Here is a 57,671-nt window from a genome sequence, read left to right on the forward strand (position 1 = left end):
TCCTCGCCGGTGGCCTGCGCGTAGCGGCGGGCGATCCCCTTGGCGGAGGCGTAGACCTCCAGGCAGCCGCGTGATCCGCACCGGCAAGGCTCTCCCCCGGGGAAGATGGGGGCGTGCCCGACTTCACCGGCGCAAAATGTCGCTCCGCTCCACAGCTGGTTCCCGAGCATGAGGGCCACGGAGATGCCCGTGCCGATGGGCATCATGAGGAAGGAGGATGCCCCGCGACCCGCGCCGAGGAGTCCCTCGGCCAGGCCGGCGGCGCGTCCGTCATGCATGAGTGCGGCGGGCACACCCGTTGCTTCCTCGACCGCGCGGGCCAGCTGGACGCCACGCAGCTCGAGGTTCGCCGCGTAGACGACCGTTCCCTTCTCCTCATCGACGAGGCCGGGGCAGATCAGTCCGACACCCACCAGTCCCGGATGGGCATGAGCCAACCGGGAGCCGATGCCGCCCACCTGCTCGGCCACGGCCTCGCACCTTGTGGGTTCACTCCCCTGCGTGAGGATTGCGCCGGACTCGTCGACGATCATCCACTTGATGGACGTGCCGCCGATGTCGATGCCCGCGAAGACGGGGCCGGCGGCGTCCTTGACGGTACTCACGGGACGACCACCTGCGCGTGCAGATCGGGCTCGTCCATATCGGGATCGAAGGGGTACATCGGGCGTTCGATCTTGTGGTGACCGAGGCGGATGAGGTCCTGATCGACGCCGCCGGGGGTCAGGGCCATGAGCCAGCCCTTCTGCGTGTCGTACAGGTCAGGCTCGAGGTAGCCGATCTTGACGACGACCACGTCGGCGGCGGTGATGTCGACGCCGAGCAGCTCGAACTGGCTGAACATCGTGTACTGGTTGCGGTTGGTGGTCACGATGAAGCGCAGGCCGCCGGTGCGCAGCAGCGCAGTGTGCCCGCCCATCGGGTCGTCGGCCAGGGCCTCGACGGTCGCGGTCACGGCGAGCGGGCCGGGCTCGCGGGTGTCGATGTGTCCGCCCACCTCGAGGTCGACCTCTGCCCCGACGCCGGCCTGCCAGGCGACGTCCGCCGCAGCGGGGTCGATGATGGATGCGTACACGACGTCGAGGGTCGCCTCCTGGACAGGCTTCCACGCCAGCAGGGCCGCGAGCGCGACCGTGACGTCGTCTGCGCCGCCGGCGCCCGGGTTGTCGCCGGAGTCGGAGATGAAGAAGGGCTTGGGGCCTTCCTCGGCGGCCGCCAGGCACTCCTCCATGGAGGCGACGGGGGCGACGAACTCAAAGCGGTCGTGGGCGGCCCAGAAGGCGCGGCCGATGTGCTCGGCCTGCTCCTTGACCAGTTCTGCGTCGTCGCCCGTGACGACGACGGCGCCCTTGCAGCGGGGCTGGTCGGCCCACGCGAAGCCGATCCAGATGGCAGCGTCCAAGATGCCGTCCATTTCTTCGACGGGGTCGATCATCTTGTAGAGGGACTTGGCGGGTTCGATGCGGGTCGAGGTCTTTTCGCCGGGCAGCAGGACGGGGACGTGGACGAGGGCCTTGACGGGCTTGGGCGCTCCGTTGAGCAGGCGCATGCCCAGGTTGTAGGCGGCGCGGCGGCGCGATTCGAGGGCGTCCTCGTGGGGTGCCAGGCGGTAGCAGGTCAGGATGTCGCAGCCATCGAAGAGGTCCTGGGAGACGTTGCCGTGCAGGTCCATGGAGGCGCTGACCATGGGCTCGGGGCCGATGACCGCGCGGATGGCGTTGATGAGGTCGCCTTCGGCGTCGTCCATGCCCTCCACGCTCATCGCGCCGTGGATGTCGAAGAAGAGGCCATCGAGGGGGCCGGCGGCCGCGAGGCCCTCGAGGATCTCGGCCTTCCACGCGTCGTAGGCGCCGCGCTCGACGACGCCGCCGGGCAGGGCGCGCGAGTGCAGGACGGGGATCCACTCGATCTGGGTGGCCCAGTCCTCGTCGCGCCAATAGAAGCGATCCATGAGTTCCTCGCCGCGCGTGACGATAAAGTCGTCGGCGGTCGAGACGTAGGGCGTGAACGTCGAGGATTCGATGTGAATTCCGGCGACCGCGATGCGGGGCTTCGTCATGAGCGATTCTCCTTTGAGATCTTTTGGGGGGTGAGGGTCGACAGGCCCCAGAGCGCGGCGTCACGCCCGGAGCGGGATGATTCGATGACAAGTGCCTCCATGATGGAGGGCAGGCAGGACTGGTGGAGGGCAGCGCGCACGCCGGCGGTGAAGGCGTCGACGGCGGACAGGGCCCCGCCGAGGATGACTCCCTGGGGGGCCAGGAAGGACACGAGGTGTGCGAGGCTGTGGCCGAGCAGGGTGCCCGCCTGGCGGATGGCGGTGGCCACTTCGGGGATGCCGTCGCGCGCGGCGGCCAGGAGCTGGGCATTGTTCTCGTAGACGAGGCCGGCCTGGGCCAGGTCGACGCGGATCGAGTCCGCTGAGGCGATTGTCTCCAGGCACCCGACGTTGCCGCATTTGCAGGGTCTACCGGCGGCTTCGTCGACGGGGATATGTGAGATGTCCCCGGCCAGGCCGCCTCGTCCGACGAGGGGAACCCCGTCGACGAGGTAGGCGCCGCCGATCGCCGACCCAGCCTTGACGTATATAAGGGTGTCGATGTCGGCCACCCCCTCGAGCCGGCGCCGGTACACCGACTCGCCGATGGCTCCGGCGCGCGCGTCGTTTTCGATGATCGCGGGCAGACCGCAGTGCTTGGCCACGGCCTCGGCGACGTTAATGCCATCCCATCCGGGCATGCGGGCGGGGCGGATGACGCGGCTACGCTCGGCGTCGACGGGTCCGGGCACGGCCATGGCGAGGCCACCAACGCGCACGTTGGCTGCGCCCTCCTGGCGGGAGATTTCCTCCATGACGGTCGCGAGGACGGCCTCGGGGCCGCTGGCGATGTCGACGAGAAGGCTGGTGGCCTTGCCGATACCCAGGGTCGGGTCGGTCAGGGCGACGAGGCCGTGGTGGGCTCCCAGCTCAACAAGAGCAAGCGCACCGATGCCTTCCGAGGTCACAAGGCGGCGCGCGCGGCGCCCACCGGTGGACACCGATTCGTCTGCCTCCGCGATGACCCCGGCCTCGACGAGACGTGAGACGGAGGCAGACACGGTCGAAGCTGCCAGGCCAGTGTGTTTGACAATGGCGGGCCGAGTGTCCGCCTGACCGGAGCCAATCAGCGTCAACACGGTCTCATCGACATCCATGGTCGCCATGACACCTCCCAGTTAGATTCTTAGTAACCGCTGTGTTACCTGTGCTCAGCGTTGAGGACAGAAACAATTATGCCTCAATAACGAAAGTTTCGTACTTCTTTTTTCGAAAGTCGCCGTTATTTTTTCGTAACATTCAATATTTTTCTCATTATGGCGACACAGTGTGCGAAACTGTCATATGATGGACACCATCTGGTGGGACCACACTCCCTCAGAGTCCCTGATCAACGTTGATTTGGAGTAGTCATGAAGCTCAGCACGAAGCGGTGGATCACCGCGGGCGCGACTCTCGCCATGGTTGCGACCATGGGCCTGTCCGCCTGTAGCACCAACCGCGGCACCCTCACCTCAGAGACTGGAAAGAACGAGGTCACCATGGCCTCGCGCACTCCGAACTGGATCTTCCCGATCTCAGCCAAGGGCTACACCCAGGGCGAGAACGGCCAGTTCATCCAGGCGATGTACCGCCCTCTCTTCGCCTACAAGTCCACCTCCGAAACCCCCTACAAGATCAACCTGGACAAGTCTCTGGGCACTGTTCCCGAGGTCTCCGAGGACGGTAAGACCTACACCATCAAGCTGCGCGATGACGCCAAGTGGTCCGACGGCACCCCCGTCTCCACGCGCGACATCGAGTTCTGGTGGAACCTGGTGACCAACAACAAGGACGAGTGGGCCTCCTACAAGGAGGGCTTCTTCCCCGATGGCGCCACGCTCGACATCAAGGACGAGCACACCTTCTCCATTACGACCGAAGACTCCTTCGCCCCCGCCTGGTTCATTGACAACCAGATCAACAAGGTCGCCCTGCTCCCCCAGCACGCCTGGGACAAGTCGAGCGCGGACGAGGCCGTCTCCGACATGGACCGCACCCCCGAGGGCGCCCAGGCTGTCTTCGCCTACCTGCAGGGCGAGGCCAAGAAGCTGTCGTCCTACGCCGACAACCCGCTGTGGCAGACCGTCAACGGCCCCTGGAAGCTCAAGGAATTCACCCCCGAACAGGGCCTGACTCTCGTCCCCAACGAGAACTACTGGGGCAAGGACAAGCCCCAGATCGACGCTCTGATCTACAAGTCCTTCACCGGTGACGACGCCGAGTTCAACTCCGTGCGCTCGGGCTCCATCGACTTCGGCTACATCCCTGCCGCGCAGTACAACCAGCGCTCCACCGTCGAAGGCAAGGGCTACAACGTCTTCCTGTGGCCCGGCAACTCCATCACCTACCTGGCGCTGAACTTCGCCCCCCAGGCTCCCGCCTCGAAGTACATCAACCAGAAGTACATCCGCCAGGCGATGCAGCAGCTCATCGACCAGCCGACCCTGTCTCAGAAGATCTGGTCCGGCACCGCCTCCCCGACGTGTGGCCCCGTGCCCATGGCAGCGGATAAGGTCGGCACCACCGAGGGTTGCGTCTACTCCTTCAACCCCGATGCTGCCAAGAAGCTCCTGGAGGACCACGGCTGGAAGGTCGTGCCCGACGGTGAGAGCACCTGCGAGAACCCCGGCACCGGCGAGGGCCAGTGCGGCGAGGGCATCGAGGCCGGCGACAAGCTGAGCTTCAAGCTCGTCTCCCAGTCTGGCTTCGTCTCCACGCACCAGATGTTCGAGGAGATCATCTCCCAGTTCGGCAAGCTTGGCATCAAGATCGATATGAGCGAGGTTCCGGACTCGGTGGGTGCCTCGCAGGCATGCAGTGACGAGTCCCCCTGCACCTGGGACCTGTCCTTCTTCGGCTCCCAGACCTCGTGGGGCTTCCCGATCTACGCCTCCGGCGAGCGTCTCTTCGCCACTGACGCCCCCGTCAACCTCGGCCAGTACTCCAACCCCGAGGCCGACAAGCTGATCGTCGAGTCGACCCGCTCCTCCGAGCCTGACGCTCTCCAGGCCTACAACGACTTCCTCGCGGAGGACCTCCCCGTTCTGTGGATGCCCAACCCGTACTACCAGATCACCGCTGTGAAGAATACGCTCAACCTGGGCGAGCTCGACGCAACGGGCGACACCTGGCCCGAGGATTGGTCGTGGAAGACCGACGAGGCTAAGTAAGCGCTCATCCCACCGCCTCACGGGGCAGGCGCCCGCACCCGCTCTCGCGCGCGGGCGCCTGCCCCCTTACTGTGGAGTTCGCAATGTTGCAATTCATCCTCAAACGCCTCGGCCAGGCAGTCGTCGTCGTCTTCCTGGTCACCATCATCACCTTCGTCCTTCTCCAGTCCCAGCCGGGCGGTGCCGCCCGTGCGGCCCTGGGCAAGGACGCGACGAAAGAACAGCTCGCGGCCTTCGACCACGAAAACGGATACGACCGACCGATCCCCGAGCAGTACGTCACCTACCTCAACAAGATCGCGCATGGCGACTTCGGCTACTCCTACCAGCACAACCAGTCCGTCAACGAGCTGCTGGCCGCCCGCCTCCCGCGCACCATCTTCCTCTCCCTGCTGTCCACCATCCTCGCCCTAATCATCGCTATTCCCCTGGGTGTGTGGCAGGCGGTGAAGAGAAACAAACCACCGGACTACATCGTGACGATCGCGTGTCTGCTGGCCTACTCGACGCCAATCTTCTTCGCGGGCCTGATCCTCATCGTCCTCTTCTCTCAGGTGTGGCCGATCCTTCCCAATGACGCTCCGCAGGGCCAGAACCTGTCCGTTATGTGGGAGCAGTGGGATCACCTGGTTTTGCCCGTCTGCGCGCTCTCGGTCGGCACGATCGCCGCCTACGCCCGCTACGTACGCTCCTCCATGGTGGACAACCTCAACGAGCAGTACGTGCGCACCGCGCGCGCCAAGGGCCTATCGGAGTTCCGCGTGGTCTTCGTGCACACCCTGCGCAACGCCATGTTCCCCGTCATCACCATGATCGGCCTGTACATTCCCGCGATGTTCTGTGGCGCCCTCGTTATCGAGACGCTGTTTAACTTCAACGGCATGGGCTACCTCTACTACCAGGCGACCGGCCGACGCGACTACCCGATCCTCCTGGGCGTGGCCCTGATCGTCTCCTTCGCAACGGTCATCGGCGCACTCCTGGCGGACTTCCTCTACGCCCTGGCTGATCCCCGCATCCGACTGGCAGGACGATCGAAATGACCACAGCAACCGCAACCCCCGCCGCGCCGGCGAAGGCGCGCACAGCCCGCAAGTCGACGAAGCTCCAGGGCCTGCAGGTTTTCATGGAGAACAGGCTCGCCGTCTTCGGCGTGTTCCTGCTGCTGATCCTGCTGGCCTTCTCCTTCATCGGCCCCATGTTCTACGTGACCGATCAGGTTCACACCGACCTGTCGATCTCGGCACTGCCTCCCTCATCCGAGCATCCGCTGGGCACCGATATGGTCGGATACGACCAGCTCGGCCGCCTCATGAAGGGCGGACAGACCTCGATCATCGTCGGCCTCTTCGCCGGCATTATCGCGACCACGATCGGTACCCTGTACGGCGCGATCGCGGGCTTTATTGGAGGCTGGGTCGACGCAGTCATGATGCGTATCGTTGACGCGCTCATGTCCGTGCCCGTCCTGTTCCTCTTCATGCTCATCGCCACGATGGTCCCCCCGACGGTCCCCGTCCTGATCATCATCATGTCGGCGCTGTCCTGGCTGGGCACGTCCCGACTGATTCGAGGCGAAGCCCTGTCCCTGCGCACCCGCGAGTATGTCGTCGCGATGCGCGGTATGGGCGGGTCGATGCCCCGGGCGATCCGCACGCACATCGTGCGTAACACAATTGGTACCGTCATTGTCAACGCGACCTTCCAGGTCGCCGACGCAGTCCTCTACGTCGCCTACCTGTCCTTCCTTGGCCTGGGCGCGCAGCCTCCCGCTACCGACTGGGGAGCCATGCTCTCCAACAGCCAGTCGCACGTGTACTCGGGCAACTGGTGGCTGCTCTACCCGCCGGGCGTCCTCATCATCATCCTGGTCTTGTCGTTCAACTTTATCGGCGACGGCCTGCGTGACGCCTTCGAAGTTCGACTGCGCAAGAGGTGAGAAGAACTATGGCTAACACTCCGCTCCTGGACATCCGGGACCTCCACACCGATATTGAGATCCGCTCCGGCGTGGTCCACGCACTCTCCGGCGTCGACCTGCACGTGAACCCGGGCGAAACCCTGGGCATCGTGGGCGAGTCTGGCTCCGGCAAGACGATGACTGCGCTGTCCCTCATGGGACTGCTCCCCCAAGGGGGCCGGGTCTCCTCCGGACAGATCATTCTGGACGGTCAGGACCTGACGAAACTGCCCCTGAAGGACAAGCGCAAGCTGCGCGGCACAAAGGTCGGCATGATCTTCCAGGATCCGCTGACCTCGCTGAACCCGACCATGAAGATCGGCCTGCAGGTGTGTGAGCCGCTGCGCGTGCACGAGGGGCTCTCGAAGAAGGAGGCGCTTGAGCGCGCCGTTGAGATTCTTCGACGCGTGGGCATGCCCCGCCCCGAGGTGGTCATCAACAACTACCCGCACCAGCTCTCGGGCGGTATGCGTCAGCGCGTCATGATTGCCATGGCTCTCGTGTGCAAGCCGCGCATCCTGATCGCGGACGAGCCCACAACGGCTCTGGACGTGACGACGCAGATGCAGATCCTCGATCTCATCGACGAGCTGCGCGACGAGTACCAGATGGGCGTCATCCTCATCACCCACGACCTGGGCGTCGTCGCCGGTCACACGGATCGCGTGGCCGTCATGTACGCCGGGCGCATCGTGGAGACGGCCCCGACGAAGACTCTCTTCACGGAGCCCAGGCACCGCTACACGAGCTCGCTCATGGCTGCCCTGCCCGAGCGTGCTTTGGCAGCGGGCACCAAGCTCTTCTCGATTCCGGGTGCTCCCCCGTCGCTGACGAACCTGCCGGTGGGCTGCCGCTTCGCCAAGCGCTGCCTGTGGGCCACCCCGGAGTGCCTGGAGCGCTACCCGGACCTGACCGCGGAGGGCACGCACTCATTCTCGTGCTTCCACCCCGTCCAGGATGGCGACGAGTCCCCTGCGGATCTGCAGGCCAAGCTTGACGCGGACAAGGCCGGGGACGAGGCCGTGGCACAGACCGTCCCGACGGTGTCCTCGCATGTTCTGCTGGACGTCAAGGAGGCCTCGCGCGAGTACGAGTCGGCGGGGTCCGGCTTCTTCAAGCGCGACAAGGGCGTCGTCTCCGCCGTGGACCGTGTGTCCATCACGGTGCGCAAGGGCGAGACCTACGGCCTGGTGGGCGAGTCCGGTTGTGGCAAGTCGACGATGGGCCGCCTCATCGCGGGTCTCGAGCCGCCCTCGGGCGGTGCCATTGAGCTGGAAGGGCGCGACCTGGCCACGCTCAAGGGCCGCGACGCAGTGCGCATTCACCGCGACGTGCAGATGATGTTCCAGGACTCCTACGCGGCGATGGATCCGCGCATGCGCATCGACCAGATTCTCGCCGAGCCCATGAGCATCCAAAAGACAGGTAGTAAGCGGCAGATCGCCGAGCGCATCATGGATATCATCGAGCAGGTTGGCCTGACCGAGGAGATCCTGGATCGCTACCCGCACGAGTTCTCGGGCGGCCAGCTCCAGCGCATCGGTTTTGCTCGTTCGCTGACTCTGGCGCCGGACCTCATCGTGGCGGACGAGCCGGTCTCGGCACTGGACGTGTCCGTCCAGGCGCAGGTCCTCAACCTCATGAAGGATTTGCAGGCTGAGCTCGGGCTGTCCTACCTGTTCATCAGCCACGACCTGGCGGTGGTTCAGTACATGGCGGACCGTATCGGCGTCATGTACCTGGGTCGCATCGTCGAGGAGGGACCGGCGAAGGAGGTGGTCGAGAACCCGAAGCATCCCTACACGAAGGCGCTCATCGACTCGATCCCCGTGCCCGACCCCGAGCACTCCCACGACGAGCGGACAATCAAGCTGGAGGGCGAGCCTCCTAGCGCCGTCAACCCGCCCGAGGGGTGCCGTTTCCGTCCGCGCTGCCCCTTCGCCGGCGAGGAGTGCAAGGTCCAGCCAGTCCTGACGGATGAGCGTCATCGCGTGGCCTGCCACCACCCGCTGCTTCAGATCCGACCGAAGGAAGAGGTGGGAGCGTAAGCAGATAGTCCTTCATGCGAACTCCAAGGGACGCCCCCGGCCCGAGTCTTCGGGCCGGGGGCAACGTGTACGCGCGACAGGGCGCGCATGCGTGCGGGGCACGACCGATCGGTCGCGCCCCGCAGTGTTGCTGTGGGTCAGCGCGTCACTTGGAGACGGCCTTCTTCAGCGTGGAGCCGGCGGAGAGCTTCACGCCGTAGCCCGCGGGAATCTTGATCTCTTCGCCGGTGCGGGGGTTGCGGCCGGTGCGGGCGGCGCGCTCGACGCGCTCGACGGAGAGGAGACCGGTGACCTTGACGGCCTCGCCCTTAGCCAGGGACTCAACGAGGACGGCCTGGAAGGCGGCCAGGGCCTCGTCGGCCTTCGCCTTGGTCAGGTCGGCACGTTCGGCAATCTGAGCGACAAGCTCGGTACGGTTCACGGACATTGAGAAACCTCATTCCTGTTCGTTCTTTGGTTACCACTTTCGTGGCCACGAATGAAACAGTACGAAATCTCTGGCGATTTCGCCGAGTTTAGGGCCATATTTCGCGGATTTCACGAAAAATTCCCGATTTTCAGCCCAAATACGTCCATTTCTGTTATGTAGATCACACAAACTTTCCAGCTGTTCAGCACCCGCGCATCCTCAAACACGCCATTACCGGCATATTTTTCGGTAACGCCAGGCGTGCACGGACCCCGCGTTTGCGCCGTCGGCACAGCGATGACAAACCTGGCTCCCACCCGACGCTCATCCCGACGAGCCAGCCACGGCCTCGGGACCACACGAGTCCCTCACATGGGCATAAGCCCCGCTCCCCTACGTAATGTTTTACGATAATCATGCCTTCTCGATACCGACGCTGAAGGCATCCCTTCACACATGAATATAGGTTCAGGAGACACGCATGGCATCTCGCCTCTCGTCCGCTCCCCATCCCGTCGACCAAGTTCCCCCCATCGGAAAACTAACAGTTCTCGGCATCCAGCACGTCCTCGCGTTCTACGCGGGCGCCGTGGTCGTCCCGCTCGTCATCGCCTCCGGGCTCAGGCTCGATAACCACACGCTGGTTCACCTCATCAACGCCGACCTGCTCACCTGTGGCATCGCCACAATCATCCAGTCCGCAGGCATCGGTCGTTTCATCGGCGTGAAGCTCCCCCTCATCCAGGGCGTTACCTTCACCGCCGTCTCCCCCCTCATCGCGATCGGCGCGGCCGCCACGCCGCCCGGCGCAGACCCCACGACCGGCCTGGCCACCATGTACGGCTCCATCATCGCCGTCGGCCTCATCGTCTTCCTGGTCGCCCCCTTCTTCGCCAAGCTCCTGCGGTTCTTCCCGCCCATCGTCACGGGCACCCTACTGACCGTCATGGGGACGACCCTGCTGTCTGTCTCCGCCGGCGACATCGTCGCCTGGGCCGACAGGGCCAGCGACGACGCCGCCAAGGCAACCGCAACCTTCGAGGCCCTGGCCTTCGCCTTCGGAACAATCGCGATCATCGTGATCATCCAGCGCCTCTTCAAGGGCTTCATGGGGACCCTGTCGGTCCTGTTGGCGTTGCTCATCATGACCGCGGTCGCCTTTGCGATGGGCAAGACCGATTTCTCGGGCGTAGGAGAGGCCACCTGGTTGGGCATCACCACGCCCTTCTATTTCGGCATTCCCAAGTTCTCCCTCACCGCGATCTTCGCGATGATCATCGTGATGGCCGTGACCGCCGTGGAGACAACCGGTGACGTGTTCGCGACCGGTGAGGTCGTGGGCAAGCGCATCACGCCTCGCGACATCGCCAACGCGCTGCGCGCCGACGGCCTGTCGACCCTGCTGGGCGGCGTCCTGAACTCCTTCCCCTACACGTGTTTCGCGCAGAACGTCGGCCTGGTGCGCCTAACCCGCGTCAAGTCCCGCTGGGTCGTCACGGCCGCCGGCGTCTTCATGATCTTCCTGGGCTTGCTGCCCAAGGCGGGGGCCATCGTCGCTGCTATCCCGCAGCCGGTCATCGGCGGCGCGTCCCTGGCGATGTTCGCCAACGTGGCCGTGGTCGGCATCCAGACCCTGTCTAAGGTCGACCTGCGCGACAACCGCAACGCCGTCATCGTCTCCACGTCGATCGGCCTGGCGATGTTGGTCACCCTCAAGCCCGGCATCGTCACCGTCATGCCTTCCTGGCTGCAGATCATCTTCGGCTCGGGCGTGACGATCGGCTCGCTGACGGCCATCATCCTGAACCTCCTGTTCTTCCACATCGGCCGCCCCGAATCCCCGGATGTGGCCGTCGTGGACGGCAAGAAGATCAACCTGGACGACGTCAACGCGATGGATCGTGAGACGTTCGTGTCGACGTTCTCGCAGATGTTCACGACGCAGACCTGGCCGGCGGAGCGCGCCTGGGAGGCGCGTCCCTTCGCAACCGTGACCGAGCTGCGTTCCTCCTTCGAGGACGTGGTGCTGGCGGCGACGGCTGAGGAAGCCGAGGAACTCATCGCGTCCTACACGGACGTCGTCTCCCTGATTCTCGACGGGGAGGGCGACGATCAGTCACTGGCCGACACCTCGAACCTGTCCGTCGGCGACCTGACGGACAAGGAGGCCGAGGAGCTGCGCGCCCTGACGGCCGCCTACCGCGAGAAGTTTGGCCGTCCCCTGGTCATCTGCGTGGATAACGTGGTGGACCGCAAGCACCTACTGTCCTCGGGCTGGCGCCGCGTCGAGCACTCCCCCGCCCGCGAGGCTCGCTTCGCGCTCGGCGAGGTCATCGACATTGCCGACCTGCGCTTCGATCAGCTGGTCGCCGACGCGAACCCCATGCGCGCCGCGTGGGACGCGGGGGTTGAGCGCCTCTGAATTGCTCGCCTTGTCACCGTCATTGACGAGGCCGGGGCGCGGCGAGTTCTCATTCGAGAGCTCGCCGCGCCCCGTTGTGTTGCATGACGCGCACGCCACGAAGCAAACCGGCTCTTCGCATTGTGGGGTGTGGGGGTGGTGTTCGAAGCGTCCCGGGGATTGTGGACAGTGTCGTGGGACGATGACCGAACACAGGAGTTCGCCTTGGGCGCCTCATCAACCAAAACTCGCACGTAATTCGGGTGCCCGAACTTTCTGCAGCACCCCAAAACGTTGCAATTCCAACGATGCGATTTCAATGTTTGAAATACATGTCGGGGAATTACGTGCGACATTTCTGAGGAACCACAACATGAGGCACCACAATGACCCCACGAAGTGCCCCAAGCCCGGAAGACAACTCAAGCCCAGAAGACCCCCACAACCCCGACAGTCGCCACAAGCACGGGGGCGCTGCACCCGATAAGGGGCACTGCACCCGTTATGTGGCGGTGCACCCGTTATGTGGCGGTGCACCCGTTATGTGGCGGTGCACCCGTTACGTGGCGCTGCACCCGAACAGAAGAGGTGCATTGCCTACGGATCGGGTGCAGTGCCCCAAGAAACAAGAACAAACGCGGAACTGGCACACCGAACCACTCACCGCCACACCCCTCCATGCGCAGCTGGACCCTACAGGTGGCAGGATGGGCACGCCGCCCACGCCACCACCTACACTCCGGCCCACTCCAACACCTCCCACACCCTAAAATGCGAAGAGCCAGCAAACCGTTCGAGGCCCATACGTATAGGCGAGGACAGCAACAGGTCAGCTGGCAACAACGCGGATGATCTTCGCGCGCAGACGCCGAGGGGCCGACCCTGCGGTCAGCCCCTCGGCGTATCCCATCAACACAGTGCGAGTTCTCCCAGATGACTCCTCACAACGGTTCTCGTCGGCATCTCCCGGACCCGATTGGCCCGTGCCGTATTCCTTTGTAATGACGTCTACTCTAGGAGGCCAACCTTGTGGGATCCCCGAGGCAACCTGAGAAAACCCTGGGATTTATCCGGATCGCGCCCCCGGACTATAGTCCGGGGGCGCGAGCGTTGGACGCGGCTTATCGCCACTGCCTGGGCACTACAGGAGCTTTCCATTGGCGGAGAAGTGATACCACTTCCCTCCAATGCGCACCCAACCCGTTGCCATGGTGCCACTGCCCGGCTGCAGGTAGTACCAGGAGCTGCCATCCTTGAGCCAACCGGTGGCCATCTGACCAGTGCTGGGGGTGAAGTAGTACCAGGAGTTCCCGATCTTCGTCCACCCCGTGGCCCGCACACCGGTGGCGGTATCCAGGTAGTACGAGGACCTGCCCAAGGTCAGCCATCCGGTCTGCTGGGCCCCCGTCGAGGAGTGGTAGTACCACGATTCTCCCTCGTTGACCCACCCGGTCCGTGCGCATCCGCTGGCATCGAATCGATACACCGAGCCATCAATGCTCGTCGTGGTGCTGCGCTCGCTGGTTCCGTCCGGGTAGGCGAACTTCCAGCAGCCGCCGCTCCACGTCCACGAACCGACCGTCGGCGTGGGAGTGGGATCCGGCGTTGGTTCCGGCGTGGGTTCGGGACTCGGGCCACCCTTAACCGCTAGCGTCACCGGAGTGCGCAGATGAGTGACGTCACGCACTTCGACGCGCAGCGTCGTACTCGCGTTCGGTGGGGTCCACGTGAGAGTCGCCGATGCTGCATCGGCCCGATCAGCCGCGGTCGACATATCAGCCCAATCGAGCACGATACTCTCGACTCCATCGGCTCCCACCTGCGTCCCGCGTACCTGGTAGGTGCCCGGGACACCGCCGGTCACGGAAGCGGTGAACTGAGCAGGAGCGCCCGTCGGCGCCGTCAGCTCATACCCTGCCCCGGCCTCGGCAATGCCCGTGCCGGACAGCGACACTGCCGCTGGCGTATACGTGTGCATATGCCCTGGCTCAAGATAGATGTAGTCGGCCGCCTCCTGCGCGACCTTCCAGGCCTCAGACCCTTCGGCTGCGGCAACATAGATGTCGAGGTCGGGAGTCCCACCGCCGACTCTCATAAAACCAAGCGTGAGCTGAGTCAGAGTAGAGGGCACCACCAAGATATCCGGATTATCTTGCTTGAAACTAATGTCTCTCATCCCTTCACCGAAATATGCGCTGGCATGTTGTACGCCCTCTCCCCTTCGCGCTTCGGAGAAGTAAACGCCCTCGACGCCGCCGCGCACGACGACGCGGGGGACATAAGCATTGGCATAGCCTGTGGAGCGGATACTCCTTACCTGCCCGCCGTATTCGACCGCCTCAAGCCCTGTGTTAACCAGATTCGTCACAAATTGCAACGAGTCCGGCAGCACTAGCTCCGTCAGAGAACTGGTACCGTCAAATGCTCCGTCATCGATAGTCGTGACCCCCTCGGGCACAACCACGCGCTGCAGATGGGCGGCATTCGCAAAGGCCCTCGCCCCCACTGCCACCGTGCCTGCCCGTACCGAATAGTCGGTAACGGCGTTCGCTGGCGAGAAATACACCAGTCGCAGGCCGTCTGGCTCACGCACATAGAGGACATTGTTCTCGGCGGACAAAAGCGCGTTGTCAGCACTGACGGTCAGAGTGGACACAGCCCCATCGTTAGCGAGCATAGACGGATCGAAGGATGCCACGGATGCACCAATGTGAACGCTTGTCAGAGGCGGACAGTCCGCGAATGCTTCCTTGCCGATCGTCGTCACCGAATCAGCCACCGTCACAGAGGTGATCATCGAGCCGTCAAAAGCACGGCTCGAAATCTCGAGCGTGCCCTCGGGCACTGTATATGCCCCTCCGTACAGCTTCGCCATCGGAAACCTGATCAGGAGTGAGTGATCCTTGCTGAAGAGCACCCCGTCGATGCTCTCAAACGCCGTGTTGACCGGATCCACGTCGATGCTCGTCAGGGATGCGCTACCCGAAAATGTTCCCTCACCGATCGTCGTCACCGCACCAGGCAGAGTAATCGACGTGAGCTGAGTCCTGGCGAATGCCCTGTCCCCGATCGACGTCAGCTGCGAGGGACGCGTTCGCGTGTCCTCGAAGGTAACAGAGGACAGGCTGGTGGAGGCAAAGGCATCCGCCCGGATCTGTGTCACGCTCGCGGGGACATGGACGCTGCGAATCAGCGAGCCAGCCTTCGAGAAGGCCGAGCTCCCAATCGCGGTGACAGTATCCGGGATCACAACGTCTGATGTGGCCCCTTCATAGCTGGTGAGAACACCGTCACTGTCAATGATGAAGTCGCGTGAATGATCGGCTTTGACCTCAACCGGGATGGACACTGTCCGCGCCCGCCCGTACCGGGTCCTCACCGTCGCGCGCAGCGTGCCGGTTCCTTCCCGGCTCGACGCGGTGACGTCTGCCCGAAGAGTATCCGAGCTCGGCTGAACGGTCCCAAGCCAGGAGGGCTCCAGCGTCCACGTGACGGGCCGTCCCCGGAAGGTGGAGGCCAGGAACGCTTCGATCGGCACCGACTCGCCCGGGGCGAGAGTAATCGACGCCGCCGACAGCTCAATGCCCGTCCACGAGGAGACAGCCCGGACACTGACCTGTGCGCTCGCGGACACGCTCGGCTGGGAAGCGTCGGTCGCGGTGATGGTTGCGCTTCCCGCTCCCACGGCACGCACGTGTCCCTGGTCGTCGACGGTGGCCACGGCCTCGTTCGAGGAGGACCAGACGACGTCGGTGATGGTCGCATTCTGAGGCTCGTAGTTCGTCAGCATGACCATACTCTGTCCCACGACGAGCGAGGATGACTCCGGTATCAGGGACAGCGAGGTCATCGGGATCCCCGCAAAACTTACCTGCGCTGTCGTCCGGTTGTTGCCCGCGTCCCAGGCGTAGAAGGTCAGAGCCGTTGGGTTGGAGGCTCTGAGCGACTCGGGCAGGTCCTTCCAGGAGATCTCGTAGTGGCTGGAGTATGTGCCGTCACTCTGGGCTTCATCCGTGAGGCCCTCCGTCACCGGGGAGAAGGGTTCGCTCTCGGTGGTCGCGGAGAATCCGTATCCGCCCAGGGGTGAGGAGTCGGTGATGTCAACGATGATCGTGCGGTTGTCGCCCTCACCCGTGACCTCCAGATTGGTCACGACGGGAGCGTGGGTATCAAGCGCGAACTCGTACTCTAGTTTGTGCACGGTGGGAGAAGGTCCATCCGTAGCCGCCTCGATCGTGAGCGTGTAGTTGCCGTCGGGCAGTTCCTTCCCGTTGGCATCAAGACCGTCGAACACCGGGCTGTCGAAGCCTTCCGGGCGGAGGAGATCTTGTGTCTGCCCCTTGCCCTCGAAGGGGTACTTACGCGCACGTTCACGTATGTACGAGCGTACCGTTGCGCCTTCATGATTCTTATAGGTGTAGGTCATGGTCGGCACGTTGCGCAGAAGGATGGTGCGAGGCGCGACCTTAGTCGGAGCACCCGCCAGCGTTGAGCGCGAGACGACGTAGCGTGCACCCTTGAGGCCCTGGCGCGGCATATCGAGCGGAGCTGACGTCGACAGGTTGATCAGCGACGAACTGGCTTGATGATCCTTATCACCAGGCGAGACGAAGACGGAGGGGTCACCCCAAGAGCCGTAAAACCCCATGTAGGGAACGGTGAGGTCGGGTTGCCCGTCGATGCTCGTGAAGGTGACGGCGCCGTCGATGAAGGTGCCCTTGGACGCATGCGAGTTCGCGTACGAGGCGAACTCGGCTTGAGGGGTGACGGTGACGGTCACCGTGGCACTGGACTTGGCTGGCACGCGCAGCGTGTTCGCCGAGAAGGTCAGGGAGATGCCCTGCCCCGCCCAGTTCTTCGAGTGCTGTCTGAAGTACTTATCTTCAACGATCTCAGAAAGGGCCTGCCCGCCGAGCCGGTAGGAGTGTTCCTCGGAGGACAGGTTTGTCAACGTCACCTTGAAGGTCCATCCCTGCGTGCCGTCCCCGAGGTCGGCCTTCGGGCGCGACGGGTCGAGGGCTCCTTCCACGGTTGGATAGACGGCGGTTGTGGTCGCCGCGACGGCGTCGACGATGCCAGCGCCGACTCGGCGAGGCGAGTAGTAGGTGCCGTCGAGTTGTTCTGCGTCTGGGAGAGGATGCGCTGTTCCCATCAGAATGTTCGTGACGACCGCATCTTTGTCACTTGAGCTCATTCGCGCGAACAGCGGGTCTGATGCGATGCGCTGGCGCAGCAGGGCTGCCACGCCTGCGACGTGCGGGGTGGCTTGCGAGGTCCCGGTCATGTAGTCGTAGGATTTCCCGATTCCAGCGGACAAGATGTTGCCGCCGGGTGCGGTGATCTCGGGTTTGAGGGTCAGGTCCGGGGAGACACCCCAGGAGGAGGTGGGGTACACCACCGGCGTGGAGGTAGCCGGACGCGGGTCCGCGTGCGTCAAGGTTATCTCTATGCTCCCCGTGGCAGAGGCGTTGATCGCTTCAACGAGGGCGTCGCGGTCCTTCTTCGTGATGCTGACGGTCGTCAGGCTCACGGTGTCGTCTACCATTGCGACGCTGGGAAGCGCTCCCGGCTCGGTGTCGCCAAGGATGAGGGCCGCTGGTTTGGATCCGAGAGATTCGAGATTGCGCGCCTGATCGGTTGTCTTTATCCCGGCGCCATATTGGGAGTTCAGTCCTTGATCTTCGAGGACGATAACGTTGGAGAGGTCGCCGGGATGCGCTGCAACGAGGTGGTCAAGGTCTTCCTCGCTACCCCACCCGGCGTAGATCACGCGATAAGTGCCTTCTGGGATGGCGCGCAAGTCGGCCCTCGTACGGTCGTACTGGTCCCGGGAGGCGAGGTAGAAGATGTTTCGTTGGCCAACAGTCAGGTACGGCAGGGCCACCACGTTGTCGACGGAAGCGACAGTCAGCGACGGCTTGAAGGATCCCGGCTCGGTCACTGTTCCTGTATCCGGTTCGCTCGCGTACGGCGTGGGGAGGCCCATGTAGGATCCGTGCGCAACAGATCCTTCGTTTCCTGCACATGCGTTGATACTGATCCCTTGTTCCGCGAGAGCCTTGAGGACGTGATCGTACACGCTTCCTGCCTCACTGCTCATGCCACCTCGATTCACGAGGGACAGGTTGATGACGTCGGGCTTGAGGATCATGGCGTCATCGAGGGCAGACAGAATCGCGCTATCGACGATGTCGCCCGAGTGCAAGCCGGAGCCCACCCTTGCAACGATAATCTGCGCGTTGGGGGCCACTCCCTGCAGGTCGGGCGCATTTGCAGCAGCGATGGCAGCGACGTGACTACCGTGATAGTCGACAATGGGATCAACCATGGTGGTATTGGTCACGTAGTTGAAGGCGAACGGGAACTTCTTGTTGATGTATTCGCCGTCGCGTCCGTGACTCAGTTTCTTCTTCAGCTCATCCACGTCGCGCTCGCTCAGGCGAACGTCAACCTCATCCATCGAACCAGCGAATGCCGGGTTTGATGTGGCAACCCCACTGTCGATGATTTCGATAACTTGGCGGTCGCCCTTGTAGGCGGTTTCGTTGGCTCGGATCATCTCGAGCGAGGAGGAGTTGCGCAGGGTCGGGTCGGCGGCTCTCAGGGCTGCGGTCATCGCCTCGGCATCATCGCGTTCCTCGTTGATCGGCGCTGGGTCGTACGTCTGCTCAACGAAGGCGGTTTTAACGCCCTCGGTGTTGCGAATAGCTTGCAGGGACGAGGCCGGGGCTTGGAGCGCGAAGCCGTCGAGGGCGTGGATGTACTCGCGCTGAACGGTGACGGTCGCGTCGGGTACGGACTGGGTCACCGATGCCTCGATGCGCGCCCGCATTTCTTTGTGTTTGGTGTCCGTGCTCAGGCCGAAGACGCGCTGGTCCCAGGGGATGCCGACGTCGCCGTCCTCGAGTTGGACGATGATTGTGGTTGGGGTGTCGTCGTTGGCGTGTTCGTCAACGTCCGAGGCTGTGGTGGCGTCCTGCGGGTTGCCGGACTGTGGGTCGTCGCCGGACTGCGCGTCGTCGCGCAGGGCGAAGTTGTGGTGATGCGTTGCGTCTTCGTTGACGGTTGCTGCGTGTGTTGTTGGGATTGTGACCGGGGTAATTACGAGGGCACCTGCCGCTATCAGCGCCAGTGCCGAGACTTTTCGTCGGGACATCTGTGGCTCACTTGATCGACAATTGGGTGGATGCGAGGATCGCGCCGATGTGATTCTCACATGTCAATCATAGGACCTATGAGCTTATTCGATAAGTGATAATGCTTGACATGATGGGCTTTAAGAAGGATCTAGACACGCCTTCCGACAACGTTTAGGCACACAGATTGCCATATAGTCACGCCCGCTTCGCTTTCCAACAAACTGACACCTCCTCCAATTTACAAGGATTTTCGAGGGGCACCACGCGGGAGCGGTATCACATCGACAAACTATTGCCCGAGGCGGCGATTTCGACCAGCCATGACAGTGACGACGCTCGCGCCCCCGGACTATTGTCCGGGGGCGCGAGCCTTGCAGGCGGCCTGTGGGGTTAGCTCGCTGAGCGCTGCCACTGACCGGAATCAGAGAAGTAGTACCACGTGCCGTTGATCTGCATCCAGCCCGTCACTAGAGTGCCGCGCACCGGGTTGAAGTAGAACCAGTCGTCGCCCACCTTGGCCCAGCCGGACGCCATTGCGCCGCTGGTCGGATGCAGGTAGTACCAGCTTCCGCGATCGACCAGCCATCCGGTGGTCATCGCGCCGCTGACCGGATCCGTGTGGTACCAGGATCCACCGGCGAACACCCAGCCCGTGGCGAGCGTGCCGCGGCCGGGGGTCAGGTAGTACCACGCGGCCCCGTCGCGCACCCAGCCCGTTGCCATCGCGCCGTCGGCGGGGCGCAGGTAGTACCAGGATCCACGGTCGTAGTACCAGCCGGTCCGCATGGCGCCGGTGGTCGCGTCCAGGTAGTACCAGGTGCCTCCAACTGAGGCCCAACCGGTGGCCTGGGCGCCCGAGGGGGTGTGGTAGAACCAGGAACCAGCTTCCTTGACCCAGCCGGTACGCATGTAACCGGAGCTATCGAAGCGATAGGTGGCGCCGTCGATCGCCAGCGTGACGCCCTTCGGGTAGGAGCCATCGGCGTAGCTGTACCACCAGCCCTGCGCGTCGCTCACCCACGTGCCGGCGGGCACGGTGGGATTCGGCGCGGGTTCGGGAGCGGGCTCCGGATCGGGCATCGGCGAGCCGTCCAGGGTCACCTCGCGCTGGGCGGGGTTCAGGCCCCAGTCCCAGGCGATCAGGTGAGAGGACACGGGGGCCGCGCCCTCGTTGCCCTTCTCGGCCCAGGCACGGTTCAGGTCGGCGACGGGTACGTTGACGTGGTAGCGGTGGGAGCCGTCGGCCTGGATCTCGCCGTCGCCCTCAAGGAGCTGGCGGTAGTACCACGCGCCGTCGGCGTCAGCGCGCAGCTCGATGCCGGCCAGCGGCGAGGCGTCGGTGACGTCGAAGGAGAGCGTGCGCGCACCCTCGTCGCCGGTGACCGTCGCGTTGGAGATGACGGGTGCGCGGGTGTCGAGCGTGAACTCGTAGCGCATCTGCTGCGTGGTGGACGAGGGGCCGTCCGTGGCAGCTTCGAGTGTGAGCGTGTAACGCCCGTCGGGCAGTTCCTTGCCGCCCTCGTCCACACCGTCGAACACGGGGTCCTCGCCGGTGAACTCGCCCGGCTTGGTGTAGCCGGTTTCCAGGTCGTACAGGGACTTGCGCACCCGGGTCAGCTCGTAGGAGCGCACGCTCACCCCGGCCTCGTTCGTGTAGGTGGCGTTCATGCGGGGCACGGAGCGCAGCATGCCGGTGCGCGGGGCGATCGTGTTGGGCGCGCCCGGGGCCTGCGAGCGCGAGGCGACCAGTCGCGTCGGGTCGACGGTGACGACTGAGTTGTAGTCCTGCTTCTCGGCCAGGGGGTTGAGCCCACCCAGCGGGATCTCGGTCTCGGTGTCCATCAGCGCGGAACGGTAGACGTGCGCGGGGCGAGTCTCCTCGTCGGACCACAACTCGTCGAAGATCGCGGGCGCGCCCCAGGACCCGTAGAAGCCCAGGTAGGGAACCGTCAGGTCGGGGGCCCCATCGGCACTCGTGAAGGTGATGGCCCCGTCGATGAACGTCCCCTCGGGGGCATGAGCCGACGCGTACGAGGCGAACTCGGCTTCGGGGGTCACGGTGACGGTCACGGTGGCGCTGGAGGAGGCGGGGACCGTCACGGAGTCTGAGGAGAAGGCCAGGGTGATGCCCTGTCCCGCCCAGTTCTGCGAGTGCTCCATGAACAGGCCTTCCTCGACGACCTCGGAGAGGGCTTGGCCGCCGAGCGTGTAGGTGTGGGCCTGCGCGGACAGGTTCGTCAGCTGCACCTGGAAGGTCCATCCCGTGGTGCCGTCACCCAGGTCGGCCTTGGGGCGCGAGGGGTTGGCGCTACCAACGACGCTCGGGTAGACGGACGAGGTCGTGGCTGCCACCGCGTCGACCTCACCTGCGCCGACCTTGCGCGGGGAGTAGAAGGTGCCGTCCCCGAGCTCGATGTCGACCAGCGGGTGGGCGGTTCCCATGATGAGGTTGGTGACGACCGCGTTCTTGTCTGCGGCGCTCATGCTCGCGAAGGCCGGGTCGGAGGCGATGCGCTGGCGCACGAGGGCGGAGATGCCCGCGACCTGCGGGGAGGCCATCGAGGTGCCGGACAGGCTCGCGTACTCGCCTCCCAGGATCGCGGAGGTGATGTTGCCGCCGGGGGCTGCAACCTCGGGCTTGAGGGTCAGGTCCGGGGAGACGCCCCACGCGGAGAACTCGGAGGCGGCGGGGTTGGGCGAGGCCAGGACGATGCCCGAGTGGGTGACGGTGACGTAAATGTCGCCGCCCTTCGCGTCGCGTACCGCCTCGTCGAGCAGGTCCTTGCTCGCCTTGGTGATGGTCACCGTCGGCAGGTCGCGGGCTGCCCCCGTGATGGCCTGGTAGGGGGTGTTGGACTCCTCAGTGTCGGCGATCATCAGGGCGGCCGGCGGCGGGGTGGCCTTGAGCAGGTTCTCGGCCTTGAGCTCGTCGGTCATGGGGATGTCGCCGTGGGTGTCGATGCCGCCCTTGTCTTCCAGGACGATCGCGTCGGACAGGTCGTAGCGGTTCGTTTCCCAGTAGCGCTGGACTTCGTCGCTTCCGCCGAAGGATGCGTGGACGATCCGGTAGGTCTTTTCGGGTATGTCGCGCAGGCTGGGCACGGGTTCGCCGTTGCCGTCGATGGCGGTGGCGTAGGGGATCTTGTGGTCGCCGAGGCGCACGTAGGGCAGGGTGTCCTGGCTGTCGACCGAGGCGACGGCCAGGTTGGACTTGTAGGAGGCGGGTTCGCCGAGCGTGCCCGTGTCGGGGTCGGAGGCGAAGGGCTTGTTCTGGCCCGAGTTGTTGCCGTAGGCGTTGGAGAAGGCGTTGCCGGACGCGGCGTTGACGGTGATGCCGGCGTGTGCGAGCGCCTTGTAGACGTCGGCGAAGATCGAGCCGGCTTCGCTGCTCATGCCGGAGTCGTCGCCCAGCGAGATGTTGATGACGTCGGGCTTGATGATGAGGGCGTCGTCGAGGGCGGCCAGCAGGGCGTCGTCAGACATGGCGCCGTCGGCGTCGTGGACGACTTTGGCGACGATGAGCTGGGCGTTGGGCGCGGTTCCGCGCACCTCGCCGCCGTTGGCGGTCGCGATGGCGGCGACGTGCGTGCCGTGGGACATGTCCTTGGTGGAGGTGGGCACGACGGTGGCGTCGTTGTCGGCGTAGTCGTAGGCGAAGGGGATCTTGTCGGAGACCCACGCGCCGGCGGATCCGTGGGGCAGGCTGGGCGTCAGGGATGCGACGTCCGCCTGGTTCATGCGGATGGCGGAGGCATCGAGGGCGCCGGAGAAAGCGGGGTGGGTGATGTCCAGTCCGGAGTCGATGACTTCGATGACCTGGTGTTCACCCTTGTGGGTGGTCTGGTTGGCGCGGGTCATTTCGAGCGCGGCGGCGTTCTTGAGGACGGGGACACCGGCGGGCTCCTCCCCTTCCGCCATGGCTGCGATGGTGCGCGAGGCGAAGGCGGCTTTGACGCCGCTGGTGGCCTGGATGGCGCCGAGAGTGGAGGCGGGCGCCTGGAGCGCGAAGCCGTCCATCGCATGGCTGTACTCGCGAAGCGTCGTGACGGTGGCGCCGGGAAGAGCTTGCGCGACGGAGGCGGCAATGCGGTCGTGGGCCTCGGCGCGGTTGGTCCCGTCCTGAAGCTGGACGATGATGGTGGCCTGCTCGTCGGCCGACGAGGCCTGGGCCGGGTTCGCGGGTTGCGCGAAGGCGGTGGTACCGACGGATGCATGGCCTGCCCCGTCCGCTGCGAGCGCAGCTGGGACGGCGAGGGTTGACATGCCGAGGGCACCGGCGGTCATCAGCGCGAGTGCCGATGCGTGGCGGTAGGTCATGTGAGTCTCACTTCGTTCGTGACTGTGGGATACGAGCCAGGCGCGTGACGCGCCTGGCCAATTATCAGCAATTTCTCTCAGTTGTGCAGTATGCGTTGCGGAAAACCAGGGTTATAGAGATCAGTCCCCCGCGTGGCGGACAGGCATAACCGGCTTCAAGGTGGCGCTGTTGGCCGTACAGGTGGATGCCTGGGCCCCTTTACTGCGCAGGTTAACCCGATAGGTGGAGCGTGGGCAGGGCCGCCCACGCTCCACCTATAGGGCCCAGCTGTGCATCATCGGGCTAGTACTGCCACATCTCGGGCCCAGGTGACACAGACAGTCAGCACAGAACCACCCGCCCAGCGACAATTCGTTCGACCAACACGATTTGCCCATCCTCATAGTTGGTCCCAATCAACTAAAACACCGACTTTCCCGCACCACCACACCGAAAAGTCACCCCACCAGCAACACGTAGTGTCCTATAACCCGAAGACCACCGCGATCACCCCATCCGGTGGCCAGCGCGCAGATACGCCGAGGGGTCGACCGTGCGGTCGACCCCTCGGCGTATCCCATCAACACAGTTCACGTTCTCCCAGATGACTCCTCACAACGATTCTCGTCGGCATCTCCCGGGCCCGAGTGGCCCGTGCCGTATTCCCTTGTCATGACACCTACTGTAGGGATCGAGTCTGTGCAGAGCACCGGGGCGTCCTGTGACAACGCTGGGATCATGCGTTGGCGCGGGGCACTAGTGGATCCACTTGCCGGTGTCGGAGAAGTGGTACCAGGTCAGTCCGATCTTGACCCAGCCGGTGACCATGATGCCGTCGGCGGGGTTCAAGTAGTACCAACCGTCGTAACCGTGGTACCACCCCTTCACCATTTTTCCGGTGGTGTCGCCCAGGTAGTACCAGTGAGAGCCATCCTTGAACCAGCCCTTGACCATTGCGCCGGTGACGGGGTCCAAGTAGTACCAGTTGTCCTTGTCCTGCACCCAGCCGGTGACCTGCTCGCCCGAGGAGGAGTGGTAGTACCAGTGGTTGTAGTAGTAGGTCCAACCGGTGTGCATGTAGCCGTCACCGTTGAAGCGGTAGATCTTGCCGTCGATGACAACTGAGGTGCTGCGGGCGTAGGTGCCGTCCGCGTAGGCGTACCACCATCCGAAGATGTTGTGCCTCCACGTGCCAACGCCCGTGGCCGCGTTGACGTCGAGGGTTCCTCCCACCTCGACCGCCACGCTCACCTCGGCGCTGACCTGGGTCACGTCGCGGGCCTCAACGCGCAGGGACCTGGCAGCCCCGGTGGGCGTCCAGGAGAAGGTCAGGGACGAGGCCGCCTCACCGTCGCCGCCCATCGCCGTCCAGTCCTGCACGACGGTCTCGGCGCCGCCCGTGCCGACCTGGATGACGCGCAGCTCGCGCCCCTGAGCGATGGCGCCGCTCACGGTGGCGGTCATCTGCACAGGAGCACCCACGGCGCCGCTCCAGCGAACCCCGTCCCCGGCCTCGTCAATGCCGGTGCCGGACAGCGAGATTGACGCGGGCACGTAGGCGTGCAGGTGGGACAGGTCGATACCTTCCTTGACCAGCTCAGCCTTCGCGACCTCCCAGGCGGGCGACCCCTCGGCGGCGGCCACGTAGACCTGCGCGTCGGACTTGTATCCCTCAGAGGAGAAGGGGTCGAGCTGGAAGGTGGTGACGGTCGAGGGCAGGACGATGATCCTGGGGCCCTTGCTGCGCACGTCGACGCGCGTCATCCCCTCGCCGAAGAACGCGGTTTCGATGCGCCCGTTGGAGGGCTCCCCATCGGTGTAGTACTCGCCGTTGATGCCGCCGCGCACGATGAGGTGACGGGGCGCCAGGTTCTCGCGCGTGGGCATGAAGAGTTCTCGCGTGTTCTTACCCAGGATGACGGTGTCCAGTCCGGTGTTCTGAACGCCGCGCACGACCTCCAGGGACTCGGGAAAGTCCATGTCCACCAGGTTCGTGCAGCCGTAGAAGGCCGCGTAGTCGATGGTTGTCAGCCCTTCGGGCAGGGTGACGCGGGAGAGCGAGCTGGCCCCGTCGAATGCCAGGGAGCCGATCTCCTTCGTGCCCGCGGGGACCTCGAACTCGGCACCGGGCCTGGCCGGCGGGTAGAGGGCAAGGCGCTGCCCACCCTGGTCGTACAGGACCCCGTCGACCGCCTTGAACGAGGCATTGGCGGGGTTGACGGTGATGGTGGCCAGCGCCGTATTCCCACTCAGCGCCGCGTTTCCAATGGTGGACAGGCCCGCTCCCACGTGCACCTCGGTGAGCGAGGTGTTGTTTGAGAACGAGGAGTTTCCGATGGAGGTGACGCTATCGGGCAGGGTGAGGGAGGTCAGGGCGGCGCCCGTGAAGGCGTTTTGAGAGATCGTCGTGAGACGGCCGAGGTCGGGACGCAGGTTCAGCTCGCGCAGATTCTTCGCATAGATGAACGCGCCGTCGGGCAGGGTCTTGATGCCACCCACGTCGAGGCTGGTCAGCTTCTCCATGTTGGAGAACGCCCACGTGTCGGCGCTTTCAACACCATCGGGCAGCGTCAGGGACGTCAGCTCCGCATACGAAAAAGCCCATGCACCGATGTCACGCAGCGACGAGGGCAGCGTGAGGGTCGACAGCTTCGCGCCATAGAAGGCCTGGCGCTCGATCGTGTCGGTCCCATCCAGGACCGTGTAGGTCCCACCGGGTGCCTTGGAAGCGGGGTAGGCAACCAGGTGCGAATGATCCTTCGTGTACAGGACCCCGTCATGGCTGGAGTAGTTCGTACTGGCCGCATCCACCTCGATGGCCTCGAGCTGGTAGGAACCCAGGAACGCATCGGTCAGCTGGCCCTCGTCAATGTTGGGGCCCAGGTGGATGGTCTTCACCCTTCCCATGTTCTGGAAGGACTCGTAGATCGTGCGCACGGAGCGAGGCAGCCTCAGGTGCTCGATAGCCGTTCCACCGAACGCCTGGTCACCGATCTCGGTGAGCTGAGAGGGGTGTTGCTCGTCATCCTGGAAGGTGATCTCCTTCAGGCCGCTGCCATAGAAGGCCCTATCGTCGATCGAGCGCACGCTGGCGGGAACCCACACCGTGTCGAGCGATATGGAAGAGAAATCAGGGCCGATACCAGTTACGCCCTCGGGGATGACGACGTTCTTGTCCTTACCCTTGTAGGAGGTGAGCACGCCGTTGTCGTCCGTGATGAAGTCGCCGCGAGGATCGGGCTGGACGGTCACGGAAATCGTCGCAGTCTTCGTCTGCCCCGACGAGTTCGTCACTTTCGCGGTGAGCGTGCCGGTGCCGGGCTGCTCGTAGGCCACCAGATCGATAGCCGTCGGGCTCTTGGCCTCGTCGATCCTTCCCAGCGAGGACGGGGTGAAGCTCCACGTGATGTCGCCGTCGTGGAGGGAGGGAGCCAGGAGCGCGTTGACGGACTCGACGTGGTTGAAGATCATCGTCATCTCGGGGACGGACAGTTCGATGCCGACATCCTCGGAGACCTCCCGGACCTGGACCGCGGCCGTGGAGGTCAGCGTTGCGTCGTCCTTGTCGGTCACGGTGATCGTTGCGTCACCGACTCCCACAGTGCCGACGTGGCCCTCCTGATCCACGGTCACAACCGAGGGATTCGAGGACGTCCAGACGACGTGGTTGGGATAGGCGGGGCCGGAGTCGTAGGACGCATCAAAGGTAAAGGACTGGCCAAGGGCCACGGCCGTCGACTTCGGCCATACGTACAGCGCCGTCGTCGGCACCCCGATCGTGGGGGCGAGCGTCGTCGCGGGCTGGAGGGAGCTGGTCGCGGCCGCCGCGCCAGCCCCTGCGGCGGATGCTGGGGATACGCCGAGGGCCGTCAGCGCCAGGGCGCCGACAGCCGCCAGCGCCACCGCGCAGAACTTTCGATGGGACATCTGGACCTCACTGAGTTAACTAATGGATGAAGGAAAACGCGCGCTGCTTTGTGGCGAAATCCTCGTTTAACACTAGTATGGCTTCCCCTCAAACGGGCACGATAATGAGACATTTTCTCAGCATGTGTCAAACATGTGATGCGTTTAAATTCAGCATTTTTCACCCAGCTGATAACAATCCATCACGCCGTCACAAGCGGCTTCACAAGTGCCCTTGCGGGATCGTCGCAACACGCCAGTGCAGGCCTCACTCCAACAAGGAGGGCGGGGCCGACCATACGGTCAACCCCGCCCACGTCGCATTCGACGTTTTATTCGACCCACTGGCCGGATTCTGAGAATCGATACCACGTCACACCGGAGAGCACCCAGCCGGTAGCCATCGTGCCGGACCCGGGCGTCAGGTAGTACCAGGAGGCGCCCTGCTTACTCCACCCGGTCACCATCGCGCCACCCGTCTCACTCAGGTAGTACCAGGAGCCACCCTCCTGGAGCCAGCCCGTCACCATCGCACCCGTGCCCGGGGCAAGGTAGTACCAAGAGACGCCATCGAGGATCCAGCCGGTCGCCTGGGCCCCCGAGGGCTGGTGGAAGTACCAGGCGCCACGCTCGAAGACCCACCCGACACGCATGTACCCCTCGGCGTCGAAGCGGTAAATCTGGCCAGCGATCGTCACGGCCGCACCGGCCGGGTAGGAGCCGTCTGAATAGCGATACCACCAGCCGCGAGCGCCCCACACCCACTCCCCCATGTGGTGCGCGAGCTCGGGGCTCGTCGTCGGCTCAGGGCTCGGGGCAGGCTCGGGGCTCGGTACGGGGCTGGGCTCGTCGTCGAAGGCCGGGGCGGGCTTCGCCTCGTTCGCAGGATCGGGCTCCTCGTTGGGCACCGGAAGCGCAATGGGCGGCAGAACGTGGGTGACGACAACTGTCATCGGCACCGATCGAATCAGGCCGGTGGCGTCGCGAGCGTCGACGCGCACCAAGGCATCCTCGGGGGCCGGAGTCCACGCGTAGGACGCGGTAGCGAAGCGCCCATCCGTGCTTGCCACCATCGCGCTCCAGTCCTGCAAGACCGTCTCACCGCCATCCTCGCCGACGCGAACGACGCGCACCTCACGCCCGGAGGGCACGCCTCCACTCACGGCGATATCAACGCTCACCGACGCGCCGAGGGACGCGGTGAGCACGTACCCCTCCCCGGCCTCGGCGATGCCGGTGCCCGACAGGGACAAGGTGGGACTCTCGAGCGACACCAGGCGCGAGGCGTCGTAGCCGGCGGCCTCCATCGCGGATTGCGTGACCGTCCACGCCGAAGAGCCCTCGACGTCGGCCACGTAGATGGTCGTGTCTGCCTTGAGGGCCTCGTCCATGCTCGCGGCGAGCGTGACCTCCTCGGCGCTGGAAGGCAGAACGAGGACGCGCGGCACCTCCTGCTGGAAGGAGAATGACGTCATCCCGTCGCCGAAGAACGCGCTAGCCGGGCGATCCCCCGTGTTCTTGCCGGCGGAATGGAAGGAACCGTTGACACCGCCACGAACGATGATGTGGCGCGCGAAGCGCTGGCCGTGGGCGACCATCGACAGTTCGCGCACCTGCGTGCCCATGTCGATGGTGTCCAGGCCTGTGCCGACCAGGCCTCGGGCGACCTGCACCGAGTCCGGGATGGGCATGTCTGTCAGCTTGTCGCAGCCGCTGAACGCGTCGTCGTCGATAGTGATTAAGCCGTCGGGCAGCGTGACGCGTTCAAGCCTGGCACTGTTCTCGAAGGCACCCGCCCCGATCGTCGCCGTGCCCGGAGCCACCGTGGCCGCGCTCGCGGGGGTGGCGGGGGCGAATCGGACCAGGGCCTGGGACGAGGAGTCCGTGTGATAGAGGCCGCCGCCCTCGACGAAGAACGAGGAGTTCGCGGGGCTGACACTCAGGGTCGCCAGGGCGTCGTCGCCGCCCAGCGCGTAGTCGCCCATCGAGGACAGGGATGCCCCCACGTGGAACGAGGCCAGGGCGCCGTTCTGGGAGAAGGCCTCCACGCCCACGGTTGACACCGTGTCCGGTAAGGTGATCGAAGGGTCTGAGATTCCAACGAAAGCGCCTTCGTCCACGGTCCGCAGGGTGCCCAGGTCGGGGCGGAAGGTGACGTCGCTGAGGGCCGCGTCGTAGCGGAAGGCGTTGGAGGAGACGGCGGTGGCGCCGCCCAGGTCAACGCGGGCCAGCTTCGGCATCTGCCAGAAGGCGGAGGCCCCCATCGTCTCAAACGCGTCGGGCAGCGTCAGCGACGTGAGGGCAGCGCCCTCGAAGGCCTGCTTGCCCACGCGGCGCAGCGTGTCGGGGAAGGTCACGGAGCTGACCTGCGCACCCAGGAACGCCAGGTCGTCAACGTCTGTGGTCCCCGAGACGACCTCGTAGGAGCCGCCCGCGTTCTTCACCGCGGGGAAGGCAATCAGGTGCGAGCGGTCTTCGGAGTAGAGAACGCCATCGACACTCTCGTAGTGCGGGTTGCCCGCGTCGACACGGATGCTACCCAGCGCGGGGGTGGAAGCAAAGGCACCCACCAGCTGACCCTGCTCAACAGCAGGGCCCAGGTCGATCGAGGCCAGGTTCACCATGTCGACGAAGGCGTTGGTGTCGATCGTCGTCAGCGAGCGGGGCAGCGTCAGAGCGGACACTCTCGTGTGGGTGAAGGCGCGGCTTCCAAGCTCGACAAGCTGGGAGGGCACGTCCGCGTCATCCTGGAAGGTGACGGCCTCAAGGCCGCTGCCATAGAAGGCCTCGTTGCCGATGCGGCGGACACTCGCGGGGATGTGAACCGTCCTGACGGTGGCCTCGGAGAAGGCGCGATCCCCGATCGCGGTGACGCCCTCGGGGATGCTCACGTCCGTATCGGTCCCCCGATAGGAGATCAGTTCGCCCCTCTCGTCCATGACGAAGTCGCCCGAAGCGTCGGCCAGGACCTCAACGGGGATCGTCATCGTCTTACTCTGACCAGCCGGGGTCGTGACGCGAGCGGTGAGGGTGCCGGTTCCCGCGCTCCCGGCGGGGTGGAAGACGGCTGTCGGCGCGCCTTCGTCTGGGGCGATGGTGCCCAGCGTGGACGGGCTCAGCGTCCACTGGACGTGACCGCCGTGCAGCGAGGGGGCCAGGAGCGCGTTCAGGAAGACGGGCTCCCCGGCGATGGAGACCAGGGACGCGGCGGACAGCTCGATCCCGCGTTCCTCCGTGACAGCGCGAACGATGATGGGCACGGCCGTATTGAGGGAAGGATCTGAGCGATCACGCACGGACAGCGTCGCCTCGCCCGGGCCAACCGCGCTCACGGTCCCCTTGTCGTCCACGGTCAACACCGACGTGTCGGATGAAGCCCACGTCAGGTCGGGTAGGACGGCGGGCCCGGTGTTGTACTCAACCGTGTAAGCGACACTCTGCCCGGGCACAAGAGCCGTGCTCCCAGGCCACAGGCGCACGACGGCCGTGTCGGCGTCGCGGTTCGAGCCAGCGAGATCGCCGGACTGCGCACTTCCCTGCTGGGCGGCCATATCAGCCGCGACCGCGCGGGTACCGGGGACGCCGAGCGCGGTCACGGCGAGAGCACCGGCCAGCGCAAATGACAGCGCCACGTGTGTTCGATGGGACACCATAACTCCCTGTGTCGACAAGCATGTGAAGAACGACTGCGCGGCCATACGCACAGTTTTCCGTCAAACATGATCCCAGGAAGTATTACCGCGTACCTGCTGGAAGATTTATTCTCACCGTTGCCGAAGGGCGCTTATTGTCCGATGACGCGTACGTTCACCAGTGATAACAACGAAAATCGCGGGACTGTTGACTGCCACACTCACCCCTCATGCGGGCGCAGACACAGGCCCGCGCCTCCCGGGAAACTGACCGGGGGGCGCGGGCCGATGAGGTCAGGCGTGAGCCTGGAGCCAGGCGCTTAGCTGATCAACTGGCCATTGTCGGCGAAGTGGTACCAAGTACCCCAAATCTTCAGCCACCCCGTAGCCATCGCGCCGCTACCGGACTGCAGGTAATACCAGTGACCACCTTCCTGAAGCCAGCCCGTATGCATCGCGCCAGTGGCCGGGCTCAGGTAGTACCAAGAACCACCAATATGTGCCCAGCCAGTTGCCATCGCACCGCTGCCCGAAACCAGGTAGTACCAGGACGACCCCTGGCTCAGCCAGCCGGTCACCATCGCACCCGAGGCATTGTGGTAGTACCAGACGCCCTGGTCCTTCACCCACCCGGTGCGCATGTACCCCGACGCATCAAAACGATACGTGGAACCATCAATCACCACAGCCGCATCAGCCGGATACGAACCATCCTCGTAGCGGTACCACCAGCCACGACCATCCCACTTCCACACGCCAGCCTTCGGCGCGGGAACAGGAGCATTGACGTGAATGGTCACGGCGGCAGACACAGAAGGCTGGGTCGGGTCAGCAACCGTAATGGTCGCATCACCCGCACCAACCGCCGTCACCACGCCAGTATCCGAAACCGTCGCCACGGCCTCGTCCGACGAGGACCACACCACGGAGGTCACGGTCGCATCCGCAGGCTCGCGGGTGACGCTCAGCGTCACAGACTCCCCCGCCACCAGCGACGCCGAGGCAGGCGAGACCGACAGCGACGTCATACGCACGAGGGACGAGGGCAGCTGCGTCGTTCCCTTGTTCTTGGCCCAGTCCCACACATGCAGGGACAGCGTCGACGGGTCGTCACCCGCGCCCGTGGTCGCGGTGAGCGGCACGTCCTTGAGGTCGTAGTGGGCATGGAAGAGCCCGTCCTCACCTCGCGCAGCGGGCTCCTCCTCGTACTCGCGCTGGACATAGTCCTTGCCCGAGTCCGGGAAGAGACCGCATCCGGCGATAGGCGCGGAGTCGGTGACGTCGAAGGACAGCGAGTAGGTATTCTCGCCCGTGGGCACGATCGTCATGTTGGAGACGACCGGCGCCTGCGTGTCCAGCGTGAAGTCCCACGTCATCTGCTGCTTCGTACTGGAAGGAGCGTAGGTCTCGGCCTCGATGACCAGCGTGTAGACCCCGTCGGGTAGGGGGTTGCCCGCCTCGTCGTAGCCGTCGAACACGGGTTCGTCTCCCCAGTCTTCGACGTTGGCCCCCAACAAACCGTAGGGGATTTCGTGGTCATGCAGGGACGCGCGGCGGTGCGAGCGGGTGTAGGAGCGCACGACCTGTCCTGCGTCGTTGAGGTAGCTGTAGGTCAGGGTGTCGATGGGGCGCAGCGTGTACGTCGAAGGACCAACGTGCGAGGGGGCCAGGAACTCGTCGGACCGGGAGACGTAGAACAGGGCGGGGTCCGACTGCTGCAATTCACGGATGTCATTGTGATTGTAGAGCGGGTTGACGTCGCCCAGCGGCATGCCCGACATCAGGTTCTTGAAGGTGGATCCGTACAGGTGCACGCCGGCATCCTTACTGCCATCCCACTTGCCATCGAAGACGGGCGAAGCACCCCAGGAGCCGTAGAACCCCATGTAGGGGACCGTGAGGCCCGGCTGCCCGTCAGCGCTCGTGAAGGTCACGGCGCCGTCAACGTAGGTGCCGGAGGGCGCATTCGTGTTCGCGTACGAGGCGAAGGCGGCCTGCGGGGTCACGGTGACGGTCACGGTGGCGGCTGACTTGGCGGGGACGGTCACGGAGTCCGCCGAGAAGACCAGGTCGATCCCAGTACCCGCCCAGTCGGTGGAACTGAACGTGAAGGAGTTCCCCTCAATGGTCGGCGAGAGAGCCTGTCCGCCGAGGGTGTACGTGTGGGCGGTATCGGAGACGTTGGTCAGTTGCACCTGGAAGGTCCAGCCGTCGGTGCCGTCACCCAGGTCGGCCTTGGGGCGCGATGGAGTCGCGGCTCCCACGACGGTCGGGTACACGGACGAGGTCGTGGCCGCCACTGCGTCCACCATGCCTGCGCCGACCTTGCGCGGGGAGTAGAAGGTATGTCCCCCTCGCGTCGTGTCCACGACCGGGTGGGCGGTGCCCATCAGCAGGTTCGTGACCACAGCGTTTGTCTCCTCAGCGCTCAGGCCTGAGAACATCGGATCGGTGGCGACGCGCTGGCGCACGAGGGCGGCGATACCCGCCACCTGAGCCGAGGCCTCGGCCGTGCCAGCCCTGCGACCGTAGGAGCCCGCGGGCAGCGCGGACATGACGTCGCCGCCGGGGGCGGCGATTTCAGGCTTGAGACGCAGGTCCGGTGTCACGCCCCAGGAGGAGAAGCGAGAGGGGGAAGGATCCGCAAGGGGCTGACCGTCGCGCTTGTCGACCTCGTCGAGAGAGGCGACTGCCAGGGCGTTCGAGTCGAGCGCGGGCAAGATAATCGCGCCGTAGTCGGCGTCAGTGGCGAAGGGCTGGTCCCCCTTATTCCAGTTGCCCCACGCGGAGGACGTGTAGTCACCGGCGGGCGCATTGATAGCAATACCCTGGGCGGTCAGGGCGGCGTAGACGTCGGCATAGGTGGCCAAGGCATCGCCGTTTTGCCCGGCGTTGTCACCGACGGACACGATGAGGACGTCGGGCTTAAGGATAGCCGCGTCGTCGAGGGCGGCCAGCAAAACGGAATCGTTGATCTCCTGATCATCGTCGCCAAGAACCTTCGCCATCACGAGCTGCGCATCGGGCGCGGCACCCCGGAACTCCGAGCCGTTGGCGGCCGCGAGCGCCGCCACGTGGGTGCCGTGCGTGTATCGAGCATCGCTGGTTTGGTCGGGGAACTGACCGGGATCTGGGTAGCTCACGTCCGCGTCACCGTCGGCGTAGTCGTAGGCGAAGGGGATCTTCGCGCTCACCCAGCCGCCGCCCCGCCCGTCACCGAGTCCGGCCGTCAGGGAGGCCACGTCCGATTGAGCCAGGCGCGCGCCCTCCACGGGACCCGCGAAGGCGGCGTGGCTCGTGTCGAAGCCGGTGTCGATGACCTCGATGACCTGCCCCGAACCCTTGTGGGTGGCTTGGGCGGCCGCCGTCATGTCCATCGCAGCCGAGTGCGCGGGGTCGTGGTCCTTGTCATTGTTGCCGCTGTTGCTGGACCCGTACTCGTCGTAGACCGTGGCGCTGTAGCGATCCTTGAAAGCGGCCTTCACGCCGGGCGTTGCCTTGATCGCCTTGAGGGAGGACATGGGCGCTCTGATCGCGAAGCCGCGCAGGACGTGCGTGTACTCGCGCACGCCGGTCACGTTAGCCCCGGGGACGGCCGCCGCCACGGAGGCGGACACGCGCTCCTTCATCTCCGCGAGCGCGGGGGCGTCGTCCGTCAGCTGGACGATGATCGTCGTGGTGTAGTCCTCGTAGTATTCCGAGGACGAGGCCTGGGCGGGTTCCGTCGACCGGGTGTCGTCAGCGACGGAGGCAGGCGCGTTAAGTGTTGTTACGGCGAGCGCACCGACGGTTGTCAGCGCCAGTGCCAAGAGTTTTCGATGGGACATGTCTGGCTCACTTGTCGGAAGGTTTGACCAATGTTGAGGTCGCCACTATGCGAGGCTCCTCACATCCAAGCGTAGACTGTTCAGCATGTGTGACAAGCCTTTTCTGGCAATTCGTATTAGTTTTGACAAACATACAAGCGAACTCTTGGGCCACATTGCCTGCCAGCGTGTTCAGAATTTAACCATCATTATGAGGGAGCATGACGCACGACTGTCGAGTGTCGAGTCATCGTTGCACGTCACGCAGACATAGGCCCGCGCCCCCGGACGTCTGACCGGGGGCGCGGGCGCGGGTGAGCGCGAATCGACTCAGGTACTTAGTCGATCAGCTGGCCGTTGTCGGCGAAGTGGTACCACTTCCAGTAGATCTTGACCCAGCCGGTCACCATGGCCCCGGAGGAGCGATCCAGGTAGTACCAGTGCCCGCCTTCCTGAAGCCAGCCCGAATGCATCGCACCAGTGGCCGGGCTCAGGTAGTACCAGGTGGAGCCCACCTGCACCCAGCCGGTGGCCATGGCCCCGGTCGCGGGGCTCATGTAGTACCAGTGCACGCCCGAGTACACCCAACCGCTCACCTGGGCACCCGAGGAAGCGTGGTAGAACCACTGACCGCCCTCGTTCACCCAGCCAGTACGCATGTAGCCGGAGGCGTCAAAACGATACGTCGTCCCGTCGATCATCACAGCCGTGCCAGCCGGGTAGGAACCGTCCTCATAGCGGTACCACCAGCCGCGGCCATCATGCTTCCACTCCCCCACCTTCGGCGCGGGCGTGTCATCGGCCGCGAGGGAAACAGCCAGCGGAGCACGGTTCAGGGGCCAGTCCCACACCTGCAGGTAGACAGCCTGCGGGTCAGCGCCCGAGCGCCGCGCGATGTCCGAGAGCTTGATGTCGTAGTGGTAGTGGCGCAGACCGTCGCCTCCGAGCTCGCCCCAGCCGTATTCCTTCTCGCGCATAAAGGCCTCGCCGTTCGCCGCCATCGAGAATCCGTAGCCCGCGATGGGCGAGGAGTCGGTGACGTCGAAGGAGAGCGCGGCGTCGTCCCCCTCGCCCGTGATGGCCACATTCGAGATGGTGGGCGCCTGCGTATCCAGTCGGATCACGTGGGTGAGCTGCTCGGTCGCCGGGTTCGCCCCGCCCCTCGTTCCTTCGATGGTGAGCGTGTAGTTGCCGTCAGGCAGTTCGCGGCCCGCCTCATCATAGCCGTCGAAGAAGGGGGCGCTGTCGAAGGTGCTTTCGGCGGTGGTTACCTCCGAAAAACGCCCGCTGCCAACGGTGCGACTCCTGGGTGCGCCCGGGTAGGTGTAGGAGCGCACGGTGTCCCCGGCCTCGTTCGTGTACGTGTAGGTCAGCGAATCGACATCACGGAGCAGCACCGTCCCCGGGGTGGCGTACGTCCTGGCGTTTTCTTCCGCCGAGCGCGTGATGATGTACAGGCTGCGGTCATTCGTACTGATCGCCATGGACTCTTCCGGATCGAAGGGGTTGATCTGGCCGAGGGGCAGGCCGTGGAAGGTCATCGTTGACGGGCTGAGCTTCGACTCGCCGTACACGGGGCTATCGAAGATGCCCATCTGATCGCTCTCCCCGTAGAACCCCAGGTAGGGCACGGTCAGGTCGGGGGCACCGTCGGCGCTCGTGAAGGTCACCGCTCCGTCGATGAACGTGCCCTGCGGGGTGTTCTCCTTCGCCCACGAGGCGAACTCGGCCTTCGGGGTCACCGTGACGGTCACGGTGGCGCTGGAGGCGGCAGGAACGGTCACAGAGTCGGCCGAGAAGATCAGGTCGATGCCCGCTCCGGCCCAGTTCGTGGAGTTGGCTCGGAAGAGCAAGTCGATCACGTTCTCGGAGAGGGCCTGGCCGCCGAGGGTGTAGGTGCGGGCCTCATCAGAGACGTTGGTCAGCTGCACCTGGAAGGTCCACCCGTCGGCGCCTTGACCCAGCTCCGCCTTGGGGCGCGAGGGGTTGGGGGCACCCACGACGGTCGGGTACACGGGCGAGGTCGTGGCCGCCACCGCGTCCACCATGCCAGCGCCGACTCGGCGAGGAGACCAGAAGGTTCCATTCGCCTGGCTCGCGTCCACGACCGGGTGGGCGGTGCCCATCAGGAAGTTGGTGACAAGCGCGCTCTTGTCCCCGTCGGACATTCCGGCGAAGGCCGGGTCGGTCTCGATGCGCTGGCGCACGAGGGTCGCCGCGCCCGCGACCTGAGCCGAGGCCTCGGCCGTGCCCGACATGGTCACGTAGTCGTTGCCAGGCGCGGCGGAATTGACGAGCACTCCAGGAGCAGCGATCTCGGGCTTGAGCCTCAGATCGGGGGCAGGTCCCCACGAGGAGGAATCCCACGGCTTGAAGCTGGGCTGGCCGGGGGCACCCGACGCGCTCAGCGCCGCCACCGACAGGACAGACGAGTACTCGGCGGGCGCGCCGATCGCGCCCGGATCAGACCCTCGCGTGCTCCACGCAGCGCGCCCATCATCTCCGGCGGGCGCATCAACCGTGACGCCCTCCGCGGACAACTTGTCGTAGGCGCGCGCGTAGAGCCTCGCGGCGTCGCCGCTCACATCGCGAGCCGCCATGACAGAGACGACCAGGGCGTCAGGCTTGAGCACCATCGCGTCGTCCAGGGCCGCCAACACAACACTATCGCGAACGACGTTCCAGGAATCGGAGACGACCTTGGCGACGATGAGCTGAGCGCCGGGCGCGCTACCTCGATACGTTGTCCCGTTGGCGCCGGCAAGGGCAGCCATGCGAGTGCCATGCACGTGCCGCGTGTAGTCCTCAATTCCATACTCGTAGTCGGCCAGCACATTCGTGTCAGCGTCGGCGTAGTCGTATGCGAAGGGAATCTTGTCGCTGACCCACGCGCCGGCCCGCCCAGCACCGAGCTGGGTGGTGAGCGCCGCCATGTCAGCCTGGGTGACGCGCAGGGATGCGGTATCCAGGGTCCCGGCGAAGGCCTCGTGCGAGGTGTCGAATCCCGAGTCGATGACCTCAATGACACGCCCCTGGCCCCGCTCAGACGCCTGGTCTGCGTGGGTGAGCACCGACGGATCATCGATCTCATCGCTGGCCCGCCCCACAATTTCCGGGTACACGATCGGCTCGCGCACGCCATCGGAAACGACTGCCTGGACGCCCTGCACGCCCTTGATGGCCGCGAGGGCGGAGGAGGGTGCCTTCACGGCGAAGCCCTCAAACACGTGGTGATAGTCGCGCACATACTCGGTGCTCGCACCGGGCGTGGCGGCCGCTACCGCCTGATCGATGCGCTGTCGCACCCCCTCACGATCAGCACCATCCTCGAGTTGGACGATAACCGTCTGCTGTGCATCCAGGGAGACCCCGGTGTTCGAGGCGGCCTCGGCCTCGTGCGCGTCGGCCGCAAACGAGGGCGGCGCGCTCACGGTCGTACAAGCAAGGGCACCTGCCGCTACAAGCGTCAGCGCCAACCGTTTCCGGGGTAACATCTGTGACTCACTTTCTTCACAACTGGTTAATGGGTGCCTGCATCGTTGCTCGGATCCCTCCGTTCAAGAGTAACCTAGACCCGTTCATCGACAACTAGTTTTCTCAAATTTTCACGCAATCTGTCAAAACGCTCTCACACGCATTTGTCGGATAAACCTACCCATTGCCCAACATTTCAACGAAAAGAAGGGGGACGCCCCTGACCACTGCGTAACGAGGCAGCAACGTGTGCACACACTCAGTCCCACATATCGGCGACGCCGCGGAGCGCTGGACGCGCGAAAAGGCCCGCGCCTCCCGGAAAACTGACCGGGGGCGCGGGCCAATGAGGTCAGGCGTGAGCCTGGCACCATGCGCTTAGCTGATCAACTGGCCATTGTCGGCAAAGTGGTACCAAGTACCCCAAATACGCAGCCACCCGGTCACCATCGCACCACTACCGGACTGCAGGTAATACCAGTGACCACCCTCCTGAAGCCAGCCCGTATGCATCGCACCAGTGGCCGGGCTCAGGTAATACCAGGTGGACCCCACCTGCACCCAGCCCATCGCCATGGCCCCGGTCCCAGGATCCAGGTAATACCAACTCACACCCGAAAGCACCCAACCACTCACCTGAGCACCGGAGGCATTGTGGTAGTACCACACGCCCCGGTCCTTCACCCACCCAGTACGCATGTAACCGGACTCGTCAAAGCGGTACGTGACACCATCGATCACCAGGGTCGCATCAGCCGGATACGAACCATCCTCGTAGCGGTACCACCAGCCACGACCATCCCACTTCCACACGCCAGCCTTCGGCGTAGGAGCGGGCGCGGGCGCCTCCACGTGAACCATGGCGCTCGCCGACACGACGGACGGCTGCGTCGGATCCGCAACACTGATCGTCGCATCACCCGCACCAACCGCCGTCACCACGCCAGTATCCGAAACCGTCGCCACGGCCTCGTCCGACGAGGACCACACGAGGTTGACCTCCTCCGCGTCGGCAGGCTCGCGGGTGACACTCAGCGTCACAGACTCCCCCACCACCAGCGATGACGACTCAGGCGACAGAGACACCTTCGTCAAGGGCTGCGAGGTCACAGGAACCTCCATCACCGCCTTATTGACCGGCCAGTCCCACGCCTGCAGGTACACGACCGTACGGTCTGTACCCGAATGTTGTGCGAGCTCCGAGAGCTTGACCTCAACGTGGTAGACAAGCAAGCCTTCTTCTCCTCGCCTACCCACGTAGTTCAGCTCGCATTCCATGAAGGAATGACCGTCCGCGCTCCACGAGAAACCGCAGCTGGCGATCGGCGAGGAATCGACGATGTCGTAAGAGAGCACGCGCTCATGCCCCTCGCCCGTGATCGCAACGTTCGAGAAGACGGGCGCGTGAGTATCCACGCGAATCGGGTGGGTCAGCTGCTGGGTCACGGGTGACGGACCACCAGTCGTGCCCTCAATGGTGAGCGTGTAGGTCCCGTCCGGCAGCTCGTTACCCTGCGCGTCATAGCCATCAAACCAGGGCTTGTTGTCAAAGGAATCTTCCGCGGTGGACACATTGTAGAAGCGTCCAGATCCACTGGCCACGCTCTTGGGCACGCTTGCGTACTCGTAGGAGCGCACGACCTGACCGGCCTCGTTCGTGTACGTGTAGGTCAGCGAATCGACGTCACGGAGCAGCACCGTGCCCGGGGTGGCGTACGTCCTGGCATTGTCTTGCGTCGAACGCGAGATGATGTAGTACTGGCGGTCGTTGGTGTGGATCGCCATCTCGTCTTCCTCCGCGAAAGGATTGAGCTGCCCGAGGGGCAACCCATGGAAGGTCATCGTTGACGTGTGGAGCTTCGACTCGCCGTACACGGGGCTGTCGAAGACCGTCGAGTCACCCCAGGAACCGTAGAATCCCATGTAGGGGACCGTGAGGTCGGGGGCGCCGTCGGCGCTCGTGAAGGTCACCGCTCCGTCGATGAACGTGCCCTGCGGGGTGTTCTCCTTCGCCCACGAGGCGAACTCGGCCTTCGGGGTCACCGTGACGGTCACGGTGGCGCTGGAGGCGGCAGGAACGGTCACAGAGTCGGCCGAGAAGATCAGGTCGATGCCCGCTCCGGCCCAGTTCGTGGAGTTGGCTCGGAAGAGCAAGTCGATCACGTTCTCGGAGAGGGCCTGGCCGCCGAGGGTGTAGGTGCGGGCCTCATCAGAGACGTTGGTCAGCTGCACCTGGAAGCTCCAGCCGTCGGTGCCGTCACCCAGGTCTGCCTTGGGACGCGTCGGGTTTGCGGCTCCCACCACGGTCGGATACACGGGCGAGGTCGTGGCAGCGAGCGCGTCCACCATTCCAGCGCCGACTCGGCGAGGAGACCAGAAGGTTCCATTCGCCTGGCTCGCGTCCACGACCGGGTGAGCGGTGCCCATGAGAAGCTTGGTGACAACCCCGGACTTTTCCTGCTCGGACATCCCCGCGAAAGCGGAGTCGGTGTCCACGCGCTGACGTACGAGCGCGGCAATGCCCGCAACCTGAGCCGCAGCCTCGCCCGTTCCTTCCATTGATTGATAGAGGCGAGGCCGGTCCGGAATAGCGGAGTTGACTTCATCTCCGGGCGCTGCGATCTCCGGTTTAAGCCTCAGATCAGGGGTCACTCCCCACGAGGAGTCACTCCACGGGTACAGTTCGGAGCCTACTTCCGCGCCGGAGCCGCTCAGAGCGGTGACGGACAGTATCTGCGAGTTCGCGGCGGGTTCACCGATCATGCCCCCATCAGGCTGGTCCGCGCGCCGCGACGAGCGGCCGGAGTCTCCCACTGGCGCAACCACCGTCGTTCCTGCGTTGGCGAGCCTGTCATAGGCCTGCCCGTACAGGAGCGCCGCATCGCCGCTGATGGAACGATTCGCCAAGAAGGACACAATGAGGGTGTCTGGCTTGAGCACCATCGCATCATCCAGGGCCGCCAGGAGGTTACTGTCGAAGGCGTATTGAGAATAACTGGAGACAACCTTGGCGACGACAAGCTGAGCCTCAGGCGCGGCACCCCGATAGGTGGCCCCATTCGCAGCCGCGAGGGCCGCCACGCGAGTGCTGTGCGCGTGCTGCGTAAAGTCTTCCGGCCCGTAGAAGTACTCCTCGTACAGGTCCGTGTCACGATCTGCGTAGTCGTAGGCGAACGGAATCTTCTCGCTGACCCACGCGCCACCCCGGCCGACACCGAGCTGGGAGGTCACGGACGCCATATCGGCCTGCTTGAAGCGCAGGGAGGCGGTATCCATCGTCCCAGCAAAGGCCTCGTGTGTGGCGTCAAAACCCATGTCGAGAACCTCGACAACCTGTCCCTTGCCTTGGCCTGACGCCTGGTCGGCGCGGGTCAGCGCAGCCGGATTCTTGATTTCCTCACCGTCGCCCCGGCGAAATTCCGCGTAGAAGACCGGCGTGCGCCCAGCGTCAACGACGGCGGTCTTCACGCCCCGCACGCCCTTGATAGCCTCAAGCGCGGATTCTGGCGCCTTGATCGCAAACCCCTCGAAGACATGGCGGTACTCCGCCACGTCCTCGACGCTCGCCCCCGGCTGGGCCTGGGTGATGGCCTCTCTGACGCGCGTCTTCACATCGGCGAGCCTGGCGTCCTGGTCGCCGCCGACCTCCTCGACACTAACGATGAAAGTACTCCTCCCATCCGGCTTCCCCTGTTCACTCGACGCGGTCTCGGCATGGTCCGTATCGGTCGCAAGCGCATGGGGCATGGTCATGGTGGTGATAGCAAGGGCACTGGTCACAGCTAGCGCCAGTGCCGACAATCGACGGTGAAACATCTGCGGCTCACTCTCTTGACAGCTGGTTGATGGGCGGGCACATCGTTGCACCAGTCCCTGCGTTTAAGAGTAACCCCTCTCAGGCGCCGGAGTAGAGTTTTCTCGACATTTTCTCACAATTGTCAACAGACAATCGCCCCTATTTCTCGCACAGAATTACTTGTTTCCCGACTTTTTGCGGAAATAGCGTGGGGAGTCTCCTCTCTCCCACAGCGCGTTCCCCTCAACGCCCGTCACAGAGTCTGACAGCGCCCCTCTTCATCCCGCGCAACGGCGCAGACACAGGCCCGCGCCTCCCGGGAAACTGACCGGGAGGCGCGGGCCGATGAGGTCAGGCGTGAGCCTGGAGCCAGGCGCTTAGCTGATCAACTGGCCATTGTCGGCGAAGTGGTACCAGGTACCCCAAATACGCAGCCAACCGGTCGCCATCGCGCCACTACCGGACTGAAGGTAATACCAGTGACCACCCTCGCTCAGCCAGCCCGTATGCATCGCACCCGTAGCCGGGCTCAGGTAGTACCAGGTCGCCCCCACCTGCACCCAGCCCGTGGCCATAGCCCCGGTCGCGGGCTCCAGGTAGTACCAACTCACGCCCGACAGCACCCAACCGCTCACCTGAGCACCCGAAGCAGCGTGATAGAACCACTGACCGCCCTCGAATACCCACCCGGTACGCATATAACCGGCAGCGTCAAAACGGTACGTGACACCATCGATCACAAGAGCCGCATCAGCAGGGAACGAACCATCCTCGTAGCGGTACCACCAGCCACGACCATCCCACTTCCACTCCCCCACCTTCGGGCTGGGAGCGGGCGTGTCATCGGCCTTGAGGGAAACCGACGATGTCGCCCTGTTTTCAACCCAGTCCCACACCACCAGCTGGATGGTCGCAGGGTCGCCGCCGAGTTGGCTCAGGACGCTCGGGAGCTTGGCTTCGAAGTGCTCGTGGTAGAGTCCGTCGTCTGAGCGGGAGCTCGGATAACTGTTGACGCTCCACAGGGTCAGCGCTCCGTCCGGATCCGTCTTAAATCCGTAGCCGGCGATCGGCGAGGCGTCGGTCACGTCGAAGGAGAGCATGCGTTCCTCCCCCTCACCGGAAACGGTGACGTTCGAGACGACGGGCGAGACCGTGTCCACCGCGAAGCTGTAGCTGGTGTGCTGGGTCGCCGACGAGGGGCCGTAGGTGGCGGCCTCGATCGTGACCGTGTAGCGGCCGTCGGGCAGCTCATTGCCGTCCGCGTCGTAGCTATCAAAGCTCGGGGCGCATCCTGGGGACATGAACTCGGCGTTGTGCACGCCGCGCCAGTGGTCGTCGTAGAAGCCCTTGTCCGCGCGATCGCAGGTGTAGGTGCGCACGGTTGCCCCGGCCTCGTTCGTGACCGTGTAGGTCAGCGAGGGGACGGCGCGCAGCAGGATCGTGCCCGGAGTGACGCTTGTACGAGAACCGTTGCGCGTGATGACAAAACGATCGGGGTAGAAGCCGTGCAGCGCGCGCTCGTCTTCCATCTCGAAGGGGTTGAACTGTCCGAAAGGCAGGTTGCCGCTCATGAGCGTCGACCCGTAGCCGACGTTGTGGTTGTTCGGGGCCTGCTCGTCGAAGATTGCCGGGGTGCCCCAGGAACCGTAGAAGCCCATGTAGGGAACCGTGAGGTTCGGCTGCCCGTCAGCGCTCGTGAAGGTCACGGCGCCGTCGACGAACGTTCCGTTGGGCGTGTTGGCCGTCGCGTGCGAGACGAAGGCTGCCTGCGGGGTCACGGTGACGGTCACGGTGGCGCTGGAGGCGGCGGGCACGGTCACCGACTCGGACGAGAAGGTCAGGTCGATTCCCCGCCCCGCCCAGTTGGTTGAGTGGCCGGCGAAGAGCGTGCTCTGGACGTCTTCGGACAGGGCCTGGCCGCCGAGCGTGTAGGTGTGGGCGGCGTCGGAGACGTTGGTCAGGCGCACCTGGAAGGTCCAGCCGTTCGTGCCGTCACCCAGGTCGGCCTTGGGGCGCGAGGGATCCGGGGCCCCGACGACGGTCGGGTACACGGGCGAGGCCGTGGCCCCGACCGCGTCCACCATTCCCGCGCCGACGCGACGCGGCGAGTAGTAGGTGCCGTCATTGCGGGTCACGTCTGCGATCGGGCGAGCCGTGCCCATCACGAAGTTACCGACGAGTGCGTTCTTTTCGGCGCTGCCCAAGGCTGCGAAGGCCGGGTCGGTCGCGATCCGCTCGCGCACGAGGGCGGAGATTCCGGCAACCTGGGCCGAGGCCTGGGCCGTGCCCGACTGGCGACCGTAGTAGTTGCCGGGGCTAGCAGACATCACCTCGCCGCCGGGAGCCGCGACCTCGGGCTTGAGGCGCAGGTCGTAGGTCGCACCCGTGCCGGAGAAATCGGAGACGGTGATCGCCCCCGTGCCCAGGTCCGGCGCGTCCTGCTCGTTCACGGAGGCGACGGCCAGGGTCGAGGGGTAGAACGCCGGGAAGCCGAGGAGGCCCGTATCCGGGTTGGTGCCAAAGCTGGAAGTGCCATCGTTGCCGGCGGGCGCGCTGACCACGACCCCGGCCTCGCTCAGCTTCTGGTACACCTGCGAGTACAGAGCCACGGAGTCGGCGCTCATCCCCTCGAGCGTCGCAAAGGAGACGGTGAGGGCGTCGGGCTTGATGACCGCCGCGTCATCGAGGGCCGCCAGGAGCGCAGTGTCGTAGGCCGTGTACGTGCCGTCGCTGGTGACCTTCGCGACGACGAGCTGAGCCCCCGGCGCGGCCCCCGTGAAGGAGGTGCCGTTCGCGGTCGCAAGCGAGGCAACGTGCGTACCCTGCTCCGACGCCCAACTGCTCGCGTTACCTGTCGTCGCATCCGTATCCCCGTCGCCATAGTCGTATGCGAAGGGGATCTTGTCACTAACCCACGCGCCGTCCTTGCCTGCGCCGAGGCTGGGGGCAAGTGACGTCATGGCCTGGCGCGTGAGGCGCGCCGAAGCAGCATCCAGGGAGCCGGCGAAAGCCTCGTGCGAGGTGTCGACTCCGACGTCGATAACCTCGATGACCTGCCCCTGACCCCTCTGGGAGGCCGCCGCGGCGCCCGTCATGCGTGAGGCTGTGCCACGATCGGGGGAGCTGTCGGTGGAGTGGTCGCGCATGTCCCAGAAGTCGGGGTCTGTGACCGGCTCGTGACGCCCCTCGACGAAGGCGCCCTTGACTCCCTGCACGCCCTTGATGGCCGCCATCGTAGCGGCAGGCACCTCGGGCCTGTAGTCGTGACTACCGGCCGGCACCTTGATCGCGAAGCCCTCGAACACGTGATGGTAGTCGCGCACGTCCTGGATGGTCGCGCCGGGACTGACCTGGGCAACGGCCTCACCGATACGCTTCTTGACGTCGGCGTAGCGGGAGGCATGGTCGCCGCCACCCTCCTCAAGCTGGACGATGACCGTGGCCGAGCGTTCGCCCGAGTCTCGGTTCGTCGACGAGGCGTCGGCGCGCTCCGTGTCCGCCGCGACGGAGGACGGCGCACTCATAGCCGTTACGGCGAGAGCGCCGACGGCAACCAACGCCACCGCTGATAGTCTTCGATGGAACATCTGTGCCCACTTTCTTAACGAGTGACAAATCGGCATGCACACACGTGCAGCTCCACTGAACAAGAGTAACCCTATCGAGGGAGGACCACAGCAGTTTTCACGAATCTATCGCACCATCTATCAAACAGGTGTTTCCCGCATTTTCACAACATGTGGAGCGATGTCTAGCATTGTCACCTCACGTATGAGGAATCGCGTCTTTCTCTCATTCCCAGCCCACGCTCCCCCACAATCGCCCGGAGCCAACACCGCGCTGGGCGGCACTGACGCGCGAAGACAGACCTGCGCCCCCGAAATTTCTTCCGGGGGCGCAGGGATTGAGGGCGTCGTGTCTGTCGTCGGGCTAGCCGATCAGCTGGCCACTCGTCGAGAAGTGGTACCACGTTCCCGAGATCTGGAGCCACCCGGTTGCCATGGAGCCACTGGAGGGATCCAGGTAATACCAGGAGGCGCCATCCTTGAGCCAGCCGGTCGCCATATCACCGGCACCATTCAGGTAGTACCAGGTCGAGCCCACCTGCACCCAGCCGGTCGCCATATCACCGGCACCATTGAGGTAGTACCAGGAGGCGCCATCCTTGAGCCACCCGGTCGCCATGGCACCGGCACCATTGAGGTAGTACCAGGTCGAGCCCACCTGCACCCAACCCGTCACCATCTGTCCGGTCGCCGGGTCCAGGTAGTACCAGGATGAACCATCCTTTACCCAACCGCTCGCCTGAGCACCCGAGCCGGTGTGGTAGTACCACGATCCGCCGTCCTTCACCCAGCCCGTGCGCATGTATCCAGAGGCATCGAATCGGTACACGGTTCCGTCAATCGTCAGCGCCTGATCCTTCGGATAGGAGCCGTCTGCGTTGACATACCACCAGCCGCGAGCGTCCTGTTTCCATCCACCGGTCTGCGGCTCGGGAGCCGGAGAAGAACCGACACTCAGCCTCGTCGAATGCAGGGCATAGGAGGCGTCGCGCACGTCGACACGCAGGCCCACAGTCGCACTGGTCGGGGTCCACGCGAAGGATGCCGTGCGAGACGCGAGGGCGCTCCAATCCTGGAGGACGGTTTCGGCATGGCCCGGCCCAACCTGAACGAAGCGCACCTCGCGCACGTCCTGGGTACCGCCGGTAGCGGTGACGGTCACCGTCGTCGGCGCACCCAGGCCAGCGTTCAGCGCGTACCCCTCCCCGGCCTCGGCGATGCCAGTGCCCGACAGAGCGAGCGTGGGCGCGGAGTATTCCAACAGGTTCGCCGTTTTGTATCCGGCACTGTCCATCGCTGCCTTGACTGTCTTCCAGGCCTGCGATCCCTTGGCCCCAGCAACGTAGATGGTGGTGTTCGCCTTCGTGTCGGCGTCGACTTCTTCGTCAAGTTGCAGCGAGGTCACGGTCGAAGGCAACACAATGACGCGCGGTGTCTCGCTCCAGAAGGAGAACGTCGTCATCCCCTCGCCGAAGAATGCGCTCTCCGGGCGGCCGTTCGAGGCACGGCCCTCGGAGTAGAACTCGCCGTCCACGCCGCCGCGTACGACAATGTGGCGAACGTTGCGGATGCCGCGCGTGACCATGCGCACATTGCTGACCCGATCCCCCAGCTCGAGCGTGTCCACGCCGGTATTCGACACGCCTTCGAACGAGGTGACGGACGCAGGAACAACCAAGCTGGTCAGCTTCGTGCAGCCGCCGAACGCATCGTCACCGACCGCCGTGAGCCTTCCCAGCTCGGGACGCATGTTCACCTCGGTCAACGCACGATCATTCAGGAAGGCGTTATCCGACACCGTGGTCGTGCCACCCAAGTCCACCCGAGTGAGACTCGAGGCGTTCGAGAACGCCCAGGAACCGATCGTCTCAAGCGAATCCGGCAGGGTCACAGACGTGAGCCGAGAGCTTTCAAACGCGTAGTCACCGATCGTGCGCGCCGAGGAAGGCAGCGTCACCGTCGCAATGGTCGCACCCGCGAACGCGTAGTCATCGATCTGCGTGACCCCGCCAACGACTGCGTAGGCCCCTCCCGTATTCTTTGCCTGCGGATAGGCAATCAGGTGCGAATGATCCTTCGAATACAAGACACCGTCGACGCTCGCGTAGTTTGTGTTGGCAGCATCGACCTCGATGGAAGTGAGCGCGCTTGTTCCCACAAAGGCCGCCACCAGCTGGTCCGCACCAACATTGGCTCCCAGGCGGATCGACGTGAGCCCGCTCATCCCCGCAAACGCGTTGTAGCCGATCGTCACCACGGAGCCCGGCAGCGTCAAGGTCTTCAGAGTCGTTGACTGGAACGCACGAGCCCCAATCGTGGTGAGCTGGGAGGGATGCTCCTTGTCATCCTGGAAGGTGAGCTCCTTCAGCTCCTGACTCACGAAGGCATCATCGCCGATGACACGTACGCTCGCGGGGATCCACAACTTCGTCAGCTGCGCGTTATCGAACGCCTCAGTGCTGATCTCGGTGACACCGTCGGGGATCGTGACCTCCCTGGCGGTTCCCGTGTAGGCGGTGAGAACACCGTTCTTGTCGATCTCGAAATCTTCGGACGGATTGGGCTGCGCGGCCGGCGCGACAACGCTGGAATGCGACACCGCCCCAGAGTCGGCCGCGAACGCTGCGGGAACGCTGACCGTAGAGAAAGAAACAACCCCGGTCAGCGCTACTGCAAGCGCCGCCACGTGTCGATGAGACATGACTATGCTCCCTGTGTTGACAATTCGGCAAACGGCGGTTCGGACCATGCGACACGAACGCGCATCACACATTACTCCGCACACTAACGTCACCCACTTGTGACGCCAATCCTTCTCACGATGCGGCAATCACCGAAGTGTGCACCCCACCCACAGTACCATTCGCCACCAACAACAAAACGCTCACACCTCTCTCGCCGCGCCGCGACACCCACGTGCGAGCACCCAGAGCAACGCAGACTCTGACCACTCTTACTTGCATCCGATCGTCACCTCTAACGGGATGCCTCACCGCGAGCGCAGATACGCCGGGGGCCGACCCTGCGGTCGGCCCCCGGCGTATCCCATCAACACAGTGCACGTTCTCCCAGATGACTCCTCACAACGATTCTCGTCGGCATCTCCCGGACCCGATTGGCCCGTGCCGTATTCCCTTGTAATGACGTCTACTCTAGGAGGCCAACCTTGTGGGAGCCCCGAGGCAACCTGAGAAAACCCTGTGACTTTATGGGCTCGCGCCCCGGACTTCTTGTCCGGGGCGCGAGCCCAGGTGCCGGAAGCACCTAGCGACATGGAATCAGGCGCTCAACTCCACTGGCCCGAATCAGAGAAGTAGTACCACTTCCATCCGATCCAGACCCAGCCGGTAGCCATCGCGCCCGAAGGCTGCAGGTAGTACCAGGAGTCGCCGATCTGCAGCCAGCCGGTGACCATCGCACCGTCGGCCGGGCTCAGGTAGTACCAAGTGCCGCGGATCATCATCCACCCCGTGGCCATCGCGCCACTGTCGGTGTTGAGGAAGAACCACGATCCGCCGACCCTGACCCAACCTGTCGTCATGACACCTTCGGGGCTCATGTAGAACCAGGAAGAGCCGAGGTGCAGCCAGCCGGTAGCCATCGCGCCGGTTGCCTCATCCAGGTAGAACCACGACGCGCCTTGTTTCACCCAGCCGACCGCCTGGGCGCCCGATGCCTGGTGGTAGAACCACGATCCCTGGTCCTTGACCCAGCCGGTGCGCATGTAACCGGACTCGTCGAAACGATAGACGGATCCGCCAATCACGAGCGCGGTGTCCTTCGGGAAGGACCCATCGGCCAGGCGATACCACCAACCGCGCGCGTCACTCATCCACGCGCCCTCCGCCGGTGCCGGGTCCGGGTTGGGTGCGGGGTCCGGGTTCGGCGCGGGGTCCGGGTTGGGTGCCGGGTCCGGGTTGGGTGCCGGGTCCGGGTTGGGCGCCGGGTCCGGGTTCGGCGCGGGGTCCGGGTTCGGCGCGGGGTCCGGGCTGGGTGCCGGGTCCGGGTTGGGCGCCGGGTCCGGCGTCGGTTCGGGGGCACCCGGCATCGCCAGACGCACCCTATTCGTCACGTACGAGGCGTCGCGCACCTCGACGCGCAGAGCAACGTCGGTGCCGGTCGGGGTCCACGGGAAGGTCGCGGAGGCCACGGGCGCGCGGTCCCCGTTATCCGTCATCGCGGTCCAGTCACGAACCAGCGTCTCGGTGCCATCCGCACCGACCTGCACGGCGCGAACCTGCGACGTACCAGCGATGCCACCCGTCACGGACGCGGTCACGTCCACGGGCGTGCCAGCCGGACCCGTCAGCGTATACCCAGCCCCGGCCTCGGCAATGCCGGTACCGGACAAGGCCACCACCGGGAGCGTGATGCTGTGCAGCTGCGCGACGTCGATACCCGCTGACTCAAGCGCAGCCTTGGCGACGTTCCACGCCGCAGAACCCTCGGGGGCGACGACGTAGACCTGCGTGTCCGCCTTCTTCTCGTCGCTCAGCTCGGGCTCGAGGTCGAGGCGGGTCAGCGTGGACGGCAGCACGAGGACGCTCGGCACGTCAACGCCGAAGGACACGGAGGTCATGCCCTCGCCGAAGAAGGCGCTCTGGCGACGACCGTTCGTCGGGCGACCGTCGTAGACGAAGGAGCCGTCCACGCCGCCGCGCACGATGATGCGGCGAGGCATCGGAACCCAGCTGCCCTCCATGCGGATCGAGCGCACCTTCGTGCCGTACTCGACAACCTCCAGGGAGTTGTTGACGACGCCGGTCGAGCGCTCAACAGAGTCCGGGATGACCAGCTCGGTCAGGGCCTTGCACTCGGCGAAGGCCTCGTCGCCGATGACCCTCAGGCCAGCGGGCAGGACGACGCGCGTGAGTGTCTTGTTGGCGCGGAACGCCGCGGCACCGATCTCGACCGTGCCCGCGCGCACCGTGTAATCGGTGAGCGAGTTCGCGGCCGGTGACAGAATCAGGTGCAAGCCGTCGTCCGCCTTGCGGTACAGGACGTTGCTGTCGGCCGAGTACACCGTGTTGGTCTCGGCAACGGTCAGCGACGCGATCTTGTTGGAGTTGTACAGCGCGGTCTCGCCGAAGGAAGTCACACCCGCACCGATGTGGAACGAGGTCAGGGTGCCCGTCTCCGAGAAGGCCTGCTCACCAACAGTGGTCACCGAATCCGGCAGCGTCACGGAGGACTGGCCGGCGCGGCTGAAAGCGAAGTCACCGATGGAGACCAGCCTGCCCAGCTCGGGGCGGTAGTTGACGCTCAGCTTGGAGCCGCTGGACTCAAAGGCGCTGCCCTTGATCGTGACGGTGCCGCCCAGGTCAACGGTTTCCAGCTTGCTCACGTTGCAGAACGCGCAGGTTCCGATCGTCTCGAAACCCTCGGGCAGGGTGAGCGAGGTCAGCGAGGAGAGGCGGAAGGCCTCGTCGCCGATCGAGCGCAGAGACGCGGGCAGGGTCACGGTCACCAGCCCGGACTCCGTGAACGCCCGGTTCGCGATCTCAGTGGTCCCATCCATCACCGTGTACGTTCCGCCGGAGTTCTTCGCCGTCGGGTACAGGATCAGGCGCGAGTGGTCCTTGGAGTACAGGACGCCATCCACGCTGTCGTAGAACGGGTTGTCCGCATCGACCTCGACGCTGGTCAGCGCGCGGGTCTCCGCGTATCCAGAGGTCACCGATTCGCCGGAGACCTTCGGGCCGAAGGACAGCGTCGTCAGAGTCCTGACGTAGTCGATGAACTCGGCGCCAATCGTCGCGACGGAACGCGGCAGGGCCAGCGCCTCCAGGGACGTGTGCGCGAAGGCACGATCACCGATCGACGTCAGCTGCGAGGGGGCAGCCTTGTCGTCCTGGAAGGTGATCTTCTTGAGCGAGGAGTAGATGAACGCCTCGTTGCCGATGGTGCGCACACCGGCGGGGATCGTCACGTTCTCCACGGTCGAGCTGGCGAATGCGCGCTCGCCGATGTCGGTGACGCCCTCGGGGATGACGACGTCGGTCGCGCTGCCCTTGTAGGCGGTCAGCACGCCACTGTCGTCGATCACGAAGTCGTCGGCGTCGGCGGAACGCACAGTCACGGGGATCTGCGCGGTCTTAGCCGTGCCGGCCACGTTCGTGACGGTCGCGCTCAGCGTGCCGACACCCGCGTGATCGCCGCCCGTCAGGGTCGCCGTCGTCGACTCAGTTCCGGCCACGACGGTCGCCAGATCGGCGGGTTCGACGCTCCAGGTGACCTCACGGCCAGCCAGCGAGGGAGCCAGGTATGCCTTGAGGGAGGACTCCTCCCCCACCTTCACGGCGACGGAGGTCTGCGCGAGTTCGATGCCCGCGTCCTCGGAGATTTCACGCACGTGGACCGTCACGGAGGCCGACAGAGTCGGCTGGGAAGCGTCGGTCACGGTGATCGTCGCGTCGCCCGCGGCCACAGCGCTCACCTCGCCGGTCTCGCTCACGGTCGCCACGGCCTCGTCCGAGGAGGACCACACCAGGTCGGTCACATTGGCGGTCGTCGGCTCGTAGGAGGCGGTCAGCGCGACCTTCTCACCGGCGACGACCGTGGACTCGGCCGGGGTCAGCGTCAGCGAGGTCATCGGGATGGTCTGGAAGCGGATCTGCTGGCGTGCCTGGTTCTTGCCCCAGTCCCACGCGTACAGGTAGGAGGTCGCCGGGTCGGACGAATCCGCGCGGTCAACCAGGTCCGCCCACTTGATCTCGTAGTGCTTGGAGTAAGTGCCGTCAGCCGCTCGGTTCGCGCCCACGGCCTCCTTCTCGTCGTAGTAGTGGCGAGACGTGGGAGACTCGGAGAACGCGATGCCCGCCAGCGGCGAGTTATCGGTGACGTCGAAGGAGACGACGCGCGCGTTGCCCTCACCTGTCACGGCGACGTTCGAAATGGTGGGCGCCTGGGTGTCCAGTGCGAACTCCCACGTCAGCTCCTGCTTGGTGGAGGAGGGCGCGAACGAGGAGGCCTCGATTGTCAGCTTGTAACGACCGTCGGGCAACTCGTTGCCATCCTTGTCGAAGCCGTCGAAGACCGGGTTGTTGCCCTCCTGGCTCTCCACGGGCTGCACGGCGCCCGCGGCGAAGCTGAACAGGGATTTCTTCGCGCGCTGGAAGGTATAGGAGCGCACGGTGTCCCCGGCCTCGTTCGTGTACGTGTAGGTCAGCTCCGGCGTGTTACGCAGCATGCACGTGCGCGGAAGCATCTTGTTGGGTGCTTCCTGGGCCGCGGAGCGCGACATGATGAAGTAGGCGGGATCGACCGCGCGCACGGACATCGGGTCCTGGCCGACCAGCGGGTTCAGGGCGCCCAGGGGCACGTCCGTCGCCGGGTTCATCAGGGTCGAGGAGCAGGCGTGCGCGGTGCTGGTCTTGCCGTCGTACCACTTGCCGTCGAAGACTGCGGGCGCGCCCCAGGAACCATAGAAGCCCATGTAGGGAACCGTCAGGTCGGGAGCTCCGTCGGTGCTCGTGAAGGTCACGGCGCCGTCGATGAAGGTGCCCTTGAGCGCGTTTGCGTTCGCGTACGAGGCGAAGGCCGAGCGCGGGGTCACGGTGACGGTCACGGTGGCGCTCGACTTGGCGGGCACGGTCACGGACTCGGAGGAGAAGGTCAGGTCGATGCCCTGCCCCGCCCAGTTGGTGGAGTGCTCGGTGAAGAGCTCACCCTCGACGATCTCGGAGAGCGCCTGGCCGCCGAGCGTGTAGGTGTGGGCCTCGGTCGACATGTTCGTGAGCTCCACCTGGAAGCTCCAGCCCGACGTACCGTCTCCCAGGTCAGCCTTGGGGCGCGAAGGGTTGGCAGCTCCCACCACGGTCGGGTACACGTACGAGGTCGTGGCCGCGACCGCGTCCACCTGACCTGCGCCGACGCGACGCGGGGAGTAGTAGGTGCCGTTGTTCTGATCGACGTCCAGCAGCGGGTGGGCGGTGCCCATCAGGAAGTTGGTGACGATCGTCGTCTTCTCGTAGGCCGACAGGGAGGCGAACTCCGGGTCTTCGTTGAGGCGCTGGCGCACGAGCGTCGTGATGCCCGCAACCTGCGGGGTCGCCATGGACGTACCGGACATCGATCGGTATTCATTGCCCAGGACCGCTGCCACAATGTTGCCGCCGGGGGCCGCGACCTCGGGCTTGAGGGTCAGGTTCGGGGTGACGCCCCACGACGTGAAGTCGGAGATTGTGGGGTTGTTCGAGGCCAGCTCAAGGCCCGCGTGCGGGTTGGAGATGGAGATGGAGTGAGAGTCGGCGGCGTTGATGGCCTCGATCAGCGCGTCCTTCTCCTTTCTCGTGATGGTCACGGTGGGCAGCGTGTGCGTGGACTCGATGGTCGCCACGTAGGGGGTGTCCGTCTCGTCAGCGTCGCCGATGATGAGGGCGGCGGGCGTCGAGCTCAGCTTGGTCAGCGCACTGACCTTGGCCTCGTGCGTCATGTCCGCGCCGGTCGCGCTGTCCGATCCGCCGCGGTCCTCCAGGACGATGACGTTGGACAGGTCACCGGGGTGCTGCGCAACCATCGTCTCCAGGGCTGCCGCGTCGCCGATTCCGCCGTAGATAACGGTGTAGGTGCCCTCCGTGATGTCCAGCAGGCTGGGCACGAAAGCGTCCTTGAGTCCGCGGGACTTGCGGTAGACAACCTTCTTGTCACCGTAGGTCAGGTAGGGCAGGGCGTCCTGGTTGTTGACCGAGGCAATGGCCAGGGTCGAGCCGTAGGACGCGGGTTCGGAGACCGTGCCCGCGTCGGGGTCGGTCGCATAGGGCTTGCCCTTACCCGAGTAGTTCGAGAAGGCGCTCGAGTAGGAGTTGCCAGCGGCGGCGTTGACGGTCACGCCGGCTGCTGCGAGGTTGTTGTACACCTCGGAGTAGACGGTTCCCGCCTCGCTACCCATGCCCGCATCGTCACCGAGCGAGAGATTAATCGAGTCGGGCCTGAGGACGACCGCGTCGTCAAGGGCCGCCAGCACGGTGCTGTCCGGGATTGCCCCGTCCTTGTCGGCGGCGACCTTGGCCACGATGATCTGGGCGTTGGGCGCGGTGCCCTGGAGGTCGGGCGCGTTGGCGGCCGCGATGGAGGCGACGTGCGTGCCGTGGGACAGGTCCTTGGTGGAGGTGGGCAGCACGTTGGCGTCGTTGTCGGCGTAGTCGAAGACGAAGGGGATCTTCGCGTTGATGTAGGCACCGGTCTTGCCGTGGCTCAGCTGGCTGGCAAGGACCTCGACGTCGTGCTGCGACAGGCGCACAGATACGTCGTCCATGGACCCGGAGAAGGCCTGGTGGGTGGACTCGATACCCGTGTCGATGACCTCGATGACCTGGTTGTCGCCCTTTTGCGGGGTCTGGTTCGCGCGGGTCATCTCAAGGGAGGACCCGTTCTTCAGCTCGGGGTTCACGGCGTCCACGCCGGCCACGCCAGTGTCGCCGTCGACGACCATCGGCTTGTGGTGGCGTTCGATGAAGGCGGTCTTGACGCCCTCGGTGCCCTTGATGGCCTCGAGCGCGGCGGCGGGTGCCTCAATCGCGAAGCCGTCGAAGGCGTTGGTGTAGTCACGCACGTGCGTGATGGAGGCGCCGGGGAACTCAGCCTCGATCGAGGCCGCGACGCGGTCCTTGACGGTCTGGTGCTTGGTGGAGAAGGAATGGCCGAAGGCGCGCTGCGTCCAGGGCACTCCCGCGTTCGTTCCCTCCATCTGGACGATAAACGTGGTCGGGGTGTCGTCGGCAGGCTCGGGGGTGGTGCTCGCGCTGTCTTCCCCGGCCTCGTCGGCGCTGTCGGAGGGCGTGGGGGCTGCCGATTGCGCGTCGGAGGACGAGGCCTGGGTGTCCTCGGTCCCCTGCGTCGGGCTCTGCGCGGCGGCGCCGGATTGCGTCTGGTTCTCATCATCGGCAGCGAAGGCTGCCGGAATACTGACTGTGGTCGCTGCGAGGGCGCCGGTTACTACCAGCGCCAGCGCCGTGATTGATCGATGGGACATCCGTGGCTCACTTAGTTGACAACTGGGCGTGGGGCGCGTCGCGTCACGGTGACACACCCAGTGTCAAGACTAGAGCGGGGAGCCTCTAAAAACTAACCTCTTCCGCCTTTATTCTCGGCATCTGTCAAGGGCTTTACCCTCGATGATTAATAGGGTAGACTGCTCTATTTTAGTCTCACCTTAGTTGCAATAGTTTTGTATTATTTTGGCTCGTCCCACACGTGAAGCCTTCGCCAACCCGAGCGCGGGCACGCGCAGACACAAACCCGCCAGGAGGCCTCGGACATCAGCGCCCACGCCCCCCGGCGGGTGTGTGTATGGTCGCGCCTCGAGGGCCCGATGCACTCAGAGAATGACGGCGGTTCCCGTCGCAATTGCGGCGAGCATACCGTTGTCGCTGCCGGCCGTGAAGTAGTCAACCTTCACGCCGACGACCGCGTTGGCACCCATCGCCTGCGCGCGTGCGCACATCTCGTTGACGGCCGTTGCGGCGGCGTTGCCGATCTCCTCCTCGTACTGGGAGGCGCGGCCGCCGAACATATTGGACAGGCTGGCGCCAAAGTCCTTGAAGACATTGACACCGGCGAACGTCTCGCCGGATACCATGCCGATGTAGCGCTTAATCGGCGTACCCTCAACGGTCGGGGTCGTCACCACAAGCATCATGTTCTCCTTTGGTTAGGTTGTGAACAGACCAACATTACCCGCATTCCCGCACGAAGGCTAGTAGGTCCGCGCCCGCGCGGGCGGGGACCACCTGACAGCTCGGTGCGGACCGGGCCGCTGCAATTCGGACTGTTAGGCGTCGCCCGCGAGTTTGATCGGGTGCCGGATGATCGTCTTGAGTTTCTCGGGAGCTACCTTGCGGGCATCCACGCGCTACCCTTCAACAGATCCACGGCACATTGTCTTGCATAACGGCATGCACAGCTGCTATGCTTCCTGCCATAGCTCCCCGTCATCCCCAGGGATTGGCGGGGTTTACTCTATCCGGAGGCGTCACAATGACTGTGCGTATGGCCGTCGTCATCGACTATCAGAACGTTCACCTCACAGCCGCCCAACTCTTTCTGCCCGGCCGCCCTATCGAGGAGAGCCTGATCGACCCGTTTCGGTTCGCGAAGCAACTTGCGAAGGCACGTAACAAGGATGGCCAACATGAGGTTGAAGTTTCACGAGTCGAAGTCTTCCGCGGCATCCCAATCCCCGACGACGACCCTGACGGTTACCGCCGCAACCTTGAGCAACAATCACAATGGGAGTACGGACATCACAATGCCGTCTCGGTAACTCTGCGCCCACTCAAGTACAACTGGGAATGGATGGAGGGAAATAAGATTCCGATCCGATCATCTCGCAGAGAAAAGGGCATTGACGTTATGTGCGCCCTCGCACTCGTTAGGCTCGCCCGATCAGGCAGCTACGACGTCGTTACCCTCGCCTCGCGGGATACCGACCTCGCCCCTGCCCTTGATGAAGCACACAAACTACAGGCCGCAAAGATTGAAGCGGCAAAGTGGTACGACCCCTCCGACAGGCGAACGTTTGGAAGTATAAAAACCGAAGCGCGGCTCTGGACGACCTCCATGAACCGAGATCATTTCATGGGTTCGCTAGACCCTCGAAACTACGAGTAGGTCCGTTCCCACCACAAGGACACCGCACGAGGGCAACGCCATGAACATGCACGTCTACGGCTCCAGCGCCGACGACTCCCCCACCGTTCTCCTTATTCACCCAATGCTGTCGTCTGCCTCGCGCATGAAGACCGCAGTCGCCGACCACATGGGCGACGGGCTGCGTTTCCTCGTGCCGGACCTATCCGCTCACGGGGACGAGGCCTCGGCCCCCTACGTGTCAGCGGCGGCCGAGGCGGCGGCGATCCACTCCTGGCTGGTGGACCACGGGATCCGCCGTCTGGCTCTGGGATTCGGGGCGTCGCTCGGCGGCGTCGTGTTCTTCGAGCTACTGCGCTTCCTAGATCTGTCGTTTGACCGCCTCTTCATCGAAGGCG

The 57,671-nt window shown here is 64.7% G+C and carries 22 protein-coding genes (2 of these 22 only partly in view); 7 read left to right on the forward strand and 15 right to left on the reverse strand.

From position 1 onward, the window contains the following. The 3 genes in view from O3669_RS04010 to O3669_RS04020 are tightly spaced (each overlapping or abutting the next) and all read right to left on the reverse strand, a layout consistent with a single transcriptional unit that may run on beyond the window. Window positions 1-605, reverse strand: partial view of an ROK family protein gene (locus O3669_RS04010; protein WP_371523737.1) — the 5' portion only. 328 nt of this gene lie to the left of the window's left edge; 605 of the gene's 933 nt are visible here — the first part of the coding sequence; the start codon lies at window positions 603-605; its stop codon lies off the left edge, out of view. Beyond that, complete coding sequence (locus O3669_RS04015; RefSeq protein ID WP_371523739.1) at window positions 602-2,059, reverse strand: M81 family metallopeptidase; 1,458 nt, start codon at window positions 2,057-2,059, stop codon at window positions 602-604. The genes O3669_RS04010 and O3669_RS04015 overlap by 4 nt, the downstream gene beginning before the upstream one ends. Next, a complete protein-coding gene (locus O3669_RS04020; protein ID WP_371523740.1) occupies window positions 2,056-3,204 on the reverse strand; it encodes an ROK family protein in 1,149 nt (382 codons plus the stop codon). Before O3669_RS04020 ends, O3669_RS04015 begins: the two co-directional genes overlap by 4 nt. Before the next feature lie 246 nt (window positions 3,205-3,450). On the opposite strand from O3669_RS04020, the gene O3669_RS04025 reads away from it, so the two are divergent. The 4 genes from O3669_RS04025 (at window position 3,451) to O3669_RS04040 (ending at window position 9,258) form a co-directional block, all read left to right on the forward strand. Then, on the forward strand, window positions 3,451-5,250 hold the full coding sequence (locus O3669_RS04025) for a peptide ABC transporter substrate-binding protein (RefSeq protein WP_295921284.1): 1,800 nt from the start codon (window positions 3,451-3,453) through the stop codon (window positions 5,248-5,250). Window positions 5,251-5,333: 83 nt separating this feature from the next. Then, on the forward strand, window positions 5,334-6,293 hold the full coding sequence (locus O3669_RS04030; RefSeq protein ID WP_315282877.1) for an ABC transporter permease: 960 nt from the start codon (window positions 5,334-5,336) through the stop codon (window positions 6,291-6,293). Continuing rightward, window positions 6,290-7,189, forward strand: a complete 900-nt coding sequence (locus O3669_RS04035; protein WP_371523741.1) for an ABC transporter permease — start codon at window positions 6,290-6,292, stop codon at window positions 7,187-7,189. The genes O3669_RS04030 and O3669_RS04035 overlap by 4 nt, the downstream gene beginning before the upstream one ends. 8 nt (window positions 7,190-7,197) lie before the next feature. Further along, window positions 7,198-9,258, forward strand: a complete 2,061-nt coding sequence (locus tag O3669_RS04040) for a dipeptide ABC transporter ATP-binding protein (protein WP_371523742.1) — start codon at window positions 7,198-7,200, stop codon at window positions 9,256-9,258. Window positions 9,259-9,403: 145 nt separating this feature from the next. Here O3669_RS04040 and O3669_RS04045 read toward each other — a convergent pair whose 3' ends face one another. Then, complete coding sequence (locus O3669_RS04045; RefSeq protein WP_003790058.1) at window positions 9,404-9,685, reverse strand: HU family DNA-binding protein; 282 nt, start codon at window positions 9,683-9,685, stop codon at window positions 9,404-9,406. A 463-nt stretch (window positions 9,686-10,148) separates the two neighbouring features. Between O3669_RS04045 and O3669_RS04050 the strand changes: the two genes are divergently transcribed. Continuing rightward, window positions 10,149-12,089: a solute carrier family 23 protein gene (locus O3669_RS04050; RefSeq protein WP_314768423.1), complete on the forward strand. Its 1,941-nt coding sequence runs from the start codon at window positions 10,149-10,151 to the stop codon at window positions 12,087-12,089. Between the two features lie 1,120 nt (window positions 12,090-13,209). Here the strand turns inward: O3669_RS04050 and O3669_RS04055 are convergent. From O3669_RS04055 to O3669_RS04105, 11 genes are all read right to left on the reverse strand, one after another. After that, window positions 13,210-19,224, reverse strand: coding sequence for a leucine-rich repeat protein (locus tag O3669_RS04055; RefSeq protein WP_371523743.1), 6,015 nt, complete (start codon window positions 19,222-19,224; stop codon window positions 13,210-13,212). 373 nt (window positions 19,225-19,597) lie between these two features. Then, the gene (locus tag O3669_RS04060) at window positions 19,598-23,524 is read right to left on the reverse strand and encodes a S8 family serine peptidase (RefSeq protein WP_371523744.1); all 3,927 of its coding nucleotides are present in this window, start codon (window positions 23,522-23,524) and stop codon (window positions 19,598-19,600) included. A gap of 736 nt (window positions 23,525-24,260) precedes the next feature. Further along, window positions 24,261-27,431: a leucine-rich repeat protein gene (locus O3669_RS04065; RefSeq protein ID WP_371523745.1), complete on the reverse strand. Its 3,171-nt coding sequence runs from the start codon at window positions 27,429-27,431 to the stop codon at window positions 24,261-24,263. Between the two features lie 311 nt (window positions 27,432-27,742). Beyond that, a complete protein-coding gene (locus O3669_RS04070; RefSeq protein ID WP_371523746.1) occupies window positions 27,743-31,060 on the reverse strand; it encodes a leucine-rich repeat protein in 3,318 nt (1,105 codons plus the stop codon). 302 nt (window positions 31,061-31,362) lie between these two features. Then, entirely contained in the window at window positions 31,363-34,869 is a 3,507-nt protein-coding gene (locus tag O3669_RS04075) for a S8 family serine peptidase (RefSeq protein ID WP_371523748.1), read from the reverse strand. Between the two features lie 317 nt (window positions 34,870-35,186). Further along, window positions 35,187-38,279 carry a S8 family serine peptidase gene (locus O3669_RS04080; protein ID WP_371523749.1) on the reverse strand — a complete coding sequence of 1,031 codons (3,093 nt, stop codon included), beginning with the start codon at window positions 38,277-38,279 and terminating at the stop codon, window positions 35,187-35,189. A gap of 421 nt (window positions 38,280-38,700) precedes the next feature. Continuing rightward, window positions 38,701-42,138, reverse strand: a complete 3,438-nt coding sequence (locus tag O3669_RS04085) for a S8 family serine peptidase (protein WP_371523750.1) — start codon at window positions 42,136-42,138, stop codon at window positions 38,701-38,703. A gap of 357 nt (window positions 42,139-42,495) precedes the next feature. Further along, window positions 42,496-45,642 carry a S8 family serine peptidase gene (locus O3669_RS04090; RefSeq protein WP_371523752.1) on the reverse strand — a complete coding sequence of 1,049 codons (3,147 nt, stop codon included), beginning with the start codon at window positions 45,640-45,642 and terminating at the stop codon, window positions 42,496-42,498. A gap of 406 nt (window positions 45,643-46,048) precedes the next feature. Beyond that, window positions 46,049-48,385, reverse strand: coding sequence for a leucine-rich repeat protein (locus O3669_RS04095; protein ID WP_371523753.1), 2,337 nt, complete (start codon window positions 48,383-48,385; stop codon window positions 46,049-46,051). 585 nt (window positions 48,386-48,970) lie between these two features. Further along, the gene (locus tag O3669_RS04100) at window positions 48,971-55,657 is read right to left on the reverse strand and encodes a leucine-rich repeat protein (RefSeq protein ID WP_371523754.1); all 6,687 of its coding nucleotides are present in this window, start codon (window positions 55,655-55,657) and stop codon (window positions 48,971-48,973) included. Between the two features lie 345 nt (window positions 55,658-56,002). Beyond that, window positions 56,003-56,320, reverse strand: a complete 318-nt coding sequence (locus O3669_RS04105) for a heavy metal-binding domain-containing protein (protein WP_295918666.1) — start codon at window positions 56,318-56,320, stop codon at window positions 56,003-56,005. 353 nt (window positions 56,321-56,673) lie between these two features. Here O3669_RS04105 and O3669_RS04110 point away from each other — a divergent pair, with 353 nt between their 5' ends. Both O3669_RS04110 and O3669_RS04115 read left to right on the forward strand, forming a co-directional pair. Beyond that, window positions 56,674-57,294 carry an NYN domain-containing protein gene (locus tag O3669_RS04110; RefSeq protein ID WP_314964464.1) on the forward strand — a complete coding sequence of 207 codons (621 nt, stop codon included), beginning with the start codon at window positions 56,674-56,676 and terminating at the stop codon, window positions 57,292-57,294. A gap of 40 nt (window positions 57,295-57,334) precedes the next feature. Next, window positions 57,335-57,671, forward strand: partial view of an alpha/beta fold hydrolase gene (locus tag O3669_RS04115; protein ID WP_371523755.1) — the 5' portion only. The gene runs 446 nt beyond the window's last position; only the first 337 of its 783 coding nucleotides appear in the window; its start codon is at window positions 57,335-57,337; its stop codon lies beyond the right edge, outside the window.

The organism is Pauljensenia sp. 20925_1_34, from assembly GCF_041432775.1.
In the GTDB taxonomy this organism is placed as follows: domain Bacteria; phylum Actinomycetota; class Actinomycetes; order Actinomycetales; family Actinomycetaceae; genus Pauljensenia.

What these genes read in the sequence shown, in the direction of transcription:
- O3669_RS04020 (WP_371523740.1), bottom strand. Translation starts at nt 3,204, where the DNA reads ATGGCGACCATGGATGTCGATGAGACCGTGTTGACGCTGATTGGCTCC.
- O3669_RS04015 (WP_371523739.1), bottom strand. Translation starts at nt 2,059, where the DNA reads ATGACGAAGCCCCGCATCGCGGTCGCCGGAATTCACATCGAATCCTCG.
- O3669_RS04105 (WP_295918666.1), bottom strand. Translation starts at nt 56,320, where the DNA reads ATGCTTGTGGTGACGACCCCGACCGTTGAGGGTACGCCGATTAAGCGC.
- O3669_RS04065 (WP_371523745.1), bottom strand. Translation starts at nt 27,431, where the DNA reads ATGTCCCATCGAAAGTTCTGCGCGGTGGCGCTGGCGGCTGTCGGCGCC.
- O3669_RS04060 (WP_371523744.1), bottom strand. Translation starts at nt 23,524, where the DNA reads ATGACCTACCGCCACGCATCGGCACTCGCGCTGATGACCGCCGGTGCC.
- O3669_RS04045 (WP_003790058.1), bottom strand. Translation starts at nt 9,685, where the DNA reads ATGTCCGTGAACCGTACCGAGCTTGTCGCTCAGATTGCCGAACGTGCC.
- O3669_RS04095 (WP_371523753.1), bottom strand. Translation starts at nt 48,385, where the DNA reads ATGTCTCATCGACACGTGGCGGCGCTTGCAGTAGCGCTGACCGGGGTT.
- O3669_RS04090 (WP_371523752.1), bottom strand. Translation starts at nt 45,642, where the DNA reads ATGAGTGCGCCGTCCTCCGTCGCGGCGGACACGGAGCGCGCCGACGCC.
- O3669_RS04100 (WP_371523754.1), bottom strand. Translation starts at nt 55,657, where the DNA reads ATGTCCCATCGATCAATCACGGCGCTGGCGCTGGTAGTAACCGGCGCC.
- O3669_RS04030 (WP_315282877.1), top strand. Translation starts at nt 5,334, where the DNA reads ATGTTGCAATTCATCCTCAAACGCCTCGGCCAGGCAGTCGTCGTCGTC.
- O3669_RS04085 (WP_371523750.1), bottom strand. Translation starts at nt 42,138, where the DNA reads ATGTTTCACCGTCGATTGTCGGCACTGGCGCTAGCTGTGACCAGTGCC.
- O3669_RS04035 (WP_371523741.1), top strand. Translation starts at nt 6,290, where the DNA reads ATGACCACAGCAACCGCAACCCCCGCCGCGCCGGCGAAGGCGCGCACA.
- O3669_RS04050 (WP_314768423.1), top strand. Translation starts at nt 10,149, where the DNA reads ATGGCATCTCGCCTCTCGTCCGCTCCCCATCCCGTCGACCAAGTTCCC.
- O3669_RS04075 (WP_371523748.1), bottom strand. Translation starts at nt 34,869, where the DNA reads ATGTCCCATCGAAAACTCTTGGCACTGGCGCTGACAACCGTCGGTGCG.
- O3669_RS04025 (WP_295921284.1), top strand. Translation starts at nt 3,451, where the DNA reads ATGAAGCTCAGCACGAAGCGGTGGATCACCGCGGGCGCGACTCTCGCC.
- O3669_RS04040 (WP_371523742.1), top strand. Translation starts at nt 7,198, where the DNA reads ATGGCTAACACTCCGCTCCTGGACATCCGGGACCTCCACACCGATATT.
- O3669_RS04055 (WP_371523743.1), bottom strand. Translation starts at nt 19,224, where the DNA reads ATGTCCCGACGAAAAGTCTCGGCACTGGCGCTGATAGCGGCAGGTGCC.
- O3669_RS04110 (WP_314964464.1), top strand. Translation starts at nt 56,674, where the DNA reads ATGGCCGTCGTCATCGACTATCAGAACGTTCACCTCACAGCCGCCCAA.